The sequence below is a fragment of the Cupriavidus phytorum genome (assembly GCF_003254285.1).
Taxonomy (GTDB): domain Bacteria; phylum Pseudomonadota; class Gammaproteobacteria; order Burkholderiales; family Burkholderiaceae; genus Cupriavidus; species Cupriavidus phytorum.
In genome coordinates this window covers 111,738-168,432 of record NZ_QKZN01000009.1, presented here as the reverse complement: position 1 = coordinate 168,432, position 56,695 = coordinate 111,738, and the positions used below count along the sequence as shown (strand labels likewise).

At 69.8% G+C, this 56,695-nt stretch carries 48 protein-coding genes; 22 read left to right on the top strand and 26 right to left on the bottom strand.

Annotated elements, in window-relative coordinates:
• Positions 1-482 precede the first annotated feature (482 nt).
• The 4 genes from C7416_RS21795 (at position 483) to C7416_RS21780 (ending at position 4,314) form a co-directional block, all read left to right on the top strand.
• Positions 483-1,268: a GntR family transcriptional regulator gene (locus C7416_RS21795; protein WP_111520854.1), complete on the top strand. Its 786-nt coding sequence runs from the start codon at positions 483-485 to the stop codon at positions 1,266-1,268.
• Positions 1,269-1,402: 134 nt separating this feature from the next.
• A complete protein-coding gene (locus C7416_RS21790) occupies positions 1,403-2,452 on the top strand; it encodes a tripartite tricarboxylate transporter substrate binding protein (protein ID WP_111520853.1) in 1,050 nt (349 codons plus the stop codon).
• Entirely contained in the window at positions 2,449-3,735 is a 1,287-nt protein-coding gene (locus C7416_RS21785; protein ID WP_111520852.1) for a 3-isopropylmalate dehydratase large subunit, read from the top strand. Before C7416_RS21790 ends, C7416_RS21785 begins: the two co-directional genes overlap by 4 nt.
• A 48-nt stretch (positions 3,736-3,783) precedes the next feature.
• The gene (locus C7416_RS21780) at positions 3,784-4,314 is read left to right on the top strand and encodes a LeuD/DmdB family oxidoreductase small subunit (protein WP_111520851.1); all 531 of its coding nucleotides are present in this window, start codon (positions 3,784-3,786) and stop codon (positions 4,312-4,314) included.
• Between the two features lie 15 nt (positions 4,315-4,329).
• Here C7416_RS21780 and C7416_RS21775 read toward each other — a convergent pair whose 3' ends face one another.
• Positions 4,330-5,016 (bottom strand): phosphoribosyltransferase, encoded by a 687-nt coding sequence (locus C7416_RS21775; protein WP_111520850.1) that lies wholly within the window; start codon positions 5,014-5,016, stop codon positions 4,330-4,332.
• A gap of 273 nt (positions 5,017-5,289) precedes the next feature.
• Between C7416_RS21775 and C7416_RS21770 the strand changes: the two genes are divergently transcribed.
• The gene (locus C7416_RS21770; RefSeq protein ID WP_111520849.1) at positions 5,290-5,490 is read left to right on the top strand and encodes a hypothetical protein; all 201 of its coding nucleotides are present in this window, start codon (positions 5,290-5,292) and stop codon (positions 5,488-5,490) included.
• On the opposite strand, the gene C7416_RS21765 is transcribed toward C7416_RS21770, so the two are convergent.
• Positions 5,469-6,368, bottom strand: coding sequence for a LysR family transcriptional regulator (locus C7416_RS21765; protein ID WP_111520848.1), 900 nt, complete (start codon positions 6,366-6,368; stop codon positions 5,469-5,471). The genes C7416_RS21770 and C7416_RS21765 overlap by 22 nt on opposite strands.
• Positions 6,369-6,545: 177 nt before the next feature.
• Here C7416_RS21765 and C7416_RS21760 point away from each other — a divergent pair, with 177 nt between their 5' ends.
• Together C7416_RS21760 and C7416_RS21755 are read left to right on the top strand one after the other, a co-directional pair.
• On the top strand, positions 6,546-7,004 hold the full coding sequence (locus C7416_RS21760) for a nucleoside deaminase (protein WP_111520847.1): 459 nt from the start codon (positions 6,546-6,548) through the stop codon (positions 7,002-7,004).
• Entirely contained in the window at positions 6,997-8,265 is a 1,269-nt protein-coding gene (locus C7416_RS21755) for a cyanate transporter (RefSeq protein ID WP_111520846.1), read from the top strand. Before C7416_RS21760 ends, C7416_RS21755 begins: the two co-directional genes overlap by 8 nt.
• A gap of 70 nt (positions 8,266-8,335) precedes the next feature.
• Here C7416_RS21755 and C7416_RS29205 read toward each other — a convergent pair whose 3' ends face one another.
• Complete coding sequence (locus tag C7416_RS29205) at positions 8,336-8,473, bottom strand: hypothetical protein (protein ID WP_172583639.1); 138 nt, start codon at positions 8,471-8,473, stop codon at positions 8,336-8,338.
• Positions 8,474-9,029: 556 nt separating this feature from the next.
• Between C7416_RS29205 and C7416_RS21745 the strand changes: the two genes are divergently transcribed.
• From C7416_RS21745 to C7416_RS21715, 7 genes are all read left to right on the top strand, one after another.
• Entirely contained in the window at positions 9,030-9,347 is a 318-nt protein-coding gene (locus C7416_RS21745) for a YXWGXW repeat-containing protein (protein WP_111520844.1), read from the top strand.
• 724 nt (positions 9,348-10,071) lie between these two features.
• Positions 10,072-11,052: a helix-turn-helix transcriptional regulator gene (locus C7416_RS21740; RefSeq protein WP_111520843.1), complete on the top strand. Its 981-nt coding sequence runs from the start codon at positions 10,072-10,074 to the stop codon at positions 11,050-11,052.
• Positions 11,053-11,137: 85 nt separating this feature from the next.
• On the top strand, positions 11,138-12,091 hold the full coding sequence (locus C7416_RS21735; protein ID WP_111520842.1) for a glycosyltransferase family 2 protein: 954 nt from the start codon (positions 11,138-11,140) through the stop codon (positions 12,089-12,091).
• Between the two features lie 107 nt (positions 12,092-12,198).
• A complete protein-coding gene (gene gmd / locus C7416_RS21730; protein ID WP_181461295.1) occupies positions 12,199-13,407 on the top strand; it encodes a GDP-mannose 4,6-dehydratase in 1,209 nt (402 codons plus the stop codon).
• A 28-nt stretch (positions 13,408-13,435) separates the two neighbouring features.
• Positions 13,436-14,428, top strand: coding sequence for a GDP-L-fucose synthase family protein (locus C7416_RS21725; protein ID WP_111520841.1), 993 nt, complete (start codon positions 13,436-13,438; stop codon positions 14,426-14,428).
• Between the two features lie 22 nt (positions 14,429-14,450).
• A complete protein-coding gene (locus C7416_RS21720; protein ID WP_111520840.1) occupies positions 14,451-15,701 on the top strand; it encodes a glycosyltransferase WbuB in 1,251 nt (416 codons plus the stop codon).
• A gap of 40 nt (positions 15,702-15,741) precedes the next feature.
• Positions 15,742-16,521 (top strand): class I SAM-dependent methyltransferase, encoded by a 780-nt coding sequence (locus C7416_RS21715; protein ID WP_111520839.1) that lies wholly within the window; start codon positions 15,742-15,744, stop codon positions 16,519-16,521.
• 68 nt (positions 16,522-16,589) lie between these two features.
• Here C7416_RS21715 and C7416_RS21710 read toward each other — a convergent pair whose 3' ends face one another.
• From C7416_RS21710 to C7416_RS21690, 5 genes are all read right to left on the bottom strand, one after another.
• Complete coding sequence (locus tag C7416_RS21710) at positions 16,590-17,813, bottom strand: glycosyltransferase (protein WP_111520838.1); 1,224 nt, start codon at positions 17,811-17,813, stop codon at positions 16,590-16,592.
• A gap of 74 nt (positions 17,814-17,887) precedes the next feature.
• Positions 17,888-19,264 carry a hypothetical protein gene (locus tag C7416_RS21705; protein WP_111520837.1) on the bottom strand — a complete coding sequence of 459 codons (1,377 nt, stop codon included), beginning with the start codon at positions 19,262-19,264 and terminating at the stop codon, positions 17,888-17,890.
• Positions 19,258-20,448: a glycosyltransferase family 4 protein gene (locus C7416_RS21700; RefSeq protein WP_111520836.1), complete on the bottom strand. Its 1,191-nt coding sequence runs from the start codon at positions 20,446-20,448 to the stop codon at positions 19,258-19,260. The genes C7416_RS21705 and C7416_RS21700 overlap by 7 nt, the downstream gene beginning before the upstream one ends.
• Positions 20,445-21,710, bottom strand: coding sequence for a hypothetical protein (locus C7416_RS21695; RefSeq protein ID WP_111520835.1), 1,266 nt, complete (start codon positions 21,708-21,710; stop codon positions 20,445-20,447). Before C7416_RS21695 ends, C7416_RS21700 begins: the two co-directional genes overlap by 4 nt.
• Positions 21,707-22,915, bottom strand: coding sequence for a glycosyltransferase (locus tag C7416_RS21690; protein ID WP_111520834.1), 1,209 nt, complete (start codon positions 22,913-22,915; stop codon positions 21,707-21,709). The genes C7416_RS21695 and C7416_RS21690 overlap by 4 nt, the downstream gene beginning before the upstream one ends.
• A 272-nt stretch (positions 22,916-23,187) precedes the next feature.
• Here C7416_RS21690 and C7416_RS21685 point away from each other — a divergent pair, with 272 nt between their 5' ends.
• Positions 23,188-23,913: a polysaccharide deacetylase family protein gene (locus C7416_RS21685; RefSeq protein WP_111520943.1), complete on the top strand. Its 726-nt coding sequence runs from the start codon at positions 23,188-23,190 to the stop codon at positions 23,911-23,913.
• Here the strand turns inward: C7416_RS21685 and C7416_RS21680 are convergent.
• A complete protein-coding gene (locus tag C7416_RS21680) occupies positions 23,910-25,034 on the bottom strand; it encodes a glycosyltransferase family 4 protein (RefSeq protein WP_111520833.1) in 1,125 nt (374 codons plus the stop codon). The two genes, C7416_RS21685 and C7416_RS21680, sit on opposite strands and share 4 nt — an antisense overlap.
• 236 nt (positions 25,035-25,270) lie before the next feature.
• Between C7416_RS21680 and C7416_RS21675 the strand changes: the two genes are divergently transcribed.
• The 4 genes from C7416_RS21675 (at position 25,271) to C7416_RS21660 (ending at position 29,926) form a co-directional block, all read left to right on the top strand.
• Positions 25,271-25,825, top strand: coding sequence for an LbetaH domain-containing protein (locus C7416_RS21675; RefSeq protein ID WP_111520832.1), 555 nt, complete (start codon positions 25,271-25,273; stop codon positions 25,823-25,825).
• 208 nt (positions 25,826-26,033) lie between these two features.
• Positions 26,034-27,173: a polysaccharide biosynthesis/export family protein gene (locus C7416_RS21670; protein ID WP_474078216.1), complete on the top strand. Its 1,140-nt coding sequence runs from the start codon at positions 26,034-26,036 to the stop codon at positions 27,171-27,173.
• A gap of 3 nt (positions 27,174-27,176) precedes the next feature.
• Positions 27,177-27,680: a low molecular weight protein-tyrosine-phosphatase gene (locus tag C7416_RS21665; protein ID WP_111520830.1), complete on the top strand. Its 504-nt coding sequence runs from the start codon at positions 27,177-27,179 to the stop codon at positions 27,678-27,680.
• Complete coding sequence (locus tag C7416_RS21660; RefSeq protein ID WP_111520829.1) at positions 27,677-29,926, top strand: polysaccharide biosynthesis tyrosine autokinase; 2,250 nt, start codon at positions 27,677-27,679, stop codon at positions 29,924-29,926. Before C7416_RS21665 ends, C7416_RS21660 begins: the two co-directional genes overlap by 4 nt.
• A gap of 850 nt (positions 29,927-30,776) precedes the next feature.
• On the opposite strand, the gene C7416_RS21650 is transcribed toward C7416_RS21660, so the two are convergent.
• From C7416_RS21650 to C7416_RS21640, 3 genes are all read right to left on the bottom strand, one after another.
• Complete coding sequence (locus tag C7416_RS21650) at positions 30,777-32,597, bottom strand: alpha/beta hydrolase family protein (RefSeq protein ID WP_111520827.1); 1,821 nt, start codon at positions 32,595-32,597, stop codon at positions 30,777-30,779.
• Between the two features lie 119 nt (positions 32,598-32,716).
• A complete protein-coding gene (locus C7416_RS21645) occupies positions 32,717-35,059 on the bottom strand; it encodes a polysaccharide biosynthesis tyrosine autokinase (RefSeq protein WP_111520826.1) in 2,343 nt (780 codons plus the stop codon).
• A 111-nt stretch (positions 35,060-35,170) separates the two neighbouring features.
• Positions 35,171-36,748 carry a mannose-1-phosphate guanylyltransferase/mannose-6-phosphate isomerase gene (locus C7416_RS21640; protein WP_111520825.1) on the bottom strand — a complete coding sequence of 526 codons (1,578 nt, stop codon included), beginning with the start codon at positions 36,746-36,748 and terminating at the stop codon, positions 35,171-35,173.
• A gap of 374 nt (positions 36,749-37,122) precedes the next feature.
• On the opposite strand from C7416_RS21640, the gene C7416_RS21635 reads away from it, so the two are divergent.
• A complete protein-coding gene (locus C7416_RS21635) occupies positions 37,123-38,202 on the top strand; it encodes a DUF1839 family protein (RefSeq protein WP_373425045.1) in 1,080 nt (359 codons plus the stop codon).
• A gap of 67 nt (positions 38,203-38,269) precedes the next feature.
• Here C7416_RS21635 and C7416_RS21630 read toward each other — a convergent pair whose 3' ends face one another.
• The 11 genes from C7416_RS21630 to C7416_RS21580 all read right to left on the bottom strand — a co-directional run bounded on the left by C7416_RS21630 (position 38,270) and on the right by C7416_RS21580 (position 50,263).
• On the bottom strand, positions 38,270-38,992 hold the full coding sequence (locus C7416_RS21630; protein WP_012354880.1) for a Crp/Fnr family transcriptional regulator: 723 nt from the start codon (positions 38,990-38,992) through the stop codon (positions 38,270-38,272).
• A 434-nt stretch (positions 38,993-39,426) separates the two neighbouring features.
• On the bottom strand, positions 39,427-42,045 hold the full coding sequence (locus C7416_RS21625; RefSeq protein WP_240988235.1) for a glycosyl hydrolase 2 galactose-binding domain-containing protein: 2,619 nt from the start codon (positions 42,043-42,045) through the stop codon (positions 39,427-39,429).
• Positions 42,042-43,022 carry a DUF1839 family protein gene (locus C7416_RS21620; RefSeq protein ID WP_111520823.1) on the bottom strand — a complete coding sequence of 327 codons (981 nt, stop codon included), beginning with the start codon at positions 43,020-43,022 and terminating at the stop codon, positions 42,042-42,044. Before C7416_RS21620 ends, C7416_RS21625 begins: the two co-directional genes overlap by 4 nt.
• A complete protein-coding gene (locus C7416_RS21615; protein ID WP_111520822.1) occupies positions 43,023-44,024 on the bottom strand; it encodes an amino acid--[acyl-carrier-protein] ligase in 1,002 nt (333 codons plus the stop codon).
• A gap of 10 nt (positions 44,025-44,034) precedes the next feature.
• Positions 44,035-45,234 carry an acyl-CoA dehydrogenase family protein gene (locus C7416_RS21610; protein ID WP_111520821.1) on the bottom strand — a complete coding sequence of 400 codons (1,200 nt, stop codon included), beginning with the start codon at positions 45,232-45,234 and terminating at the stop codon, positions 44,035-44,037.
• Positions 45,231-45,482: an acyl carrier protein gene (locus C7416_RS21605; protein ID WP_111520820.1), complete on the bottom strand. Its 252-nt coding sequence runs from the start codon at positions 45,480-45,482 to the stop codon at positions 45,231-45,233. The genes C7416_RS21610 and C7416_RS21605 overlap by 4 nt, the downstream gene beginning before the upstream one ends.
• 110 nt (positions 45,483-45,592) lie before the next feature.
• On the bottom strand, positions 45,593-46,996 hold the full coding sequence (locus C7416_RS21600) for an undecaprenyl-phosphate glucose phosphotransferase (protein ID WP_111520819.1): 1,404 nt from the start codon (positions 46,994-46,996) through the stop codon (positions 45,593-45,595).
• A gap of 115 nt (positions 46,997-47,111) precedes the next feature.
• Positions 47,112-47,777 carry a phosphatase PAP2 family protein gene (locus tag C7416_RS21595; protein WP_111520818.1) on the bottom strand — a complete coding sequence of 222 codons (666 nt, stop codon included), beginning with the start codon at positions 47,775-47,777 and terminating at the stop codon, positions 47,112-47,114.
• 439 nt (positions 47,778-48,216) lie between these two features.
• On the bottom strand, positions 48,217-48,531 hold the full coding sequence (locus C7416_RS21590; protein ID WP_111520817.1) for a hypothetical protein: 315 nt from the start codon (positions 48,529-48,531) through the stop codon (positions 48,217-48,219).
• Positions 48,532-48,626: 95 nt separating this feature from the next.
• On the bottom strand, positions 48,627-49,172 hold the full coding sequence (locus tag C7416_RS21585) for a helix-turn-helix domain-containing protein (protein WP_111520816.1): 546 nt from the start codon (positions 49,170-49,172) through the stop codon (positions 48,627-48,629).
• Positions 49,173-49,420: 248 nt separating this feature from the next.
• Positions 49,421-50,263 carry a helix-turn-helix transcriptional regulator gene (locus C7416_RS21580; RefSeq protein ID WP_111520815.1) on the bottom strand — a complete coding sequence of 281 codons (843 nt, stop codon included), beginning with the start codon at positions 50,261-50,263 and terminating at the stop codon, positions 49,421-49,423.
• A 528-nt stretch (positions 50,264-50,791) separates the two neighbouring features.
• On the opposite strand from C7416_RS21580, the gene C7416_RS21575 reads away from it, so the two are divergent.
• The gene (locus C7416_RS21575; protein ID WP_111520814.1) at positions 50,792-52,396 is read left to right on the top strand and encodes a phage integrase family protein; all 1,605 of its coding nucleotides are present in this window, start codon (positions 50,792-50,794) and stop codon (positions 52,394-52,396) included.
• A gap of 103 nt (positions 52,397-52,499) precedes the next feature.
• On the opposite strand, the gene C7416_RS21570 is transcribed toward C7416_RS21575, so the two are convergent.
• Both C7416_RS21570 and C7416_RS21565 read right to left on the bottom strand, forming a co-directional pair.
• On the bottom strand, positions 52,500-53,516 hold the full coding sequence (locus tag C7416_RS21570) for a ParB/RepB/Spo0J family partition protein (protein ID WP_111520813.1): 1,017 nt from the start codon (positions 53,514-53,516) through the stop codon (positions 52,500-52,502).
• Between the two features lie 2 nt (positions 53,517-53,518).
• Positions 53,519-54,178: an AAA family ATPase gene (locus C7416_RS21565; RefSeq protein ID WP_012354867.1), complete on the bottom strand. Its 660-nt coding sequence runs from the start codon at positions 54,176-54,178 to the stop codon at positions 53,519-53,521.
• Positions 54,179-54,555: 377 nt separating this feature from the next.
• Between C7416_RS21565 and C7416_RS21560 the strand changes: the two genes are divergently transcribed.
• Positions 54,556-54,759, top strand: coding sequence for a cold-shock protein (locus tag C7416_RS21560; RefSeq protein ID WP_006159056.1), 204 nt, complete (start codon positions 54,556-54,558; stop codon positions 54,757-54,759).
• A 113-nt stretch (positions 54,760-54,872) separates the two neighbouring features.
• Here C7416_RS21560 and C7416_RS21555 read toward each other — a convergent pair whose 3' ends face one another.
• Entirely contained in the window at positions 54,873-55,967 is a 1,095-nt protein-coding gene (locus C7416_RS21555; protein ID WP_012354866.1) for a replication protein RepA, read from the bottom strand.
• Positions 55,968-56,695 lie beyond the last annotated feature (728 nt).

Genomic DNA, 56,695 nt, shown 5'->3' with positions numbered 1-56,695 from the left:
ATGTTTTGCCGGATCAACATGGCTCCGCGCTGATGTGCCGCCGGGGACATGTCACATTGCTGTGACAGAGGGGCCCCATCGGGCTTTTGCGGTGTTTCGGGGTCAGCCTGGAAAGCCTTTATTTTCAATGGCTTGCGGAGCGCCCTCGGGACTTGCCCTGAGTCTGCGGCCGCGTATCGGCGGTGAAACACGCGCCTGGCGGTGTCGCCGCCGCCGCCCGTGTGGGCCGTCCCACATTGCCGCCTTGACGCGCCGCTGGCGGCATGGGCAAGCCTTGGCTGCTGCCAGGGCAGTGCGGCGCCCGCGCAACGGGGCGAATCCGGCACAATGCTCAGCGCGCCTTGCGGCGGCGCGGCGAGGCGTCGCATCCGTGCCGGCCCTTGTCGCGGAAACCCCTCAGCGTTTATCCTCGCTAGGCCCTATGTCTGATTTAAAGTACATTAGAGGCATTACAGACTTGTCATCTCTCCACAAGGGAAACCATGAGTGAAGCCGTCGTTCCCCTGTATCACCAGATTTACGTGGTGCTGCGCCAGCAGATCGTCGAAGGCCGCTTCGGCCAGGGTCCCTTGCCCGGGGAGATCGACCTTGCCAAGCAGTTCCACGCGTCGCGCGTGACCATGCGACGCGTGTTCGACCGGCTGGTGCAGGAAGGGCTGGTGCGCCGCCACCGCGGGCTCGGCACCTTCGTCAACCCGCATCCGGTGCGCCCGGCGACAGCCGCCGGCGAGGAACGCGGCACCAGCCTGCTCGACAACATCATCGACATGGGCCAGAAGACCTCGGTCAAGGTGATCTCGATCGACGAAGTCCATGCCACGCCCGATGTCGCCGACTCGCTGCAGATCGAGCCGGGCGACCCGGTGGTGAAGATCGTGCGCGTGCGCCACTACCGCAACCGCCCGCTGTCGCACATCACGGTCTACCTGCCGGCGGCGCTGGGCCGGCCGATCACGCGCCAGGCGCTGGAAGAGACCCCGGTGCTGCGCCTGCTGGAAGCGGGCGGGGTCAAGCTCGGCCGCGCCAGCCAGGTGCTGTCGGCCCGGCTGGCCGACGTGGTGGTGGCGCCGCTGCTGGACGTGCCGGTCGGCGGCGCGCTGCTGGCGGTGCGGCGCGTGGTCAAGGACCAGTCCGGGCGCCCGGTGCAGCTGCTGCTGGGCCAGTACCGCCCGGACCGCTACGAGTACCGGATGGAACTGTCGCCGGCCGGCGTCGACAGCGCCAATGTCTGGGTCGAGAGCGAGACCCGCCCGGGCTTGCGCGATTGAGTCGCGATTGACTAGCGACTGACGCGAGACTGAGGCCACGGGAGTTGTCCCGGGCTTGCGTTGGCGGGGGTGCGCCGGACCCCGTTCCGCGCCATACTGCGCATCCCTGATCACATCGAGCGAGGACCGCCGCCATGCCTGAATTCCGTCCGTCCAGCCTGACCCGTCTGCCTTCGATTCCGCGCCGCGCCACGATGCGGCGCCTTGCCAAGCTCGGCACGCTGGCCGCGTGCGCGCTGGCCCTGCCGCTGTCGGCGGCCGCGCAGGCCCAGGGCCAGCCCCAGGCGCAGCTTGCCGGCGGCAAGCCGATCCGGATCCTGGTGGGCGCGCCGGCCGGCGGCACCACCGACACGCTGGCGCGCACCATCGCCCAGGAGATGTCGCAGGAGCTGGGCCAGCCGGTGGTGGTCGAGAACCGCCCCGGCGCCGGCGGCAATATCGCCGCGGACCTGGTCGCCAAGAGCGCGCCGGACGGCAGCACGCTGCTGATGAGCTTCACCAGCCATACCATCAACGCCACGCTGTACAAGAAGCTGCCGTTCGACCCGGTGCAGGACTTCACGCCGATCACGCTGGTCGCCACCGTGCCCAGCGTGCTGGTGGCCACGCCCCGTCTGGCGGCCAACAACGTGCCCGAATTGATCCGCCTGGCGCGCTCGGAGCCGGGCAAGCTGAACTTCGCCATCGGCTCGGTCGGCTCGTCGCTGCACATGGCCGGCGACATGTTCAAGATGATGACCGGCACCTACATCGTCAACATTCCGTACAAGGGCACCTCGCCGGCGCTGACCGACGTGCTGGCGGGCCAGTGCGACCTGATGTTCGCCAGCACCATCAACGTGCTGCCGCACGTGCGCGCGGGCAAGCTCAAGGTGCTGGGCGTGACCAGCCCCGCGCCGCTGCCGCAGTTCCCGGGCGCGGCGCCGATCGGCAATACCATCAAGGGCTTCGAGTCGAGCGCGTGGTTCGGGCTGTTCGGCCCGGCCGGCATGCCAAACGAGACCACGCAGGCGCTGTACCAGGCCGCGCGCAAGGGGCTGGAGTCTCCCGCCGTGCGCAAGCGCCTGGAGAACGACGGCGCGCAGCCGATGGGCACCCCGCCCGAGGCCTTCGCCGCGTTCGTGAAGCAGGACGTCAAGCGCTGGGCCGGCGTGGTCAAGTACTCGGGAGCGTCGCCGGAATGAGCGCGCTGCCCGCCACGCTGGCGCAGAAGCTGGTGGCCCGCGCCGCCGGGCTGGCGCATGCCGAGCCCGGCACCGTGGTGATCTGCCAGGTCGACCTGGCGATGTCGCATGACTCGAGCGGCCCGCGCCGCGTGGCGCCGCTGCTGCAGGAGCTGGGCACCGGGGTCTGGGACCCGTCGCGCTATGTCGTGGTGACCGACCATTTCGTGCCCGGCGGCGACGCCCAGGCCGAATCGATCCTGCGCTTCACGCGCGACTGGACCCGCCAGGCGGGCGCGCACTTCATCGACGCCGAGGGCATCTGCCACGTGGTGCTGCCCGAGCGCGGCCATGTGCTGCCGGGCCGCCTGATCGTCGGCGGCGACAGCCACAGCCCCACCGGCGGCGCCTTCGGCGCGTACATGTTCGGCGTGGGCGCGACCGAGATGGCCGGCGTGCTCGCCACCGGCGAGATCTGGCTGCGGGTGCCCGACACCATCCGGCTGCAATGGGACGGGCAGCTCGCGCCCGGGGTCTGCGCCAAGGACATGATGCTGTTCCTGTGCGCGGCGCTGGGCATGGGCGGCGGGCGCTACCAGGCGCTCGAATACACCGGCAGCGCCGTCACCGCGCTGCCGATGCAGGAGCGCATGACCCTCACCAACATGAGCACCGAACTCGGCGCGCAGACCGGGCTGGTGGCACCCGATGCGGTCACGCTGGACTGGCTGGCGCAGGCCGGCGTGCCGGCGCAGACGCTGGCCGCGATCGACCTGGACCACTGGCGCAGCGATGCCGGCGCGCCGGTGCTGGCCACGCATCGCTTCGACGCCGCCGCGCTGGCGCCGCAGGTCGCAGCGCCACACTCGCCCGCCAACAGCGCGCCGGTCGACCAGGCCGCCGGCGAGCCGGTGCAGATCGCCTACCTGGGCGCCTGCACCGGCGCCAAGCTGGAAGACCTGCGCATGGCCGCGCGCGTGCTGCGGGGGCGCCGCGTTGCCGCCGGCGTGGCGCTGCAGGTGGCGCCGGCCTCGCGCCGCGACCAGCTGCAGGCCGAGCAGGAAGGCACGCTCGGCATCCTCGCCGATGCCGGCGCGATGCTGCTGCCCAATGCCTGCGGCGCCTGCGCGGGCTATGGCGCGGCGCGCTTCCCGGCGGGCAGCCGCGCCATTGCCTCGACCGCACGCAATTTCTCGGGCCGCATGGGCGACGCCGGCAGCGCGGTGTGGCTTGGCTCGCCGATGACGGTGGCCGCCAGCGCCGTCACCGGCCGCATCACCGATCCGCGCACGCTGCTGGAGTAACGCGCGGCCCCCACCTCGTGCCCGCCGCCGGCGGGACAGACTTCCCGCATGACCTCAGTCCTCGCCCCCGCCCCTGCCGGCCGCCTCTGGCGCTTCGGCGACAACATCGACACCGATGCCATGGCCCCCGCCGTGCTGATGAAAGCGCCGCTGCCGGTGCTGGCCCGGCATTGCCTGGCCTCGGTGCGCCCGGAATTTCCCGGCAGCGTGCGTCCCGGCGATGTGCTGGTGGCCGGCGCCAACTTCGGCATCGGCTCGTCGCGCGAACAGGCGCCGCAGGCGCTGCGCGAACTGGGCGTGGGCGCGGTGGTGGCGCAATCATTCGGCGGGCTGTTCTATCGCAACGCCATCAACCTGGGCCTGCCGGTGCTGGTCTGCGCCGACACCAGCCGGCTTATCGACGGCGCGCACGCGGTGCTGGACCTGGATACCGCGCAGTTGCGGCTCGACGACTGCAGCGTGACGGCGTGCGAGCCGATCCCGGCGTTCCTTCGCGCGATCCTGGCCGCCGGCGGGCTGGTGCCGCACCTGAAGGCGCGCCTGGCGCGCCAAGGGCGCGATGGCGCCCGCCAGGACTGAAGCCGGCGCAGCCGCTCAGGCCGCGGGCGGGGTGCGCAGCAGCGCCAGCGCCTCTTCGTCGCTGGTCTGGCTGAAATCGAGGTAGAACGCGCCCACCGCGCCGAAGCTGGGCGGCGTGTTCAGGCAGATCACCTCGTCGGCGGCCGCGGCCAGGCTGGCCAGGCCGTCCTGCGAGCCCACCGGGGTGGCCGCGATCACCCGCGCCGCGCCGGCCATGCGCACGCCTTCGAGCGCGGCGCGCATGGTGGCGCCGGTGGCCACGCCGTCATCAACGACAATCACCACGCGTCCGGCGCGGGCCGGCACCGGCTTGCCGCCGCGGTAGCGCTGCTGGCGCCGGGCGATCTCGTCGAGCTGGCGCCCGCGCTCGGCATCGAAGCTGCCGCTGTCGACGGCGCGCCGTGCCCAGGGGTCGTCATTGACCACCGTGTGCGGTCCGCCGCCGCCGGCATCGCCCTCCACCACCGCGCCCAGCGCCAGTTCCGGGTAGCCCAGCGCGCCGATCTTGCGCACCAGCAGCACGTCCAGCTGCCCGTCCAGCGCGCGCGCCACCTCGAACGCCACCGGCACGCCGCCGCGCGGCAACGCCAGCACCAGCGGCGGCTGGCCCAGCTGCGCGGCGCCAAAGCCCAGTCCGGCCAGGTGACGGCCGAGGTATTGGCCCGCCTCGCGGCGGTCGGCAAAGCACGGGGGCAGGGACATGGCGGTTTCCAGGGAGAACGGGACGCCAGCGCAGGCGGTCCCTCCGCCAAATATAGACCCTGGCGCTGGCCGCGGCGGCGGCTCGCGCAGCACCTGCGCAGGCGGACCAGCGCGATCCGGCGCCATTAGGCGCGCTCGTGCAACAGTGTGTTGAGTCAGGGGCGGCTGACTTCGCCGCAGTGCAGCATTACGATGGCTGCTGGCGCTGACAACGCCGGACCGACATTGCCGGGCAAGCCACCGCCCGCCCGGCCCGATCGCATGAGCCCTGACATGACTACCCCCTCCCCCGCCCGCGCCGCCACGGCGCAGCCCCGACACGACGCCAGCGCAGACGCTACGGCAGACGCCTCCCCGCTCGCCGCCCCCGACATTCCGTTCGGTTCGCTCGAAGCCGCCGCGATGGCCGAGCTGCCCTACACCTTCCGCCCGGCCGGCGCCTGCACCCGCTACTACAACGAGTTCTTCGGCTGAAGCCCGGGCGGTGCGCCGGCCGCCATCACGGTCTCGCACAGCGCGGCCAGCCGCGCCGCCATGTCGCGCGCCGCGGCCGGCAGGTCCGGCTGCGCGTGCAGGCTCAGTTCGACATCCGGCACCGCGGCGGGCCAGCCGTGCTCCAGCACGGTGTGATGCGCCGTGGCCAGCCGCCGCGGCAGCAGCGTCACGCCCAGGCCATCGGCGACCGCCGCCAGGATGCTGGCCAGGCTGGCGCTGACAAAGGCCACGCGCCAGCGCCGCCCGCCGGCGTCGAGCGCGTGCGTCATCTCGCCGCGATACAGGCCGCCCACCGGGAACGCCACCAGCGGCACCGGGTCGCGTGCCACCGCCGGACGGCTGCGGCTGTCGATCCAGCACAGCGGCTCGGGCCAGCTGGCCAGCCCCTGCGCCTGGCCGGTGCGCTGCTTGACCAGCACCAGGTCCAGCTCGCGGTCCTGGAAGCGCTGCCACAGCTCGTGGCTCATGCCGCTGGTCACCTCCAGCCGCATGCCCGGCCAGTCATCGGCAAACCCCGCCAGCACCGGCGTCAGCGGCCGCGCGGCAAAGTCCTCCGGCACGCCCAGCCGGATCTCGCCCTGGCCGGCGCTCTGGCGCAGTTGCCCGACCGCCTCCGCCATCAACTGCTGCAGCCGGCGCGCATAGCCCAGCAGGCGCTCGCCTTCCGGCGTGGTGGTCACATAGCGGCCACCGCGGTCCAGCAGCACGCAGCCCAGCTGCTCCTCCAGCCGGCGCACCTGCTGGCTGACGGTCGACTGGGTCAGGTGCACGCGCTGCGCGGCACGGGTAAAGCTGCCGCTCTCGGCAACGGCGACAAAGCTCTGCAGCAGCACGGGGTCGAGGCGGGGGTCCTGCATGGCGGCGTATCCATTGGTTTTTCCACTGCCGGCGATTTCATCATTTAATTTCCCAATTACCAAGCGCCGGCGTAGAGTTTCGGCACGATGCCCCGGCCTGCGTCCAGGCGCCATCGCCCCGACTCCACGCACCATGCCGCGTTGCACGCGAGCATGTACCCACTTTTTCTGCCAACCATGACCACTCACCAGGAATTCATGCGCGAGGCGGTACGCCTCGCGGTGGCCAACCGTGACCGCGGCGCGCGCCCGTTCGGCGCCGTGCTGGTGCTCGACGGCGAAACCGTCGCCACCGGCGTCAACGACATCGTCCACAGCCACGACCCCACCACCCATGCCGAGATGGAGGCAGTGCGCGCCGCCGCGCGCAAGCTGGGCCGGCCCGACCTGCGCGGCAGCGTGGTCTATGCCAGCGGCCACCCGTGCCCGATGTGCCTGGCGGCGATGACCATGGCCGGGGTGCAGGCGGTCTACTACGCCTTCGACAACCAGGATGCCGCGCCCTACGGCATGTCGAGCGAGGCCGCCTACCAGGCGCTGCGCCTGCCGCTCGACCCGCCGCCGCTGCCGCTCACGCGGGTGCCGGTCGACCTCTCCGCCGCGCAGCTCTACGGCATGCGCCCCCGCCGTGGCTGAAGGCGCGCGCCCGCTGCGGCCCCAGCCGCCGCGCTGGCTGGTGCTGGCGGCCGTGGCCGGCATCGGCCTGAATCTGCGGCCGTTCCTGACCGCGGTCGGACCGCTGGCGCCCGCCATTCGCGGCGGCACCGGCCTGAGCTACCAGGGCATGGCGTGGCTGACGCTGCTGCCGATGCTGCTGATGGGTGTGGGGGCGTTCTTCGGCCCGGCCATCCGCGCCCGGCTGGGCGCGCGCACCGCCGTGCTGGGCGCACTGGCGCTGCTGGGCGCCGGCTGCGCGCTGCGGCTGGGCGTGGCCGGCGGGGCCTGGCTGATCGCCTCGGCAGCGCTGTGCGGGCTGGGCGTGGCCGTGGTGCAGGCGGCGTGCCCGGGGCTGGTCAAGCAGGAGTTCCCGGCACGCGTGGCGCCGGTGATGGGACTGTATTCCGCCGCGCTGATGGGCGGCGGCGCGCTCGGCGCGCAGCTGTCGCCCTATGTGACCGAGCTGGCCGGCAGCTGGCGCGAGGCGCTGGCGTTGTGGGCCGTACCCGCGCTGGCGGCACTGGCACTGGCGTGGGTGGCGCTGCCGCGTGGCCGGGCCCGCCAGCCGGCATCGGTGCCGGCCGCGCCGTCTGGCAGCTCGCCCATCGCCGCCGGCAAGACCCGCGCGCTGCTGCAGCGCCCGCGCACCTGGCTGCTGATGATCAGCTTCGGCGTGATGAACGGCGGCTATGCCTCGCTGGTGGCGTGGCTGGCGCCGTTTTACCAGAGCCACGGCTGGAGCGCGCCGGCCAGCGGTTCGCTGGTGGCGCTGATGGCGGTGGCGCAGGCCGGCGCGGCGCTGCTGCTGCCGGCACTGGCGGCGCGCCGCCTGGACCGGCGCGCATGGATGGCGCTGGCACTGGCGATGCAGGTTGCCGGCTTCGCCGGGCTGGCGCTGTGGCCGGACGTCGCGCCGCACGCCTGGGCCGTGATCGGCGGCGCCGGCCTGGGCGGCTGCTTTGCGTTGTACCTGGTGGTGGCGCTGGACCACCTGCCCGACGCCGACAGCGCGGGAGCGCTGAGCGCGGTGATGCAGGGCGGCGGCTTCCTGCTGGCGTCGCTGGCGCCGTGGATCACCGCCATGCTGCAGGCCCGCACCGGCAGCTTCGCCGCGGGCTGGTGGTACCACCTGGCCTGCGCGGCGGTGGTCGGCGTGCTGACCATGCGGCTGGACCCGGCACGCTACGGCGCCTCCTTTGCGTTGCCGGCGCCCGCCGGCTGCGCGCGGCAAGGGGGATGAAACCAGCCCGGCCGCGCTGACGGCGCGCGGCTGATACCAGTCTGCCCATCAGCCGGCGCAAGCTCCCGCGTCAGCGGGCCGGCGCGGCCTCCACCACGGCCGTGGCATCCGCCGGCACCGGCTCCTGCGGCAGTGCGAACAATGCCGCGGCGGGCGGCGACAGGCCCTGCAGCCATTGCAGGGCAAGCACGATAAGCATGACCGGCATGGCGCCTCCTTCCCGCATTCGTGGCCACTTCTCACTGGTATAGCCCATCGCGTCCGGGCGGCGCCTCATGTTGACGCGCCGCGTTGCCACGGCGTACCCGTTTCTGCGTACTCGTCCGGCCCAGCCGGACACCGTAGCAAGCGCACGCAGCCAGCCCCGCCTTGCGAGATTTATTTCCCATGTAACGTCACATTACCTTCGCCGGGGAGCCTGCGGGCCCATCGACGGCTCCGCCGTGTTGCCCACCAGGCCTTGCCTGGCAAGGGATTCCGGAGGGCCATGCGGGCGCCGCGACGGCTGGCTGGTGCCGTGGCCCCATGTGAGACAGGCTTACAAGTGCAAGCGCGCAGCGCGACGGCCGGCCGCTACATTGAAGCCGTGTCCAACGCGATCCCGCCAGGAGCCAAGATGAAACGAGCCCTCTCGCTGGTGGTGCTGCTGTCCACCACCGCCGCACTGCTTTCCGCCTGCATCGTCGTGCCCCCGCGCGGCGGCCCGCCGCCGCGCCACCACCATCATCACTACTGATTCCGCCACCGCCCAAAGGAGCCATCCCATGAAACGCCAACTCCTGCTTGCTGCAGCCGTCCTCGCCACGGGCGGCGCCTTCGGCCTGACCGCCCCCGCTGAAGCCCACCAAGGGCCGGTCGCCCGCGGCTACGGCCATCCGCCGCCGCCGCCGCGCTACGAACCGCACCCGGCCGCGCGCCGCGGCCAGGTCTGGGTGCCAGGCCACTGGGAAGCCCGCGGCGGGCGCTACGCCTGGCGCGGCGGCTACTGGCAAGCGCAGCGCGTGGGCTACCGTTATGTGCCCGAGCGCTGGGTGCGCGGCCCGCACGGCTGGGTCATGCGCCCGGGCCGCTGGGTACGCTGAGCCGGCGGCCGGCGCCATCATCCCGCCTCGCGGCCTTGCTCCCCACCGATGGGTGGTGGCAAGCCCGGCATGGCCGGTGGCGCCGACGCCGCAGCATTCATCCATGGTGGTAACCGCGCCTCATCCAGAAGCACTAGACCATGTGCGCTAGCTGCCGGTAAATCTGCCGAATTGATTTCGCAACAAACATTTCCGCGGCGCGTTTCATTATTGGAGCACCACCACTGATGGTGAATTCCGGACACCCCTCAATAGGGTTATAAATCCGCCATATCGGCCTAAAGATAATAGAATCTGTTTCAGATTTGCAACCAATTAAACTCTGAATGTCACATCGGTGAAACCACCGGGAATGGCGCCAGCGCGGCGTTTGCGGAACCTGGCAGGTATAAATACGATATATTTGAAGGGATTATGAAGGTCCTTTCATTCCCTCCTTCATTCCACCCCGGACCCACTGGCTTGCATTCGCCTCCCCCAGCCCATAAGATGAATTCCAACTGATTTAGGAGCAAGCATCACCCGGCTTCGGGTTCGGGGTCATCCTTCCAGCCATGGGCAAGTTCCAGCCACAACAACGGAACCGTCCGGCATGGAAGCATGGGGGTCAGCCACAGAGCCAGCCACCAGTCACCAGCCATCGCGGTGACGGCGGTCCTGTCACGTCCTCCATACGCAAAGTGCCCCGCAGTCCGCACCCGGGTAAAAACGGGGAGTGAAGTCCATGAATGCGTTGCTGATCGAGGAGCATCCGCTGCTCCGGCTCGGGCTATTGCAGATGCTCGAGAACATCCAGGAATCCGCGCAGGTGGCGGCCATTGCACCGGCGGATATGGCCAGGCTGGACGCCCGGCACCAAAACGCGGACCTGCTCGTATTCGGCATGCCCGCCGACCCGGCGCCGGGCTGGGTGCTGCTGGAACAGGCGCGGCAGACGCTAGCGCCGCAACGCATCCTGATCCTGGCCGACACCCTGCCTTTGCATGTGCCCACCGCCGACAGCGCGCGCGGCATCTGCGGCTGCCTGCCCAAGTCCGCCTCGCTGGCGGTGATCGAGGCCGCCATCCGCATGGCCGTGTCGGGCGTGCAGGGGCTGGTCTTCACCGCCGAGACCGGCACCCTGCCCTCGGCATCGCGCTCGGCCATGCCCGCCACGCAGTCACTCGCCTCGGCTGCGCCGCTGCCGCTCAGCGCCGCGCATCCGGCCCAACCGCCGGGGGAGCAGCTGGCGCTGGCGTCCTGCGCCAGCACCCCGCGCGCCGCCCTGCGTACCACCGTGGCGCTGCGCGACCTGACCGAGCTGCGGCCCGGCCAGCCGCTGTCCGCGGCGGCCCCGGCGACGCTCTCGCCCGCACCCGCTGCCATGCCGCTGACCGAGGAAGAACCCGGCTACGACGAGGCTGAGATGCTGAAGATCACGCCGCGCCAGTACGAGGTGCTGGTGCTGCTGGCGCGCGGCTATCCGATCAAGACCGTCAGCCGCATGCTCAACATCTCGGTGGCGACGGTGAAGAGCCACGCCTGCACGCTGTACCAGCGGCTCAAGGTGCGCAACAAGGGCGAGGCGGTCTACGCCGCCCTGCAGCGCGGTGCCACGCTCGAATGGGTCAGCGGCGACGAACGCATCATGCGCGAAACCAATGGCGCCGGGGTGGCGCCAAGGCGCAACGAACCGCCGAGCCAGGCGGTCCGGCCGGTGGTCTGATGCCGGCCTGAAGGTTTTGCCGCGCGCCGCGCCCGCACAGACGGGCCGGCGCCAACCCGGCGCTTGCCGGACGGGAGGGGTCATCATGCAAGCCAGCACGTTCTTGCCCAGCTTTTCCGTGTGCGTCAGCACGCGCGACCATCCTGACGGACTGCGCCGGACCTTGCAGTCGATCGCAGCGTCGACCATGCCGCCGCACCAGCTGATCGTCTGCGACGACAGCAGCCACGACGCCACGCGCGCGCTGATGCGCGACGACTACCCCGACATCCCCTGCCTGGACGGTCCACGGCGTGGCGCCGCCGCCAGCCGCAACCGCCTGCTGCGCGCGGCCACCGGCACGCATGTGTTGTTCCTGGACGACCACGCCACGCTGGGGCCGACCTTCCTGCAGCAGATGGGCGAGCGCCTCGCCGACGACTTCATCTACCGGGTCGCCGCGGGCGGCAACGCCGACGCGCTGGTGCTGACCGGCACGGCGATGTGCGCGGGCCAATGCCTGCGGCCGCAGCGCGAGGATTTCCTCGGGCAGCCGTTGCGCCAGCCGCCGCGCCGTGCCGCGCGGGCGCGGCCGCTGTGCGCGGTGGTGCTGTCGAGCACGGTGTTCCCGCGCGCGCTGCTGGAGCGGTTGCCGTTCGACGAGTGCCTCGATGCCGACTACGACGTCGCCGACCTGACCGGACGCGCGGTCTATGGCTGCGGCTGCCGCATCGAGCTGATTCCGAGCGCGATCAACCAGCTGGAGGGCCAGCGGCCGCCGCCATGCGCCGGAACCCCGAGCGCCGATGCCGCGCGCATGGTCACCATGCTGCATCGCTACGGCCGCAGCCAGCACCGCCACGACAAGGCCGCGCTGTTCCTGATGCTGGCGCTGCCGCACAACCTGGGCCACCACCTGCACCGCAGCGGCTGGCGCGGCGTGGCGGCGTTCTGGGCCACCACGCGCCTGCTGTGGCAGCACTTGCGGCTTGCGCCTGGCCATGACGACGCCGCGGAACACGCCCGCAGCAAGGTCACGACACCGATGCCGCGCACCTGATCCGTGGCGCAGCGCCCACACGGCCGGCCGCCGTTGTGTGGGGTAGCAGACGGTGCGGCGCCGCAGCGCGGCGCTACAGTCGCCCCACTTGCTAACGGATCAGAGCCATGGGCGCAAACGAGCTGGACACACTCGGTCATATCACCGCCACCGGGCCGGAACGGGCCGCGCCGCGCGGGCGCAACGGCATCCGGCGCGCGCTGATCACCGGCATCACCGGGCAGGACGGGTCATACCTGTGCGAACTGCTGCTGGGCAAGGGCTATGAAGTCCACGGCATCAAGCGGCGCAGCTCGCTGTTCAACACCGAGCGCATCGACCACCTGTACCAGGACCCGCAGGCGCAGGAGCGCCGGCTGATCCTGCACCACGGCGACATGACCGACACCGCCAGCCTGGTGCGCGTGGTGCAGCAGGCGCAGCCGGACGAGATCTACAACCTCGCCGCGCAGAGCCACGTGCAGGTCTCGTTCGAAGAGCCCGAATACACCGCCAACACCGACGCCATCGGCACGCTGCGCCTGCTGGAGGCGATCCGCATCCTCGGCATGGAAAAGCTCACGCGCTTCTACCAGGCCTCGACCTCCGAACTCTACGGGCTGGTGCAGGAGATCCCGCAGAAGGAAACCACGCCGTTCTATCCGCGCAGCCCGTATGCCGCCGCCAAGCTCTATGCCTACTGGATCACGGTGAACTACCGCGAGGCCTATGGCATGTACGCCTGCAACGGCATCCTGTTCAACCATGAAAGCCCGGTGCGCGGCGAGACCTTCGTCACCCGCAAGATCACGCGCGCGATCGCGCGCATCGCGCTGGGGCTGCAGGAAACGCTGTACCTGGGCAACCTGTCGGCGCTGCGCGACTGGGGCCATGCGCGCGACTACGTCGAGATGCAGTGGCTGATGCTGCAGCAGCCTGCGGCCGAAGACTTCGTCATCGCCAGCGGCGAGCAGCACAGCGTGCGCGAGTTCGTGCAGCGCGCGGCGCGCGAGCTCGGCATCACCATCACCTTCCATGGCAGCGGCATCGACGAGGTCGGCATCGTCGAGCATGTCGATCCGCCCGCGCGCGGCGGCATCGCGCCGGCATGCAAGCCGGGCGAGATCGTGGTGCGGGTCGATCCGCGCTACTTCCGCCCGACCGAGGTGGAAACGCTGCTCGGCGACGCCAGCCGCGCGCGCGAGCGCCTGGGCTGGAGCCCGCGCATCGGCTTTGCCGAACTGGTCCGGGAAATGATCGAGGCCGACTACGCCGCGGCGCGCCGCGACGCGCTGGTCAGGCTGGCCGGTTTCCAGGCCTTCAACCATCTTGAGTAGCCGCGTGCACGGCCACCGCGAGGATCCCATGGAACAGGCCCTGGCAGCGCGCCCGCGCATCTTTGTCGCCGGCCATCGCGGCATGGTCGGCTCGGCCATCGAGCGGGCGCTGCGCGCGCAGGGCGGCGCCGACATCGTCACGCGCACGCACGCCGAGCTGGACCTGTGCGACCAGGCGCAGGTGCGGGCGTTCTTCGCCAGCCAGCGCATCGACGCGGTCTACCTGGCCGCCGCGCGGGTCGGCGGCATCCATGCCAACAATACCTATCCCGCCGAGTTCATCCACCAGAACCTCGCTATCGCCACCAACGTGATCCATGCCGCCTGGCAGGCCGGCGTGCGGCGGCTGCTGTTTCTGGGGTCGAGCTGCATCTACCCGCGCCTGGCACCGCAGCCGATCCGCGAAGCCGCTCTGCTGACCGGCGCGCTCGAGCCGACCAACGCGCCCTACGCCATCGCCAAGATCGCCGGCATCATGCTGTGCGACAGCTACAACCGCCAGTACGGCACCGATTACCGCTGCGTGATGCCGACCAACCTCTATGGGCCCGGCGACAACTACCATCCCGACAACAGCCATGTAATACCCGGACTGGTGCGCCGCTTCCACGACGCCCGCCTGGCCGGCAGCGCGCGCGTGTCGGTGTGGGGCACCGGCAAGCCCTTGCGCGAATTCCTGCACGCGGACGACCTGGCGCGTGCCTGCCTGCATGTGATGGCGCTGTCCACGCCAGCCTACCGCGAGGCCGCGCCCGCGGGCTTCCTCAACGTCGGCAGCGACGACGAGGTCTCGATCGGCGCGCTCGCGGCGCTGGTGGCACAGGTCACCGGCTATCGCGGCACCGTTGCGTTCGAAACCGACAAGCCCGACGGCACGCCGCGCAAGCGGCTCGACAGCAGCGCCATCATGGGCACCGGCTGGCGCCCGCGCATCGCGCTGCGCGACGGCCTGCGCGGCGTCTACGAAGAGGCCTGCCGCACCGGCACCTTGCCCGGCGGCATCGCGGCCGCGCTGGCGTGATCCAAGCGCGCGCGGAGCGGCCATGAAGATCCTGATCTACTGCCAGAACTACGCGCCCGAACTGACCGGCATCGGCAAGTACACCGGCGAGCAGGCGCAATGGCTGGCCGCGCGCGGGCACGAGGTGCGCGTGGTGTGCGCCCCGCCGTACTACCCCGCATGGCGCGTCAGCGACGGCTACAGCGCCTGGCGCTATGCCCGCGAGACGGACCGCGGCGTGACGGTCTACCGCGCACCGGTGTGGGTGCCGCGCAAGCCGTCCGGACTGCTGCGCATCCTGCACCTGATGAGCTTTGCGCTGAGCAGCGTGCCGTCCATGGCAGCGCAGCTGCGCTGGCGCCCCGACGTGATCTTCGCGGTCGAGCCCACGCTGATGTGCAGCCCGGCGGCGCTGCTGCTGGGCAGCTGCACGCGCGCGCGCACCTGGCTGCACGTGCAGGACCTGGAAGTCGATGCCGCGTTCGCACTGGGCGTGCTGCGCCATCCGCTGCTGCGCCGGCTGGCCACGCGCATGGAGCGCGCGCTGACCACGCGCTACCAGCGCGTCTCGACCATCTCGCAGGCGATGGCGGACGCGCTGCGCGCCAAGGGCGTCAGCCCCGCGCGCCTGCAGCTGCTACCTAACTGGGCCGACCTGCACGAGGCTCCGGCCGACCCGGCGCAGGCATTCCGGCACGGCCTGGGCATTCCCGCCGAGGCAGTGGTCGCGCTGTACGCCGGCAACATGGGCAACAAGCAGGGCCTGGAAGTGCTGGCCGATGCCGCCCAGGCACTGCAGGGCCACCCACGCATCCACATGGTGCTGTGCGGCGACGGCAGCGGCCGCGCCGCGCTGCAGGCACGCTGCGCCGGCCTGGCGCGCGTGCATTTCCTGCCGCTGCAGCCGCAGGCGCAGTTCCACGCCATGATGGCGGCCGCGGACATGCACCTGCTGCCGCAGCGCGCCGATGCCGCCGACCTGGTGATGCCGTCCAAGCTCACCGGCATGCTGGCAAGCCGGCGCGCGGTCATTGCCACCGCGCAGCCCGATACCGAGCTGGGCCGCCTGGTGGCGCGCGTGGGCGTGCTGGTGCCGCCCGGCGACGCCAGCGCGCTGGCGCACGCCATTGCCACCCTCGCCTGCCAGCCGCAGCGGCGCGCCATGCATGCCGCCGCGGGCCGCGCCTGGGCCGAAGCCCATCTCGGCCGCGACGCGGTGCTGGCGCAACTGGAATCCGCACTGCAGGCACTGGTATCGCCGCCTGCCGCGCAAGACGCCTCCGCGGTGGCCTGAGCGCCGCCGCGGCCAACGCAACACCCAAGGGGAATCTGCCATGAGTCCTGAGACCGCGACCACGCACCCCGCGCTGGTGCAACGCCTGATGCGAACCATCAAACCCCTGGTGCCCGCCTGGCTGCGCAACTACTACCACGTGCGCCGCGAGCAGCAGCATGACGCGCGCTACGGCGCCAAGCCGCCGGGCGAAGTGTTTTCCGACGTCTACCACAGCAGCCTGTGGGGCGAGGCCGACGAGCCGGGCTTTTTCAGCGGCACCGGCTCGCACGATCCGCGCATCGTCGAGCCCTATGCCGAGGCGGTCACCGCGCTGCTGCGCGAGCTGCCGCGCAAGCCCGACGTGGTCGACCTGGGCTGCGGCGACTTCCATATCGGCAGCCGCATCCGCCCGGCCTGCGGGCGCTATGTGGCCTGCGACGTGGTGGCGCCGCTGATCGCGGCCAACCGCGCGCGCTACGCCCATCTCGACGTGGATTTCCGCTGCCTCGACATTGCCGGCGACGAGCTGCCCGCCGGCGACGTGGTGTTCCTGCGCCAGGTGCTGCAGCACCTGGACAACGACCGGATCGCGCGCGTGCTGGCCAAGCTGCACCGCTACCAGGTGCTGGTGCTGACCGAACACCTGCCGCTGGCGCCGGACTTTCCGCCCAACGCCAAGAAGCGGCTGGGGGCCTCGACGCGGCTGGCGCGCATGGTGCCGAGCGGCGTGGTGCTGACCGCGCCGCCGTTCAACCTGAAGCCGGTGCACAGCCGCGTGCTGTGCGAGGTGCGCGAAGGCGCGGGCGTGATCCAGACCGTCGCCTACACCCTGCATTGAGCCGGCGCCCGCGCAACGCTGCGTTGTGCGGGCCTGCCCCCTCCGGTCTTTCCTGATCCCGACTGGCCTCAGCTGGCCTCGGCCTCTGCCGTCGCAGTGGCCGAGGCCGGGGCCAGCGCGGCCAGGTAGATGGCCTCGTACTGGTCCAGCGCGCGTTCCGCCGAAAAATGCCGCACCCACGCCAGCGAGTCGGCCGAGAGCTGGTCGAGCCGCGCCTGCGGCCACGACAGCAGCTCCAGCAGCACGCCCACGTTGCGCCGGGCCCAGGCCTGCGCCTGGTCCGGTTCCATCGGCTCCATCAGCAGCGCCAGCCCGCCGCCGATCTCCTGCATCGGCGCGCGCGCCGTGGTCAGCACCGGGATGCCGCACGCCATGGCCTCGATCACGGGCCAGCCGAAGCCCTCTTCCAGGCTTGGGAACAGCAGCACCGCCGCAAGCGCATACGCGGCGTGCACGGCCGCGGTGGACATGCCCTCCAGGAAGCGCACCTTGCCGCCCAGCCGCTCCGCGCCCTCGGCCAGTTCGCGCATGGCGGGGGTTGGCTCGGGGCCGATCATCCACAGCGGGCGCGGCGCCGCGGCGGCGCCGGTGCCGCCGCCCGCATGGCTGGCCTCGCAATAGGCCAGGTATAGCGCCAGCACGCCTTCGCGGTTCTTGTACCACTGGTTGCCGCCGATATGGACCAGCATGCCGGGCTCGATCTGGTCGATGTTGGCGGCGCGCAGCCGGCGCATGGCGACATCCGGCGCAAGCGGGCGGAACGGGTAGTTGAGGCCGTTGTGCACCACCCGCACGCGCGGCGTCGGGCCCGGATGCAGGCGCAGCAGGTCGTGCGCGGTCTTCTCCGACACCGCGACAAAGTTCCGCCCCAGCCCGATGCCGCGCAGGATCAGCGCCTGGTAGAGCCGCCCGCTGGCCGACAGCTGGCGGCCGGGAAACTCCCCGGCGGCGGTGCGCTGCGCGATGAAGTCATGGCAGTGGATCACGTGCGGGCGCCGGTGCAGCAGCCACATCCACATGCCCAGCGAATGGTCGGTCAGCACCACCAGCGCGCCGGCGCCCTCGCGCCGCAGCCGCCACCAGGCCCACGCGGGGAACAGCATGTACTGGTCGACGTAGCCGAGCCACTTGCGCAACCCGGGGCGCGTCGACAGCCGCACCAGCACGGCGGGCGGGGTCCATAGCTGGGCCTCGTGGCCGCGCTCGCGCATGCCCTCGACGATCATGGCCGCGAAGCGGTCCATGCTGTGGCTGCCGAAAAAGACGGGATGACCGAACAGGATGAGCCTCATATTGCTTTTCTTCGCGGATCGATGTGGATGCCCGATGTGGATGTCCGGTACGTTGCGTGGCCCGCAGCCTGGCGCTAGCGCGCGTGCCGTCGCCGCGGCCGGGCGCGCTTGTTCGCGCCCGTCAGCCGCCCCTGACGCTCCAGCCGCGTGACCGCCATGGTGAAGCCGACAAAGAGAAAGCCCAGCACGTTGGCGGTCAGCTGGCCGATCAGCGACCACGTCAGCAGGCACAGCGTGCTCACCAGCCACAGCAGGATGGCAAAGCAGTTGCCGGTGCGGCGCGCCGCACCGATCGCAAGCCACATGCCGGCCACGCACACGGCGAACTTCAGCGCCACGTACAGGTAGCCCAGCAGGCCGGCCTCCTCGATGGTGCGCCCGGTCTCGGTCTCGGACAGCATGAAGGTGATTTCGCCGCGCTCGAGATAGCTGGCCAGGTTGCTGCCGCGCCCGAGCCCCGCGCCCAGCAGCGTGGGCTTGGCGTAAGCCTCGCTCTCGCCCAGGAACATGGTGCCGACGCGGTCGCCGAAGTCTTCGTCTTCCGCGGCGTCATGGAAGCGCTGCACCGTGCTTTCGACCGACGCGCTGAACACGACCATGCCCACCGCCCCGATCAGCACCGCCACGCCGACCCAGACCAGCACGCGGCGCCTGGCCACGGCGCGCCCGAACATCAGGGTGCACAGCGCCGCCACCGCGAACAGGCCCGGCAGCAGCAGCACGGTGGCGCGCGAACCGCTCACCAGCACGCTGACCAGCAGGCTGCCCAGCACCACCAGCGCATACAGCCAGTGCCGCTTGCCGTCGCCGCCGAGCACGTACTGCAGCGCGATCGGCATGGTGATCGCCAGGAAAGTGGTGTAGCCCAGCGTGAACGAGAAGGTGCCGGTGGTGCGCACGATGTCGCCGACCATCATGAAGACCCGGTCTTCGTCGCCGTCGACCTGCCGGTTCAGGAAGCTGCCGGGCGGCAGGAAGTGCTGCAGCACCACCAGCGGCGCCATCAGCACCATCAGCACCAGCGTGGTCTTGCAGATCGCGGCAACGTCCTCGGGCTCGAGCAGCAGCGCCGCCGCCACGCCGAACCACACATAGAGCAGCCAGAAGCGCAGACCGACCAGCATGATGGCGAGAGTGCCGTCGCCGGCGATGGTCTGCACCAGCCCCCACGCCAGCACCAGCGCGCTCCACAGCAGCAGCAGCCGCATCGCCGGCCGCGCCGGCGTGAAGCCGCCATAGCGCATCGCGTAGTAGATGCCATAGACCGCCAGCAGGTCGCGCAATAGCACCAGCGGCAGGCTCAGCGAGCCCGCCACCCACTTGCGCGCGGCGCCTTCCAGCACGGCCACCAGGAACACCAGCAGGAACACGGTGCCGAAGGTGGTGCGGGCCTGCCGGCGGATGCGCGAGCGCGCCGGCGGCGCCAGGGGTGCGGCGGAGTGGCTCAGCATAGCGTCGCGATGGTTGCGACCGCGGCGCGGCGATACCTGGCCCAGGTGTACTTCTCCCCGGCCAGGCTCGCGTACGGGCGCGCCTCGTCCAGGCTGGCGCGTACCGTGGCAAGCTCCAGCATGCGGTCATACAAGGATTGCGCACTGACCTGGACGACCCAGCCCGCGCGCGGGAATTCCTGCAGGATCTCCTTGGCCCCGACCCGCTCCGACACCAGCGCCGGCGTGCCGCAGGCGAGCGCCTCGGCCACCACCATGCCGAACGAATCGAAGCGCGACGGCAGCACCAGGCAATCGGCGTCGGCCAGCTCCTGGTACAGCGCCGGCTGCGGCAGGGCGCCGAGCAGCGTGACCCCGGGCGTCGACGCCAGTGCCGCGGCCAGCGCGGGCTCGGCGCCGCCGCCAGCCACCGCGAGCTCGGCCTCGGGCACGCGCGCGCGCACCATGGCGAAGGCCTGCTGCAGCAGGTCGACCGCCTTGAGCGTGGTCAGCCCGCCGGCATACAGGAAGCGCGTGCCGGCGCGCGTGCGCCGGCGCTGCACGTTGCCGGGCAGGCTGGCGCCGAGCAGGATCGGCCTGAGCTTGGCGTCCGGCACGCCGGCCTGCGCATAGGTCTGCGCGGCGAATTCGGAGCAGGTGATGACCAGATCCGCCAGCTCCACCTCGCGGTCCTTGCGCGCGTCGATGCAGGCCAGGTAGGGATCGGGCTGCAGCCCCAGCAGGGCCGCCGCCGTGGCGCGATGCACCGCCGGCGCGTCGAGCACGCAGCGCGCGCCGATCCGGCGGGCCGCCTCGAAGGTCTGCATCGCCGAGTTCTCGTAGGCCACCACCACGTCCGGTCGCAGCGCCTCGACGCGCCGCGCCGCCCAGGCATCGAACAGGTGGAACACGCGGTGCGCATAGGCCGACTGCGACATGCGCAGATAGCGATGGAGCCCGACGCGGCGGTGCAGCCCGACCTTGAGCATGGCCGGAAAGCACAGCGGGTGGCGGCGCAGCGCCTGCGGGATGCCGACCTCGCGCACCTTGGCGCCGAGCGCGGGCGGCAGCCACCACGGCACCGGCTCGCCCGGCCCGCGCACGGGCACGCCCGACCAGTACTGGCACAGCAGCCCCTGCTCGTGGAGCGCCTGCGCCATCTGGTGCGAATGCTGCAGGCCGGGGTGGGTGACCAGGACCTTCATGGGCGGCCCCCGTCGACGCTCAGCACCGGCGGCGGCAGCAGCCGCCCGGCGCGGATCGCGCCGGCCAGCTCGCACAGCACCGCGGCGCCAAGCCCGGAAGCCAGGCCGGCCTCGAACCACAGCACGCCGCGCAGCGTGGTCAGGTCGAGCAGGTGGGGCGCGACCAGGCACCAGGCGATCACCACCGGCACCTGCATGTAGTTGAAGTGGTTCAGGCCGCGGTTGGCCAGCAGTTCCCAGGCCACGCCGGCAATGCTGTAGGCGCCCGCGCCCAGGCAGGCGATCAGCAGCTCGGAGGTCAGGCCGGCGTAGTTCGAGCCGACCAGGCGCAGCAGCAGCTCGGGCCACAACCAGGCCAGCAGCACCAGCGTGCCGGCCGGCAGCGAACCCAGCAGCAGCCAGCCCAGGTACTGGCGCAGCACGTGCTCGCGCGCCTGCGCGAAGCGCGGCACGACATAGGCGCCCACCACGATGCTGACCGGCACCAGCAGCTGGCCGATGCGCGACAGCGCGCCGATCGCCGCGGTCTGGCTGACCGCGCCGTAGAACGCGACGATGGCGAAGGCAAACTGCGACTGCAGGCAATAGAACGCGTCCATCGGGATCTGGCGGCGCGTGATGGCACGGATCGAACGCTGGTCCTCCGGCAGCGGCTCGGGCGCCTGCGCCGGCAGTTCGCGCCGCAGCCAGCGCCGCACGAACGGCACGCGCAGGCCGGCGAAGAGCGTGTTGACCAGGCTGGCGGCCAGCGCGCTCTGCAGCCCCAGCACGTAGACACCCCATGACAGCAGCAGCCGCGCGCCCGACAGGCCGGCATCGAGCGCCTGCAGCGCCGGCGCGCGGTTGGCGAACAGCAGCACCTGGTCCACCACGCGCGACTGCATGTCGAAATACCACATCGTCAGCAGCGTCAGCAGCAACGCGGCAATCAACGCCAGCGAGGCATGGTTGCGGTACATCAGCACGCCGGCGACGATCAGCAGCGGCGGCAGCAGGAAGGCCGAGATGCGCTTGCGCTGCGCCAGTGCGGCGCGCGTGGCCTGCGCCGCGCGTTCGCGGTCTGGCCAGGTGCGCCCCAGGATGGCATTCAGCCCGAAATGGATGCCGCCCTTGGTGACGATCGACATGGCGCCGACGATGGCGCCGGTGACGGTATAGATGGCGTAGTCGCCGACGCTGAGCCAGTGCGCCAGCAGCAGGCCGGTGATGGCGCCGAGTCCCTGCGACAGCACCGCGAAGACGAAGATGCGCAGCGCTTTCATGGCGTGCCGCCCGGCGTGGCGCTGGTGGCGGCGGCATCGACGGCCGGCGCCGGCACCGGGCGCTCGCCCAGGATGTCCAGCAGCCGCTGCGCGCTCTGGCGCACCTCGAAGCGTCGCTGGAAGCAGGCCTGCGCCTGCACCCGCATGCGCGCCTGCGCGCCGGGATCGGCCTGCAGCCACTGGCGCAGGCAAGCGCCGGTGCCCTCGGCGGTATCGGCACCGGCGAGCCCGGCGCCGTCGGCAACGATTTCGCGCCAGATGTTGACCTTGTCCGAAATCAGCACCGGCACGCCGCAGCCCAGCGCCTCGGCCACGGCCACGCCGAAGTTCTCCTGGTGCGACGGCAGGGTAAAGACTTCGGCCGCGTGATAGGCGCCCCACTTCAGGTCGCCCGACAGCATGCCGGTCCAGCTGAGCCGCTGCGCCAGCCCCAGGCGTTCGGCCTGGCGCGCCAGCCGCTCGCGCAGCGCCGCCTCCACCGGCCCTGCCAGCACCAGCTGTAGCCGTGGGTCGGCACCGGCCACGCCGGCAAAGGCTTCGACCAGCAGGTCGCAGCCCTTCTTTTCGTGGATCCGGCCGAGGAACAGCACGATGCGCTTGGCGCGCAGCGCCGGAAACGCAGTGAAGAACGCCTCGCGCAACGGCATGGCCGCGGTGGGTGGCTGCGCGGTGCCGTACCCGGCCACCAGCTCGCGGCAGCGATAGGGCCAGAACGCATTGCGCGAACGCCGCTGCTCTTCCTCGCAGGTGAACAGCACCGCGCGCGCGCCGCGCAGCACCCAGTATTCACCGAGCAGCCAGTACAGGCTCTTCTTGACGTGCTTGAGCGGATAGCGTTCGCGGAACCACGGATCGAGCATGCCGTGGGTGTAGACAAAGTACGGCACCTCGCTGCCGCGCAGCGCAAGCCAGGTGGCGAGCGCATGGAACTGCCACAGGCCTTCGACCAGCACTGCGTCGTAGTCGGCCGCATGGGCGCGCAGCCACGCCAGCATCCCGGGATTGAAACCGTATTTGGTCGAGGTCGGGCCCAGTGCGACCACGTTCATCTCGCTGGCGCGCACGAACGGTGCGTCGGGGGCATCGCCGCAGCAGACGTCGATCTCGGCGCCGCGTTCGCGCAGCGGCTGGCGCAATTGGCGGATGCCTTCGATGGGCCCGCCCCCGGCGGGGTCGATGGAGGGTATGACGTGCAGCAATCTCATGGTGCAGGGCGATCTCCGGAATCCGCGCGGTCGTGCCCGCTGTGTGCCTGGCACTGGTTCCCCGGCTGGCGCCATTGGCAAGCGGGGCCATACGTCCTCGTGCCCGCAGCATGAGCCAGCGCGCCCGCGGCCTCTGTTCGCTGCCACACACCCGCGCCGGCCAGTGCCGGCGCCGCCGGGCCAATGTGGACCAGCGCACCGAGCCGGCCCCCGCAGCGCACCAGAATGGCCTGCACCGGCGCCATCTGCATGGCGCGCACCTGGTCCCCGCCATGCCGATTCCGATCCTGATGTACCACCAGATCGACGCGCCCCCGCCACGCCGCTCGCCCGGGCGCGGGCTATGGGTGCCGCCCGCGCGCTTTCGCCGCCAGATGCGGCTGATGCACCGGCTTGGCTATCGCGGCCTGAGCATGCGCGACTTGATGCCGTACCTGCACGGCGAGCGCAGCGGCAAGGTGTTCGGCATCACCTTCGACGACGGCTTCCGCAACGTGTTCGAGCACGCCATGCCCGCGCTGGATGCGCTCGGCTTCACCGCCACCAATTACTTTGTCTCGCGCCAGCTGTCGGGCAGCAACGTGTGGGACCGGGATCTTGGCATCCGCCCCGCGGCGCTGATGAGCGTGGCGCAGATGCGCGCATGGCACCAGGGCGGCCATGAGGTCGGCTCGCATACGCTGGACCATGTCGACCTGCGCCGCATGGCGCCGCACGAGGCGCGCCGGCAGATCGCCACGTCCAAGGACGAGCTGGAGCAGTGGCTCGGCGTGCCGGTGACGGCCTTCTGCTACCCCTATGGCAGCCAGGACGCCGCGCACCGGGAGATGGTGCGCGAGGCGGGCTACGCCAACGCCACCATCACTGCGCGCGGGCTGGCCCGCGCCAGCGACGACCCGTTCGGGCTGCCCCGCGTCAGCGTCTATTGCGGCACCGGCATGTTCGGCTTCCTGCGCAAATGCCTGACCGCGCACGAGGACCGCTGGCGCGAAGCCTAGCGTCCTGCCTCGGAACCCTGCTGCTCGGTGTTGAACGGTACCGGCTCGCGCGGCTCGCTGGGATGCTGCGTGAAGCGCGCGATGGCCTCGGCATAGCGCTGCGCCACTGCCTTGCGTTCGTGCTCGCGCAGGAACTGGCGCGTGCCGGCTTCGTCCCGGCGCGACGCGCCGGCCAGCACCGCGGCCATGGCCGCGTGCAGCGGCTCGGGCGCCGGCTCGACCACCCAGCCGAAGTCGCCAACCGCTTCGGGCAGGCCGCCGCGCTGGCTGACGATCACTTCGCAGCCCGCCGCCAGGCCTTCCAGCGCGACGATGCCAAACGACTCATAGCCCAGCGACGGCGCCACCAGGCATCGATGCCGGCCCAGCAGCGCCGCCACGCCGGCGGCGCACTGGCAGCCGGCAAAGTGCACCGCGGCCGCGCAGCCAAGCCCGTCGGCCAGCCGTGCCAGGGCCGCGCGCTCGGGCCCGTCGCCGACGATGGTGAGACGCGCATGCGGCTCGCGCGCGTGCAGGCGCGCGAAGGTGCGCACCAGCAGGTCTACGCCCTTCTCTGACACCAGCCGCCCGACGAAGATGAAGCTTCCCGGCGGCCGCGCGTCGGCAGGCGGCGCCGCCGCGAACAGTTCGTCGCGATAGCCGTTGTGGATCACCAGTGGCTGGCCTGGCAGCCAGCCGGCCAGGTAGTGGCTGACGCAGATGCCGTCGTAGAAGCGCGACAGCCAGCGCTTGATCGGACCGGTCCAGGTGCCACGCTTGTGGCCATGGACCACGTAGGGGCCGTGATGCGTCAGCACGATGCGCCGGCGCAGCGCGCTGGCCAGCATCACGTCGTAAAAGGTCAGGCCGACGAACAGCACGCGCCGGTGGCGCAGCATGGCGCGGGCCAGCTGCAGCTTGCCTCTGACCCGGGTCACGGCGAACGGGAAGGGGGTGGTGTCGCCCGGCGCGGCCGGCGTGCGCGTGGCCACTTCGACGGGATAGCCCAGCTCCGCCAGCCCGCTCGCCAGCTCCTCGGCGAAGCGCTCCATGCCGCCGATCAACGGATGGAAGGGGGCGCTGTAAATCAGGATGCTGGGCAGCGGCGCAGGGGTCTCGCGCCGCTGCAAGGGATGCATCATCGCGTCATGGCTCCGGGTCGCACCGCGTGCAGGCAGGTCTGTGCACACGGCGTCCTGCCTGCAGCATGCGCCAGCACCGGGTGCCGTTCCGTGCGCTGCCGCACCTGTGTGGAGCGTGATGGCGGCCGCGGCAAGTCCGGGGCTTCTCGCCCGGTTTCTGTGGCGCGGCGCACCGATACACGGCACGGCTTCGCGCGAGCATCGCCGCAATGTCCGCCGTTCCGGAAACGCTCCGTATGATCATTCAGCACACCCACCGCACCTCCGGCCCTTCGTTTTCGCTGTCCAACCGCGTGCGCCGACAGCTATGGAACTGGGTATGGCTGTGGCTGTTCCGCCCCAGCCTGCGCCCGATGCACGCCTGGCGCGCCGCATTGCTGCGGCTGTTCGGCGCGCGTCTCGGCCGCGACGCTCGAGTCTACCCCGCGGCACGCATCTGGGCGCCATGGAACCTGGTGATGGGCGAGCACACCGCCGTCGCCGACGGCGTGACCCTCTACAACATCAGTCCGATCACGCTGGGCGACTACGCCATCGTGTCACAAGGCTCGCATCTGTGCACGGGGTCGCACGACTACAACAGCGAAACCTTCCAGCTGATCGCGTCGCCGATCACGCTGGAGCGGCATGTGTGGGTGTGCGCCGAAGCGTTCATCTCGCCGGGCGTGACCTTGCCCGAAGGCGCGGTGATCGCGCCGCGCACGGTGGTCACCAAACCGCTGCGCGAGGCGTGGACGGTGTATGGCGGCACGCCCGCGCGGCCCATCGGCCAGCGCCGTCCGCAGCCATGAGCCAGGCGTCGGAAAACATGCCCGCGGCGCATTCGACCAGTGCGCGGCAGGCCACCCAAGGCGCCCGCGGCAGTGTGCGAGAGCGCACCGATTCACGCTACCCGCCGCCCTAGGCTGGGAGCATCAGGGGCCTGCCGTCCCCGCGCGGCCCAGCCCAATATGCAGGAGCAATGTCGTGGAAACCAGTCAATGCCGCACCGCTTGCCCTATCGATCGCACCCGCCGCGCGCGCCGGCGCTCACTGCCAGGCTGCGCCGTGCTCGGCGCCGTGCTGCTGCTGGGCGGTTGCGCCGCGTCGCCGGGGATGCACTTCAGCCCGACCGCGAACGTCGACGCCGTCGGCCCGGACGCCAAGCCGGACATCACCCCCATCACCATGGACCTGGTGCGCGAGCTGCGCGCCAAGAGCAAGCCCACCAATGACCGCGTCGAAGAACTGTTCGCCACGCCCAAGCCGTATGTGATCGGCCCCGGCGACATCATTTCGGTGGTGGTATGGGACCACCCGGAACTGGTGTTCCCGACACAGACCTACAGCATCGGCGCAGGCTTCGAGGTCCCCGCGTCCACCGGCGGCTCCAACATGCCCGGTTATGTGGTCAGCCCCAATGGCGACATCCAGTTCCCGTATGCCGGCGTGATGAAGGTCTCCGGCAAGACCGCCAACCAGGTTCGCGACGAGATGGCGCGCGTGCTCTCGCGCGTGGTGCGCAACCCGCAGATGACGGTGCGCGTGCTGGGCTTCCGCAGCCAGCGCGTCTATGTCGACGGCGAAGTGCGCACGCCCGGCATGCTCGCCATCGACGACGCGCCGATGACGCTGGTCGAGGCGCTCAACCGCGCCGGCGGCGTGCTCAACAACACCGGCGACAACAGCCGCGTGCGCGTGACCCGCGGCGAGCGCAGCTGGTACGTGAACATCCCCGCGCTGCTGGCCAAGGGCGTCGACCCGTCACGCATCCTGCTGCGCTCGGGTGACATCGTGCGTGTCGAGCAGCGCGAGGACAGCAAGGTCTTCGTCACCGGCGAAGTGGTCAGGCCGACCTCGCTGCTGATGCGCAACGGGCGCATGACGCTGAACGAGGCGCTCGGCGACGCCGGCGGCGTCAACCCCAACTCCGCCAACGCCGAGCAGATCTACGTGATCCGCAAGACCGCCAGCGATTCGCCCAAGGTGTTCCACCTCGACGGCACCTCGCCGGTGGCGCTGGCGATTGCCGAAGGCTTCGAGCTGGAGCCCAAGGACGTGGTCTACGTGGATGCCCGCGAAGTGGTGCGGTGGAGCCGCGTCATGACCCTGGTGGTGAGCCCGCTGGTGGGCGTCAACAGTCTCGCTACCCGACCTTGAGCCATGCTGCAGGCGCCGCCCCTGATTTCCGATGAAGCCGCGATGATCCGCTCGATCCTGGTGGTGTGCCTGGGCAACCGGTGCCGCAGTCCGATGGCCGCCGACCTGCTGCGCCAGGCCTTGCCCGACTGCCGCATCGGTTCCGCGGGGCTGGCGCCGCCGGTCGGCGCCGGCGCCGATCCGCGCGTGATCCGGCTGCTGGCCAAGGACGGACTGGACCTGGCCGCGCACCGCGCCCGCGAACTCGATGACGCCATGGTCGACGACGCGGACCTGGTGCTGGTGATGGACAGCGAGCAGCGCGAATGGCTGGAGCAGCGCTTCCCGCGCGCGCGCGGCAAGACCTTCCGCCTGTGCGAGGCCGCGCAGGCGGATATTCCCGATCCCTACGGCGGCTCGCAGGCGATGTTCCTGATCGTGCTGGGGCTGATCCGCGAGGGCGTGCAGGCATGGACGGCACAGATTCAATCCGAAGCACAGGCAACCCGCTACGGGGAGGCAACATGAGCAACATCAAGAACCTGCGTGACTACGAGGCCCAGGCCCCCGAAGGCGATGAGCCGTCGTCGGACCTGACTTCGTATGTCGACGTGCTGATCCGTTACCGCTGGACCTTCCTCGCGGTCGCCGCGGCGGTAATGGCCGTGGGCCTGCTGTTCGCGTTGCTGTCCAAGCCGGTCTACCGCGCCGACATCCTGGTGCAGGTAGAGGACCAGAACACCGGCAACGTCAACAATACCAACAAGCCCACCGCCACGGTGTCGCCGGTGTACGACGCCAGGCCCGCCCCCTCCACCGAGATCGAGCTGCTGCGCTCGCGCATGGTGGTGGGCAAGGCGGTCGACGCGCTGCAGCTGGACATATCCGCGTCGCCGTACTATTTCCCGGTGATCGGCGGGGCCGTGGCCGGCTTTAACCGCGAGCTGTCGCAGCCGGGGCTGTTCGGCCGGGGCGGCTATGCGTGGGGCAGCGAAGCGATCGCGGTATCGCGCCTGGAGGTACCGCCCGCGATGGAGCGCCGGCTGATCACGGTGACCGCAATGGGCAACGACACGTACCGGCTGGCCTTCGCCAGCGACGATGCCATGGCCGAAGGCCGCGTCGGCGTGCCGTTGACGGTGGCGACCCGCAGCGGCAAGGTCACGATCGAGGTGAGCCAGCTCGAAGGCCGCCCCGGCGCGGTGTTCCATGTCTCGCGCGTGCCGCGTGCGGTGGCCATTGCCGACCTGCAGAGCCAGCTGATGATCACCGAGCGCGGCAAGCAGAGCGGCGTGATCGGCGTGGCGCTGGAGGGCACTTCGGCCGAGAAGACCGCCGCCATCCTGAACGAGATCGGCAACGAGTATGTCGAGCAGAACCTGCGCCGCAAGGCCGCCGAAGCCGAGAAGTCGCTGGCCTTCCTGGAAGCGCAGCTGCCGCAGCTCAAGCAGCAGCTGGAAAGCGCCGAGTCGCGCTACAACGCCATGCGCAACCAGCGCGGCACCATCGACCTGAACGAAGAATCGCGGCTGGTGCTGGCGCAGTCCGTGGCGGCCCAGACCAAGCTGGCGGACCTGCGCCAGCGGCGCCAGGAACTGATTGCGCGCTTCACCCCCAACCATCCGGCAATCGAGATCATGGACAAGCAGATCGCCGACGTGAACGCCGAGATCGGCACCGTCGGCGGCAAGATCCAGCGCCTGCCGGATATCGAGCAGAACGTGCTGCGGCTGATGCGCGACGTCCGGGTCAGCACCGAGATGTACCAGTCGCTGCTGAACGACGTGCAGCAGCTCAGGCTGGTCAAGGCCAGCAAGATCGGCACGGCACGCCTGGTGGATCCGGCCGAGGTGCCGATCCGCCCGGTCAAGCCCAACCGCAAGCTGATTGCCGCGGCCTCGGTGCTGCTGGGTCTGCTGGCCGGCACCGCGGTGGTGGTGCTGCGCCGGCTGTTCGACGGCGGCGTCGCCGACGCGGACGAGATCGAGCGCGAGACCGGCATGACGGTGTACGCGACGGTGCCCTACAGCGCGGCGCAGTCGCGCCTGCGCGGCGGGCCCGATATCGACAAGCTGCTCGCCAGGCGCATGCCGGACGACCCGGCGGTGGAAAGCCTGCGCAGCTTCCGCACCTCGCTGCAGTTCGCGCTGCTCAACAGCGACAGCAACAACGTGGTGGTGATCACCGGGCCGGCGCCGGAAGTGGGCAAGTCCTTCATCTCGGCCAACTTCGCCACGGTGCTGGCCACCGCCGGCCGTCGCGTGGTGCTGGTCGACGCCGACCTGCGCCGCGGCGGGCTCAACCACCATTTCGGCAAGCCGCGCGTGCCGGGGCTGACCGAGCTGCTGACCGGCACGCCGCTGGAGCAGGTGCTGCAGCGCGACGTGGTGCCGGGACTCGACTTCATCGCCACCGGCTCGGAACCGCCGCTGGCTGCCGACCTGCTGCAGACGCGCGGCATGGATACGCTGCTGGCCACGCTCAGGAACCGCTACGACGTGGTGCTGCTCGACACGCCGCCGGTGCTGGCAACGTCCGACGCCGGCGTGCTGGCGACCAAGGCGGGGGCGGTGTTCCTGGTGGCGCGGGCCGATGCCAGCACCGCATCAGAACTCAAGGCCACGCGGCGCGCGATCGTGCAGGCGGGGAGTGATATCAAGGGGGTGATATTCAATGGCCTGAAGGTGGAGGGGCGGTGGTATCGGGCGCATTATCACTTTGGGAAGTATCGGTATATGAATCAGTATGGGGGGGCTAGTTCTAAGAGGGCATGAGGTGTGGTCGTTTTGCCGCTCCCTTTTGAGTTGGGCGCTGTTGGTGACATGCTGTCGGCGTAACCAAAAAACGCGTCGCCTGTGCGGCTGGCAATCAATTCCGCGGCGTTGGCGGTTCGGGCGGTGGTGATTTCCGTTTGGCGTGGGTGCCCGTTCGAGCCTGCTAACGCTATGTGAGTCAGGGGCGGTGCCTGCGATCACCCACTTTTGAACGATCCCAACAGGTGTAGGCAGCCTGCTGCGGGCGATATCGCGGGGACGCCTGCGGCTGCTGCGCAGGCTCAATATGCGCTGACGGTGTTTGGGCGTTTTCGCGTAGCCTGGGCAAAGGCGTCGATGCGATATCGCCAGATTGCCGGTCACCGCGATGCATGAGCGCGACTTCGTTGAGGCTCCCGCCCTCTCCCCCGCCCCTCTCCCGCGCGCGGGAGAGGGGAGCAAACAAGCGGGATGCGAGAATCCTTTGGGCTCGCCCGCGATAGCGCGTGCGAGCGCAGCGAAGCACTCCGTGCCAGTGCCCAAGACCTGAGATAGGGCGCGCGCGCAGCGCAGCCGAAGGCGTCCCACCAATAACGTGCTTAGCAGGCGGCCACCGACCTAAAGTCGGGTTCGTCCATCCGACCCCGAACGCCAGGCACATCCAGGTAGCGTCAGCAGGGTCGAACCACCAACCGCTTTGCCGCAAGTCACCACCGTTCGAACCCCCAACGCCGCCTTAGCCAGCCGCTCAGGCGACGCGTTTTTTGGTTACTTTTTGGCGCTCGGCCAAAAAGTGACCCGCCCAGCAGGGCGGAACCACGCGGTTCAACAGCCGACAGCATGTCACCAAGGCAACCACACCAAAAAAACCTCAACACACCTTAGCCCCCCGCAGCACCCCCTCCCCCACCGTCTCCATCGCCGCCAATCTCGCCACCACATGCTTGACCACCTGGTCACAAAAAACCTGCCTTCCCCCCGCCAGAAACAACGCATGATCCATACACCCATGCCGGTGCACAGTGATATGCGTGAACGCAGCGAGCGCTTCCAGGTCTCTGCCAAAGCGCAGCTGGGCCTCATCGAGGCCCATGTCCTCCGATCCGTACAGCATGTCCGTGCGCACCGCACGCTCATCCAGGCTGCGCATCGCGGCCCGTGCGTAAGCCGTGGCTGAGGCCAGGTCTTCGCCACCGCGCAGCCGCGTCAGGCGGAACGCCACGCGTTCGGTGGCGTGCCGGTATGCATGGCGTGCCATGGCCGCGGCGAGTGGGCCGATCCGCACCTCCCCCTGCAATACCCGCTGCCAGTTGCCGCCGCGGCGCGCGGCCGAGAGCCAGCCTTGCCACGAGCGTGCGCCCTTGCCCGCGCTCCGGTCGTCGGCGCGGTCCCAGCGGAATTTCACCAGGTTGGCCAGCACCAGTCCGTTCACGCCGGGGTTGGCCAGGGCGGCGTGCAGGCTCAGGAACGCGCCGGAGCACACCCCCGCCAGCACGATGCAGCGGAAACCGCGCGTGCGCATCCAGTCGACCGCTGCGCTTACGTCCGCGCGCGGGCCGGGCGAGTAGATCTTGGGAATGCTCATGCTGCGTGGCGCGCGTGGGCTGTCGCCGAGCGCGGACACGTCCAGGCGCAGCGACACCACGCCCAGTCTTGCCAGCCGGCGCGACAGCGTGACGAACATGCGGCCATCGCCGACATGGTGGTTGCCGCCGGTATTCGGGAAGATCACCGCGACCGGCGCGGGGGCCTCGTCGCGCGGCATGCACAGGATGCCGAACTGGCGCCGCGCGCCGAGCCAGACCGACTCTTCGACCACGCCATCGACCTCCACGCGCAGCGACGCCGCGCCGGGCAGGTGGCGACGCGCCGGCAAGGCGGCCGACAGCGATGCCGACGCGGCCGCCGCGACGGGTATCGGCGCCAGCCACTGCACCAGCTGCCGCCACGTCTGCGCCGGCACGCCGGCAAACTCGGCCGATTGCATCATGTCGGCGTAGTCGGGAAACGCGGCCGCATCGACCTTCGCGCCGCCGTCGGTGTAGTACTGCGCCAGTGCGTCGGCCGCGGAGGCCGAGCCCGGCCAGGGGTCGAGCACCAGCACGCGCGGCGCGGGGCAGTTGGCGCCGCGGTCGAGCCGCAGCGCCTCGAGGTCGCGCACGGTGTCGGCGCTGAAGCGGAAGGCCAGCACGTCGAGCGCGCCGGCCGGCGGCGCTGCCGGGGTTTCGGTCGGCCCGACGCTGTTGAGCCAGTTCAGGTGCAGCGCGCGCAGTTCGCGCAGGTAGGCGCGGCCATTGACCACGGGGGCGAGCAGCACCAGCGCGGCAACGCCGCCCTGCCATGCCGGATGCGAGCGCATCGCCTCGGCGGCCTGCACCGCGAGGCTGGCGCCGGCGCGCAGCCCGCACAGCACGATGCGCTCCACGCCGGCCAGCGCACGCAGCTGCGCGGCCGCGGCGACGATGCTCGAGGCGGCGCGGCCGAGGAAATGCGCGGCCTCGCAGGCGCCGGCGGAATCGCCGGTGCAGGGATAGTCGAAGCGCAGCACCGGCATGCCGGCCGCGGCGAGATCGTCGGCAAGATGCCGCCATGCCCGGTGCGACCACATGGCCTCGTGGCCCAGCGGAGCGCACAGTACCACCCCGGTCTTTCCTTGTGCCTCGTGCAGCCAGCCGGCACAGCCTTCAAACATAAGCCGCCTCATGTCGCCTCCTGGCGAGCGGAGGGTCAGCCGCCGAGCCGGTGGAGCAGACCCGCCTTTGCACGCAGAAACGGGTACGCTCAGGCAGCGCTACCCGCTTCCGCGCCCCCTTATTCTTTTTTCTCTTCGCGGTGCAGCGCCTGCCCGATCCGGCGCGAGATCGGTGCCGTCGCCGGCATGCCAAGGTAAGGATTGACGCTGTTGAACTCGGCCCGGTTGCTGCGCTTGGCGATCACACAGTTGAGGACGCCGCCCAGCAGGCGCGCATCGGCCCGTTGCAGGCGCTTGAGCGTTTCATCGACCTGGCCGGGCAGCGTCGTATCGGCACGCAGCACCACCAGGGTCGAACCGGCCAGGTTCGCGACCAGGCTGGCGTCGGCCACCGCCAGCACCGGCGGCGTGTCGATCAGCACCAGGTCGAAGCGGGCCGCGCACTGGCGCAGCGCTTCGGCCATGCCCGGGCGCATCAGCAGTTCGGAAGGATTCGACGGCGGCAAGCCCGCCGGCAGGATCGACAGGCCGTTGACCACCGTCGGCCGCACCGCGGCGGACAGCGGCACATGCCCGGTCAGCAGTTCGGCCAGGCCGGATTCTGCGGGCTGGTCGAACCAGCTCGCCACGCGGCCGCGGCGCAGGTCGGCGTCGATCAGCAGCACGCGCTGGCCGGCTTCGGCGAACAGCACGGCCAGGTTGACCGATGCAAAGGTCTTGCCCGCGCCGGGGGCCGGGCTGGTAACGGCGATGACGTGGTCGGGCGCGCTGCGCAGCGCGAAATGCACCGCGGCGCGGATATTGCGCAGCCCTTCCACCGCCAGCGAGTGCGGCGCGTTGCGCGCCAGCAGGAACTGGTCGTGCAGGCCCAGCCGCAGCATCCGCTCGGCGCTGTCGTCATCCTCGAGCGCGGACACGTCGATCATCGCGCTCGACGGCCGCGGCCGCTCCAGGCGCGCCGACGGCGGCGCGGCGTAGCCCGCGGCCACGCCCAGCAGGGCCTTGGCCGAGACCATGCGCTCGAGCGCGGCCTGTTCGCGGCTGAAGGCAATGTCGCCCAGCATGGTGATGCCGAGCTTGTCCTCGGCGTCATTGGCACTGGCCACGGTAGGCCGCACGCGCTGGCGCAGCGTCAGCGCCCCGGCCGCCAGCAGCATGCCCAGCACGCCGCCGCCCGCGGCCGGCGTCCATGGCCCCAGGCCAACCGGCACGGTGGGCGTGAGCGCGTTGTCGACGATGCGCACCTGCCCGGTGCGGTCGAGCTGCGCCAGCGACAGCTGCTCGACCTTGTTGCGCAGCGTCATGTACATGTCCTCGGCCACCTTGACGTCGCGCGTCAGCGCCACGGATTCACGCTCGGACGCCGACAGGTTCTGCATGCGCGCATCCATCTCCTGGCGCTCTCGCGTAAGCTGCAGGATCTGGCTGTCGACGGTGCGGACCTCGTTGGCTTCGGTGGTGAAGCGCTGCAGCAGCTTGGTGCGCTCCAGCCGCAGCAGCGCGATCTGGCGCTGGTATTCCATGCTGCCGTTCAGGTAGGACTGCACGTCCTGGCTCGGCGCCAGCGAGCCCGAGCGCGAGCGGTAGCGCGTCAGCGCGCTCTCGGCGCGCTCGAGCTCGGCCTTCACGCGCGGCAGTTCGCCCGACAGGAAGGCCAGCGTCGCCGCGGTGTCGTCCTGGCGCTGCTCGGCCTGGCCCTTGATATAGGAATCGGCAATGCCGTTGACCAGCGCGGCCGCGGTGGCCGGGTCGCGGTTCTGCCAGCTGATGCGCAGCGTGGTGGCGTCGCTCGATTCGCTGTCGACGCGCAGTTCGCGCGTGACGGCATCGACCGTCAGCGTCAGGTCGCGCCGCGTGACCAGGAAGCGCGTGCCCGGGCGCGCCTCGATCCGCCCCACCAGCATCGAGATGCCACCGGCCTCGGCCACCTGGCCGGCGCGGCCCTCGACCTGCACCTCCGGCCCGCTCAGCCGGAAGCCGTTGTCGGGCAGGATCTCCAGCGTCAGCGGCACGTTGAGCAGGCGTGCCGGCACGTTCAGGCGCTCCACCGCCACGCGCTCGCCGCCCCACGCATAGCCCAGCTCCGCCGGCCACGGCCCGCGCAGCTTGCCGGGCTCGGCGAAATGGTTGACCAGGCTGCCCAGCAGCGGCGCGCGCAGCGGCTGGATCTCGATGTCCAGGTGCAGGCGCTCGACCACCGGGCCGACCACGGCGCGGCTCTTCAGCATGCCCAGGTCGAGCTGCGGCGTGGCCGTGCGGCCGGCGGCGTCGCGGGTCTGCAGCTGCACCAGCGACTTGGCGCGATACAGGTCAGGGGTGGACAGCCACGCCAGCCAGGCAAGGGCCGCGCCGGCCATCCCGGCGGCAAGGATCCAGCCTGCGTGGTCCAGCAGCACGCGCGCGTTCGCGCCGCTGCGCGGCGACACCTGGTCGGGTACCGGTACGGTTCCGGCAAATGACATTCTGCTCACGACATCTCTCCCGCCACACGCTGCCTCACGCCAATCACGCAGCAACCGGTGCGTGCCCGCACGCCTGCCGGCGCCCGGGCGCATGCACTGGCCGCCGACCCCTTACTTGCGCCCGTAGTTGTCTTCGAACCTCACGATGTCGTCCTCGCCCAGGTAGGCGCCCGACTGCACCTCGATGATCTCCAGCGGCGTCTTGCCCGGGTTCTCGAGCCGGTGCAGCGTGCCGATGGGGATATAGGTCGACTGGTTTTCCGAAAGAATGCTGATGTTGTCGCCGCAGGTCACGCGCGCGGTGCCGCGCACCACCACCCAGTGCTCGGCGCGGTGGTAATGCATCTGCAGCGACAGGCTGGCGCCGGGCTCGACCACGATGCGCTTGACCTGGAAGCGGTCGCCGCGGTCGATCGAGTCATAGCAGCCCCACGGCCGGCGCACCTTGCGATGGTTCACCACTTCATTGCCATGCTCGGAGCGGATGCGCTGGACGATGTTCTTCACGTCCTGCACGTGGGCCTTGTCCACCACCAGCACCGCGTCGGCGGTTTCGACCACCACCACGTCCTGCACCCCGACGCATGCGATCAGGCGGCCTTCGGAATGCGCCAGGCACGAACTCGCGCCGTCGAACAGCACGCGTCCGCGCCCGGCATTGCCGCTGGCGTCCTTGGGCGCGATATCCCAGATCGCCGCCCACGAGCCCACGTCCGACCAGCCCGCATCCAGCGGCACCAGCATGCCGGCGATATCCGGCAGGGTCTCGAGCTTCTCCATCACGGCGTAGTCGATCGAGTCCGACGGGCACGCGTGGAAGGCTTCCTTGCCCAGGCACAGCACCTCGCCGGCGCAGGCGGCGTGTTCGCTCGCCGCATAGGCGGCGCGGCATTGACGCGCCATCTCGGGCTGCAACTCGGCCACCGCGCGCAGCCACACCGAGGCGCGCACCACGAAGATGCCGCTGTTCCACCAGAACTCGCCCGACTCGACATAGTGCTTGGCCAGCTCCAGGTGCGGCTTCTCGACGAAGCGGTCCAGCATGAAGGCGCCCTGCTCGGCGCCGCCGGCCGCGCGGATGTAGCCGAAGCCGGTCTCGGGCGCCACCGGCTTCACGCCGAGCGTGACGATGGCACCGTGGTCCGCATGCTGGATCGCCGTGGCGATGGCCTCGCGGAACGACGCGACGTCGGCCACGCTGTGGTCGGCCGGCGTCACCACCAGCACCGCATCGCCACCCTCGCCCGCAGCCGCGAGCGCATGCAGCGCGGCCACCGTCAGCGCCGGCGCGGTATTGCGCCCGCACGGCTCGGACAGCACGCGCGCCGGCTTGCCGGCACGCTTCATCATGTCGGTGATCATGAAGCGGTGCTCTTCACCGCAGACCACGATCTGCGCCGCTTCCATGCCGTCGGGGCGGCCAGCGAGCGCGGCCACGCCGGCGAGGCGGTTGGCCGTGGCTTCCAGCAGCGTGTCTTCGGCGATCAGGTTCAGCAGCTGCTTGGGGAACTGCTCGCGCGACAGCGGCCACAGGCGCGTACCGGCGCCGCCGGCGAGGATCACTGGCTGCACCACCGGCAACGCGGCGCCATGCACCGCCCTGTCGCCCAGCCCTTGCAGCGCTGCATGGATTTCGCCGTTGACCGGCGGCGGTGTCTGGTTCTCTTCCCGGGTCCGAATTCGCATCATGCCTCCTGGCGTGTCGGCTGTTCCAAGCGTCCCGCGCTTCCCGCGCGTGAGGCCCGGCCCTGCGCAAGCACCGCGACGGTCTCGCAGAAACGGGTACGCCCGGCAGCGGTCCCTGACCGCCATGACGGGGATGCCAGCCAGTCTAGGCAGGCGCCCTGGCGCAATCTGTTCGATTCCGCACACGCTACTTGCGCCGCCGCGGCCGGCCGCTCGCACGCGTGCCGCACTGGCTCGCGATCGCGCGCACTCTGTTCGAGAACGCACCGATAGCCACGGCCGCCGGCGTTGCAATACAGTGGGCCGTGCAGGCGCAGCGCCTGCGATCGCGGCCCGGCGGCATGCGCGCACTGCGGAGGAACGACATGGAGCGGGCGGTGGCAACGACGGCGACGATCGCGCCAACGGCAACGAGTACGGCAACCACGGCCACCGAGCGCGGCGGCTACCACTACACGCGCCAGTCGCCGTGCCGCGTGGCCAGGCCGGTGCAGCGACGGCTGCACGATGAAGCCTCGGTCTGGCAGGAGAGCAATTGCTACATGGACCTGTGGATCGAGCTGCTGTACGGCTGGGGGCTCGACCCGCGCGCGGCGCTGGCGTTCACCGTGGCGCAGGACTACGAGGGCGACCATTTCACCTTCTTCAAGTACCCGCCGGCGGACATCGAGCTGCTGTACGGCACGGTGGTGCAGGAGATGGCGGTCTACGACACGCTCCAGGCCCACCTGGTCGAACAGGTCGGGCGCGGCCATGCGGTGCTGGTCGAGATGGACAGCTACTACCTGCCCGACACGCGCGCCACCGCCTACCGCCAGGCGCATGTGAAGACCACCGTTGCGGTCGACCGGATCGACCCCGCGGCGCAGCGGCTGTGCTACTACCACAGCCTCGGCTACCACACCGCCGCCGGCGACGACTACCGCGGCCTGCTGCGGCTGACGCCCGAGCTGCGCGACGGCAACATCCTGTTCCCGTACGCCGAATACGCCAAGCGCGTGCGCGCGCCGCTGCGGGGTGCGGCCGCGGCCGATGCCGCCGCGGCGCTGATGCGCCACCACCTGGGCCGCCGTCCCGCGCTGAACCCGGTCACGCGCTGGCGCGCCGACTTCGACCAGCATGTCGCGGTGATCCTGGCGCGCGGCGATGCCTACTTCCAACACTATGGCTTCAACCTGCCGCGCCAGCTGGGGGCAAACTTCGAGATGCTGCATCACTGCCTCGCTTGGTTCGGCGAGCATGGTTACGATGTGCCTGCGCGCGTCGCACGGGCGGCCAACGGCATCGCCGCGGAAAGCAAGGTGCTGCAGTTCCGCCTGGCCCGGGCCACCGCGCGCGGCCGTCCGGATCGCTGCAGCGAGTGCCTGGACACCATGGAGGCTGCTTATGAAACGGTCATCGCCGGCCTGCTGTCGTCGTTCGGCGCCGCCGATCCCGCACAGCCGGCCCGTGCCTGACGCCAACGGCAAGCGCCGCTGGCAACGCGGGCGCACGGCGGCTGCCGTGCCGCGCGCCCGTGGCGCTTCAGGCGTGTGCCAGCGCGGGCAGCAGGCGGTCGTATTCGCGCTTGACCAGCTTGTAGCATTCGCAGGAATGCTTCTCGAGCCCGCAATGATCGAGGATAGTGATATGGCCGCGGCTGTGGTGGATCAGCCCCAGGTTTTCCAGCTTGCCGGCGGCTTCGGTAACGCCTTCGCGGCGCACGCCGAGCATGTTGGCGATGACCTGCTGGGTGATGACAAGCTCGTTGGAGTTCATGCGGTCGCGCGCCAGCAGCAGCCAGCGGCACAGCTGCTTGTTCAGCGAATGGTGGCGGTTGCATGCCGCGGTCTGCGCGATCTGCGTCAGCACCGCCTGCACATACAGCAGCGTGACGCGCTGCAGGGTCGGCAGGTAGGACAGCTCGGCGCGCAGCGCGCGCGCGGGAATGCGGTAGGCGAAGCCCGGGCTGCGCACTTCGACGCGGCTGGGCATGGTATCGCCGCCCGTCACCACCGGAATGCCGACCAGGCCTTCATTGCCGACCGCGGCGAACTCGACCGTGGCGCCGTCCTCGAGCAGCGACAGCAGCGACACCACCGACGTGGTCGGGAAATACACATGCACGATGCGCTGGCTGGTGTCAGTCAGCAGTTCGCCGGCACGCAGCCGGACCAGTTCAAAATGGCGCGACAGCGTTTCCCATTCCTGCCGCGGCAGGGCATTGAGCAGATGATTGACATGCAGGTCCGACCGTTGCGTGATCATGCTGATTCTCCCCGTTGACCCGGGACCGGCACTGGGCCGCCGCTCGCGCACTGGCTGCGTGGTGCAAAGCCCGGCTGTACCGCTCCACCCGTGACTGATGCTTACCGACTTGTTGACACCGCATATGACTGGCTGATGACGGCCGCGATCCGCTTTCCGTCCCGACGCGCAAGCCCTGCGGTGCGCTGTGTGCCTGCCTCGTCGTTTGACTGTATTAAGTGCTATGGCGCACTGAAGCGACAGTAGGCAGACGGTTGGTACTCGTTCATCCTTTGGTTGGTTGGTAGCAGGCCGGCGTGGCGCCGGCGGCTGGCGGCGAATGCAAGTACCAGGGCGCCGGCAGGCCGGCGTCGGCCCGGCGACGACGCGCTGCCAGCCTAGTCATGACAACGGAGGAAACGGCCGAGGGTGGCGGCTGGTGGGGCCTGTACGCCCTATGCGGCCGGTGCGTCGTAGCTGGCGGGCCGGTCGGCGTTGATGGCGTAGATCTCGCCCGAAGGGATGGCGCCGGCCGCCGCGGCGGCGCTGCTCTCATGCATCAGGCGGATGCGCCGCGTTTCGCCGGGACCCAGGTGGAACCAGTCCTGCTCCGGCAGGAAGGCGTGATCCTCGATATGCACCCAGCGCGCAAAGCGGCGCGTGCCGACGTGCAGCCACCACTGGCCCTGCACGCATTCGACCCTGCCATGCAGCTCCGGCGCCGCCAGCGCGGCGGCGCCGCGGTCAGGCAGGTAGACCGCCTGGCTCAGCGGCGTGCCGGCGCTGTCGTCATCGGCATGCAGCGTGGCCAGCACCACGTCGTGGGCGGGCGGTCCGAAGCGATAGGCGTAGGTGAAATCGAAGAACCGGTCGAGCATCGCCGCCGCCGCGATCCGGCACGACTCGCGCGGATGCAGCGTCAGCACCTGTTGCGCGTGCGCCGCCACCGCCTCGCCGTCGCGCAGGCAGCGCAGCGTCAGACGCACCGTGCGCGGCTGCGCGGTTTCATTGATGACATGCACATGCAGGCCGTTCAGGCCCTCGTCGGTCAGCAGCACCTGCAGCGGCTGCCACACCGCGCGCAAGGCATGCCAGGGCGACTTGGGGCGCCCGCACGCGTCGACGATGCCCCAGCCGGGCCCGGGCAGCAAATCCTGCAACAGCCACACCAGCCCGCCGGCGCAGGTTGAGCCCACCCGGCGCCACTCGCTGAAGACCTCGGTCATGAGCTCGGCCACCACCGCGCGCGACAGCGCCAGGTAGCGCGCCGGGCGTTCATAGCGCAGGCGCGGCGGATCGACCTGGTACAGCGCGCGCAGGTAGAAGTCGCGGATATCCTCGAAGTCCCACGTCGCACCGGCGTCGCGCGGCACCCGCGCCTTCCAGCGCGGATCGTGCAGCGGCTGGGTCAGGCCATGTTCGCGCAGCGTGCGCGCGCACGGCACATTGGCAAAGGCCAGGCATTCGGAAGCAAAGCGCACGTTGGCCAGCCGCGCATCCGCCAGCGGGCGCTGGTAGGCGCCCACGCCGTAGTAATGCGTGACGCCGGTGTCGGGCTGGAACGGCCACGCGCCTGCGCTGGGCGAGTTGCGCACATAGACCACGTCGGCACGGTGCCGCGCCACCAGGCCGGGAATCAGCTGGTCGAACAGCGGCTGGCGCCAGTCGCCGCGCGGCGTGCCCAGCATGGCGGCCTGCTGCTCGGCTTCGCTGCCGCCGCACAGCACCGCGATGGCCGGATGCGCGCGCGTCGATTGCAGCCACTGGCCGACTTCGCGCGCGGCATCGTCCATCAGGCCGCGCGACGCTTGCAGGTCCGCGCCGTAGTCGAAATTGGCGAACATGAAGTCCTGCCACACCAGCAGGCCCAGCGCGTCGCAGCCGCGGTAGAAAGCCTCGCCGGGGTAGCAGGTGACGCCGCTGACCCGCACCATGTTCATGCCCGCGTCGCGCGCCAGCCGCAGCCAGCGGCCCACGGCCTCGTCGCTGTCGGCCAGTCCGGGCAGGTCATGGCTGGACACGCAGGCGCCGCGGCAGAAGATGCGCTCGCCGTTGACGCGCAGCGCAAAGGCGCCGGGCTCGCCGTCGCGGTCTTCCTCGACGGTGCGAAAGCCCACTTGCGCGCATTGCAGCGCGCGCGTGCCCAGGCGGGCCTCGACCCGGTACAGCGCGGGCTCGCCATGCGTATGCGGCCACCACCGGCGCGCATGCGGCACGCGCAGCGTGCCGGCCAGCACATGCTCCGACGTGCGCGCCAGGCTGCCCCAGGTTTCATCGTCACCATGCGCTGCCAGCCAGCGCGCCTGCGCCGGCGCGGGCCCCGGGAAATGCAGCGCCAGCGCGATGATGCCGTCGTGGCCGTCCAGTTGCGTGCTGACCTCGGCGCGCACACCGTGCAGCGGATCGGCGCTGGCGGCATCGAGCAGCTCGATGCTGCGCCACGGCCCGACCGCATGGACCGGCGGACACCAGCCCGGCATATGCCCAAGCAGCGTGGTGCGGACCGCGCGCAGCGTCGGCGGCACGATCATGCGCGGCTTCCAGCGGACCTGGCCGCGCTGCGTGCGCAGCCACGGGTGCAACGCGCGGAAGCACAGGTGCAGGGTGTTGTCGCCGGCCAGCTGCACTGCCACCTGGTGGGCGGCGAACATATGGCGCGTGGTCAGCACCAGCGCTCCGTTGAGCCACACCTCGGCCAGCGTCGCCAGGCCATTGCAGCGCAGCGTGCGCGCGCCGCTGCCGGCAAAGCGCACGCGGTACCAGTAGTCATGCCGGTGCAGCGGCGGCGGCGCGCTGTCGTCCCAGCGGCCCGCCGCCCGCATGGCGGCGGCCACGGTGCCGGGCACGGGCGCGGGCAGCCATGGCGCATCGGGCGACAGGTCGGCCGGCGCCTGTGCCGCGCCCGCGAGCGTTTCCAGCCAGCACCATTCGCCGGCGAGGGCACAGGGGCCGACGGCCACGCCGGGGGCCAGCGCCAGGTCGGTCGAGGCGGTGGCAACGGATGGGGCGGCGGTGGCGGCAGCCACTCCCGCGGCCTGGCCTGGCGCCAGTGCCGCCGGGTCGCGCGCGCTCATGCCACGCTCGCGCCGAAGTGCGAGGCCAGCGCCGGCACCGTGCCCTGGTAGGCCTGTTCGAGCTGGTCCAGGCAGTCCTGGCAGGGGTCGGACTTGCGGCTGATCACCGCGCGCATCAGCCGGAACTGCATCACCATGGCTTCGGAGGCCATGGTGTAGCAGGCCTCGCCGATGCAATCGGGCAGCGAGTGCCCGTGCAGCACCAGCCAGCGCAGGTAGCGGCCGAGCAGCTCGAAATTGACGCCCAGCTGGCGCAGCACGCTGGCCGCATAGACCTGGAAGTTGGGCTCGCCGCGCGCCATCAGGTGTTCGAGATGCCCCGGGAACGCCATGCGGAACACGCTGATCGGGTTGTGCTGCGGACGGCGCGACAGGTGGTGGCGCAGCAGCTCCAGCGAGGTCCGCATCAGCGCGGCATCGGTCAGCGCGGCAAAGCGGCGCCGCGCCACCGACGCATGCGGAAATGCCGCCACCTCGCCGTAGCCCACGGTCGCCGGGCGGAAGATGGCGGCATAGTCCTCGCCGCTGGCGGTGTGGTAGCCGTCGCCATGGAAATAGCCGACGGCGGCCGCCTCGGGCACCAGCACGTCGATGCCGATGCACGAGCGCATATGCTGGCGGCGATAGGTGCCGGCCGGCTGCGGCAACTGGTAGCTGTCGACCTCGAGCAGCACCACGTTGCCGCGCGCGGTCTGGGTGGCCACATGCGCCTCGAGCCGGTCATACATCGACAGCTCGTGCGTGACGATGCCGTACAGGCGTTCGAGGTCGTTGGCGGGGAAGGCCGAGAGCGTGAACTGGTCGCCCTCGAAGTCCTGCGCCACGGTGAACGGCAGCGCGGCAATGGGTTCCAGGTCCCAGCCCTGCAGCAGCTCGACCCACAGGTCGATCTGCTGGTTCGCATGGGACCAGACCGGATTGCCGCCATGCCAGGTGGAGCGGCCTGCGCGAACCCTGGCCCTGCCGTCGCCGTACATTTACCCCCCCCACAGCGTGTCGCGGACGGTTTGGGGCCAGCGTGCCGGATCCAGCCCGTGGTGGCGCAGCAGCGCCAGCGCCATGCGCTCGACGCCGATGCCGACACAGCCCGTGTGCGCAGTGGCGCCGTCCGCGCTGCGCAGGTCCCACATGTGGCCGAAGTGGTCCATGTGGTAGTTGAAACTCATGCACGCTGAGGGCGGCGCGCCGTCGTTGATCGGGATCAGCAGCTCGAACTTGAGCCTGAGCTCGCGCTGGCTTTCGGCGACGAGCTTGCCGCCGCGCCCGAAGAACGGATCGTTGGCGACGTCGATCTCCACCGGCAGCTGCAGCGCCGTGGCCAGCTCGGGCACGCGCTCGAGCCACTGCTCGCGGAACGCGGCGATGCGCTGCGGAGTTCCCAGGCAGACATATTCGCGCTGACGGAACAGCTGCATGCGGGTCGGCTCGAGCGAGGACTCATGGCGGAAGCAGTACGACATGACGTCGACCACCTTGCCGTCCTCCGGCAGCGGGCCGCGCCGCGCGATCACCGGGTAGACCGGATAGCACGCCGCCGGGGTCAGCACCACGCCGGTCGGCTGCTGCTGGTCGGTCCAGTCGTCCTTGTCCTCCAGCCGCGCCAGCAGGCGGCGATGGCCCTTGTCGTCGCCGCAGAAGCTGTGGACCGTGCCCGCCAGCTGCGGAAAGCTCTTCATGTAGCCGCTGGTTTCGAAATCCGCCTGGCCCATGGCCGGCGGGAAGTGCAGCGTTTCCGCGCCAAGGCCCTGGCCCAGGTGCGTCATGACGTTGTTCATGCCTTCGCAGATCGATTCGAAGGTGGTGTTGCGGCCATACAGACCGGGCACGCCGGTCGGGATCATCAGGCCCTCGGCCACCAGCTGCTCGAGGAACGTGGGGCCGGATGCGTGCGGCGCCGGCTTGCCGTGCCGCGTGGCGGCGCCCGGCTCGGCCGCGGCGCCACCCTGGGCGGTGCCGTCGGTCAGGGTATGGAGGTCCATGCGATCTCCCTCAGGAACGATCGGCCAGCAACAGGTTGGCCGTGTTGGTCAGGATGCGATCGTTGTTGATCATCAGCGGCGCCGACCACAGATCGCGCAAGTGGCGGCCCAGGCTGAACGGCGTGCCGTGCTTGTAGCCCGCCATGCCGCACACCAGCATGGCCTGCTGCACCGCCTCCAGCGCCAACGTGGACACCGCGGTCTTGAGCCCGTTCATGCCCGCGGCCAGCGCGAACGCGCTCGCCACCGGCGGCTCGGCATGGCGCCGGCGCTGTTGCTCCAGCGCCAGCTCCAGCCGTCCTTCGATCAGCTGCAGCAGGCTGACCGCTTCGGCCACGCGCGCCGCCGACGGCGGCAGCGCGCCGGGCCGCGCGCGCGCCTGCCCCTGGAAATAGGTCTTGGCGCGCGCCACCGCATCGCTGCAGATGCCTAGCCACAGCGCACTCCACAGGATGTGCGACACCGGCGTCATGGTGGCGTCGGCGATCTCGCCGAACGGCACCGGCAGCACCTGCGCCATTGCGCCGCTGGCCTCGAGGCGGAAGCCGTTGCTGCAGGTGCCGCGCATGCCCAGCGTGTCCCACGTGTTCAGGCTCTGCAGCGTGTAGTCCGGCTTCAGCGCGCACACCAGCACCTGGTCCGATGGCCCGGCGTCGGCATGGCGGCGCGACGTGATCAGGATGCCGTCGGCATGGGCGCCATACGAAATCGTCGGCGCCATCTTGAGCAGGTGAAAGCGCTCGCCGTCGACGTTGAGCGCGCAGCCGCTGCTGCGCAGCGCGCCGCCGATGGCTTCCTCGGAGGTGGCCGAAGCCAGCAGCAGCTGCTCGGCGGCAATGCGCGCGAGCAGGCCCTGGTGCCAGGGGCTGGCGGTGCCGTGTTCGAGCACGCAGGCCACCTGGATCTGGTGCATGGCGTAGATCATCCCGGTCGACGCGCACGCCGCGCCGAGCACGCGGCAGATCGCCGCCACCGTCGCCAGCGAGGCGCCGGCACCGCCCTGCGCGGCCGGCACCATGGCACCGATCAGGCCGTGCTCGCGCAGGCTGTCGAAGGCTTCCTGCGGAAAGCGCGCATCGCGGTCGACGGCGTCGGCGTGCGCCTGCGCCACCGCGGCAGCGGCCTCGGCGGCGGCGAGCAGCGCGTCGGCGCGCGCGCGCACGGCGCCCGCGCTCGAATGCGCCAGTGCCACCCTGGCCACGGGGGTCATGCCGCCTCCTGCTGCTGCCGGATCTGCTCGACCGCGGCGGCCAGGGAATCGATGCTGCGGAACAGCTGGCGCGTCAGCATCTGGTCCGGGATTTCGATGTCGAAAGCGTTCTCGAGCCCGAGCATCACGTGCACGGTGGCCAGCGACGACAGGCCGGCGGCATACAGGTCATCGCTGTCTGCCAGGTCGGCGAGCGGCACATCGAGCCGGGCAACTTCGCCCAGGATGCTGCGGATGGTTGCTTTCATGGAACACCTCCGGTTTTTATGAGTGCGGCCTATTGCACGCTTAACCGGCTGCGGCTTCGGTACGTTTGCGCACCAATCCGTGCACCCCCGGGTACCGCCGCAGCTGCACCTCAATACGCACTGGCGCCGGTCCAGCCGTGCAGCGCGGTGCGCAGGATGATCTGCAGGTCGAGCTGGAACGACCAGTGCTGGATGTAGTAGATGTCGAACTCGATACGCCGGCGCATCTTCTCGACGGTATCGGTCTGGCCGCGCAGGCCGTTGATCTGGGCCCAGCCGGTGATGCCCGGCTTGACCCGGTGCCGCAGCATGTAGCGGTCGATCAGCTCCTTGTAGAGCTCGTTGTGCTCCATCGCATGGGGGCGCGGGCCCACCACCGACATCTCGCCGCGCAGCACGTTGAAGAACTGCGGCAGCTCGTCCAGGCTGGTGCGGCGCAGGAAGGCGCCGATCCGCGTCACGCGCGCATCGCCGCGTACCGCCTGCGTCACGCCCACGTCGGCGTGCTGGCGCATGGTGCGGAACTTGAAGACATCGAACGGGCGCCCGTCCATGCCCAGCCGCCGCTGTCGGAACAGCACCGGCCCGGGCGACGACAGCTTCACCAGCACCGCCACCACCAGCAGCAGCGGTGCAAGCCCGATCAGCGCTGCCAGCGCGAAGGCGCGATCGAAACTGGCCTTGAGCAGGCCGGTGATGCCCGACACCGGCGGGCTGTTCAGGTCGATCACGGGCAGGCCGAGGAACTCGCTGAAGCGGTGGCCGAGCAGCTCCACCGACATCACGTCGGGGATCCAGCGGATGTCGATCAGCTCGTTGCGGAACTGCCGCACCACGTCGTACAGGTCGCGGCACGCCACCATCGGCAGCGTCAGCCAGATCTCCCTGACCGCCTGGCTGCGCACGAACAGGTTGACCTCTTCCATGGTGCGCAGCGAGACCACGCCGTCGGGCACCGCGATCGGCTCTTCATGGTAGATGCCGACCACGCGGTAGCCCGCGGCGCGGATCTGGTCCACGCGCAGGTACATCTCGCGCCCAAGCGGCCCGTAGCCGAAGATCACCACGCGCTTGGCGTTGATGCCCTGCTCGCGCACATTGCCCAGCATGCGGAACATGACGGCGCGCACCCCTGCCAGCGCCAGCAGGCTGGAACCGAACCAGCCCAGCGACCAGACCCGCGACACCGCGGCGATCTGGTGCATCAGGAACGCCGTCATCAGCCCGACGATGAACACCGTGGCCCACGCGGCCAGCAGGCGCAGCACCAGCGCCGCACGGCTGCGGCCGCGCCACGATTCATAGATGCCGAAGGCGGGAAACACCGCCAGCACCCCGATCGAACACAGCGCGGCAAGAAAGCCGTGCACCGGCGCGGCGCCGCGGATGCCCTCGGGAAAGTACAGCGCACCGATCATCACCGCGCAGGCGCCGACCAGCACCGCGTCGGCCAGCCGGTACAACAAGTGCAGCGCCGTGTGGCGCTCTGCCGCAAAGGTCGAACTGGATGCCATGGCTGCCCACCGCGAATGCAATGCTCGATGCAGCGATGGTTGCCGAGCCGCCCGCCAGTGTCTGTTGGCGGGCGCACACAGGCCGTGGCCCGCAAACCGGCGCTGGCGGCGGCGCTCAGCAGGGTTCTGTGCGCACCGCGGCGTGCACCTTGACGTACCCTGGCGCACGCCCGTGCATGGCCCATTCGCCGCGCTGGAAGGGGCGGTCGCGGCCGGACAGCAGCATGGCAAGCTGCTGGATCAGCGCGTGCGAGGCGCCCACCGAGCCGGTCATCGGCATCACCAGCGCGGTGGCCAGCACCACGCTCGCCAGCACCATCGCCAGCGGACCGTGCGGGGTGGTGCGCCGCAGGATGAACGGCAGGCTTACGCACAGGCCCACGCCCAGGCCGCCCGCCACCTCCGATACCGAATGCGCATGCAGCGCCAGCCGCGACACCCCCACCAGCAACGCCAAGGCGACGCCCGCGGCCGCCGCCAGCCAGCCCAGGCGCCGCCACGCCGCCGGCACCGCCAGGTACAGCAGCACCGGCAGCACCGACGCCGCCATCATCGCGTGGCCGGAGAAGCCGGTGAAGTTCAGCGCCGCACTGCCGATGCCCCAGCCCATGAACGCGAGCTTGGACGCCAGCACCAGCAGCGCGGCTGCGGCGAACGCCAGCCCCCAGTGGCGCGCGCTGCCGGGCGCACCGCGCCAGTACAGCCACAACGCCAGGAACACGGCGCAAGGCAGCAGGTACGCGGATTCGCCGAACAGGGAAACGAGATGCCAGTGGCTCATGGGCAGGCGCAAGCGGTAAGCGTCAGGGTCTGGTGGCGCAGCGTACCACCGCGTCGCGCGTGGCGGCATCGGCCGCTTGGTCCAGCGCCGCGCGCGCGCGCAGCGCGGCCCCGGCCGGCGCCGGTCAGGGTGCAGACAGGTTGAGAGTGCATGACTGCATTGGCCGTCTGGTGGATAGAGAGTCTTTGCGCAATTCGATATGTTCAATCGGGATCGCTGCCCTTGCATCACCGGGGCAGCGTTTTCAAAGCCCGCATGGTCCCCCGGTCGGCGGGCTTCTTTTTTTGCCGGCCGGGAAAGCATGATCGAGAGGGCGGCAGCAGCGGCGAGATCATGCGGTCAACCGATGCGGTCAACCGATGCGACCCGCACAAACGCACAGCGGCACCGGGCGCTCGCGCCGGGTGCCGCTGCACAACAGCTGCGCGTGCCTGGAGGTTCAGCTCACCAGTGACGGCGGCACGCGGTGCCGATGCTGCGCGATGATCAGTGCCTTGAGGCTTTCCACACGCAGCAAGGCTTCGCGCTCGCCGGCCGCGCGCGCGGCATCGGCGGCGGCCAGCTCGCAATCGAACTGGCGCCCGTGCAGTTCTCCCCGGTACAGCAGCGGCTCATCGCTGCCAGCGGCGCCATCCGCGCCGCAACCTTGCTCATGATGGGCGGCGAGCCTGATCTCGAAGCAGCACGCCCACTTTCCCCGGCCCTCGCGCACCGCAAAGCCGCGCACGACGAGGAACTCCAGTCCGGCCTCCATACGACCCCCTTCTTCCCGGGACGGCCAGCCTGCGAATGAGGGCCAGCTTCTGCCTCCGGGCGAATCAAGCATAGGCCATCAGCAATATTGCGCCCTCATCCGGTGGTTGTAGGACGGGTCGCACAAAGGAGGGAGGGCGCAGGCGCACGCGCCCCGGCCAGCGACAGCGCCATGCGCGGGAAGCACTGCCCACCGGCCCACACCAGCGCGGTGGCCGCGCACACCAGGTCCATCGCCGCGGGCAACGCGAGGCAGCCGCTGGCGCCGAGCAGCGCCGCATGCAGGATCAGCGCGGGCTCTAGGCGGTCCGACAACACCAGCCAGCGCCGCGGCGCCAGGCGCGCGTGCAGCTGGTCCAGCCATGCGCGCGGATCGCCTTCGAGGCCGCTGCAATCGATCACGGCAATATCCGCCGGATCCGGCGGCAGCTGCGCGCCGGCCTGCGCGGGCATGTGGCCAGGGACGGCCGGAAGGTCGTGCGTTGCGGTCTGCGCCGGCGCAGCCGATGACGGGGCGTGCGCCGGGGCTTGCAGCCATTGCGGCGTGCGGCAGTTGATCGGCCTGGGCAGGTCCAGCGCGTGCAGGCGTCGTGCCAGCGCCCGGCACATCATTTCGTTGCTGGCGATCAGGTAGGTCGGCATTGACTCGGTCCGGCGGCAACCCCGGGCGGCCATGGCAGCGGCCGCGCGGTCGGAGCCGGGCTGCGGGCGGCCCGGCGGTGAAGGCATCGCACCAGCGCCAACCGCCGGCGTCGGTCTGTGCGGATGTCTTCCCTCAGAAGGTAGCAAGCCGCCGCCACCCCTGCCTCATGCTTTTGGCGGAGCATCGCGCAGCAGAAGGATGAGGCGGCGGGAGCGCGCGGCCAGCATCGCCGGCGCGCGCCACCGGCTCAGGCCGCCTGGCCTACCGGCGGCATGCGCGTCGGCGCGGCAGCCGGGTCCGGTCCCGCCCAGTTGAGCGTGGCACCCCTTTGCAACGCCACGTAGACCGCTTCGCCCTTGTTGCGCACATGGAGGCGCTGATACAGGGTGCAGGCATGCGTCTTGGCGGTGGCGATCGAGATATTCAGCATGCGGCTGACGGTCTTGATCGGATAGCCGCGCGCCAGCAAGGCCAGCACTTCGTACTGGCGCTCGGTGATGTTGAGCAGGTGCGCGCCGGCCGAGGGCGTTTCGTACGCGGTGGCGTGCGCGGCGAACTGGCGTTGCGCCACCGGCGCCGCGCTGTCGTGACCGGCATCGTCCACGCCCGGGCGCAGCGTCACCACCCGGGCATCGCCGGGTGCCGCCAGCGCGACGCGTGCCGCCGCAGCGTCCGTGCCGGCGTGCCGGCCCGGCAGCGGCTGGCTCGACGCCGGAAAGCATTCGCCGCCGGCCAGTACCAGCCGCACCGCCGCATCCAGCGCGTCGGCGCTGCAATGCTTGGGCACGCAACCGCGCACCGGTTCCGGCAGTCCGGCATCGGGCAACGCCGGCATCGCGTGCTCGCTCAGGACCAGCACCCGTTGTGGCCGCAGCCGCTGGCACAGTTCTTCCAGCATGGACCAGCCGCTGGCCTGGTCGGACGGCAGTCCGTAGACCATCAGGTCCGCATCGTTGAGCCACAGGTCGGAATCGATGGGCGCCAGCGGATCGATGTCCAGCAGGTCGCCGTCGAGGTGTGCTTGGGCCAGCAGGTGGCGCAGACCCAGGCGCAGGAGGGGGTGAGGCTCGATCAAGAGGATGGTGGCCATGGCCGCTCTCTTATTATTGCGGCAAGCGCGGACCCCGCGAAAATCCGTGCTTGCTTGTCGGACGTGCCCCGCTATCCTGCGGTTGCACCTCCCTACGATCCGCCAGTGCTCCGGCGACGCCGCACAGCCTTCCCGTCTGGCTGCAGGTCATCCTTTCCCTGGAGATACCGGATCGCCCCGGTGTGCGTGTGAAACGCTTCTGTTGCAAGAGCCTTAGATTCGGCTGAAGTCTGATCTAAGTATTTATAACTCCTGAGCTGCAGCATATGAAACGCGCCCGTCGAATGCAAGGTAATGGTGCGCTGCAGCGGGTAATCCCCAACCAGCGTTTTACGCCACGCCCGCCGGTCTGATGCCGGCTGATTTGCAGCATATGGATGAAACCCGGCCGGCGGGCCTGTGCATCTTGCGCCATCGCGCATAGAATTATCGGCATTGCATTTTGCTATGCATTTCAGGTCGGATGATTTCTGCCTCCGCCCGGGTGCCTTATAAATCAATAAGTTAGCGATACTGCGCAAGCTGCCGATGATTCCTGCCGCACCCTCTGTCAGCCTGACCCGAAGCGAATTCGCCGCCGTGCGTGCCTATGTCCAGGGCATGCCGGCCGCGATGGTCGTCCCCCGCTATCTCGCCGACGACACGGATGACGATGACGCCGGCGCCGAGTCGGCGCTGCGCATCCTGCTGGCCTTGCGCGACCGCATGGTCCAGCTCGCGCATCTGCACGGGCGCGCGGACCTGGCCGAACTGCTACTGGCCGGCCCCGGGCGCTCGAACCGCGGCATGGATCGTCGGGTGGATGCGCTCGGCGAGCTGGAAAGACTGGGCACGGCGGCTCCGCAGGCCCAGCACAGCGTGGAACTGTGGTTCGCTCCGGCACTGGCACGTCGTCTGCGCAATGCCAATATTGTGACGCTTAGATCGCTTTTAGAGGTTGCCAATCAGCGCGGTACCGCCTGGTGGCGAGCCGTGCCGCGCATTGGCGCGCTTGCCGGCACCGCCATCAACCGCTGGCTGGGTGAGCATCGCACGGTCTTCAAGGGCGCGGATGGCGCGCCGCTGCTGCACGCGCACGTCGGCAACCGGGCGCCGCAGCAAGCGGCACCCTTGGGTCCGGCGCTGCGCCAGCCGTTGCCGCTCGAGTGGCTGAGCGAGGCGCCGGCGTCGGCTGCCGGTCCCGATGAGGCCTGTCCGTACAGCCACGGCGTAATGGTGGTCAAGGCGTGGCTGCGCGATACCACCGACGGCCAGGGCAGCACCTTTGCCGCGTATCGCAAGGAGGCGGAGCGGCTGTTACTGTGGGCGGCGCTGGAGCGCGGCAAGGGGCTGTCGCAACTGGACCTGGATGACCGCCAGGGCTACCTGGGGTTCCTGGCCAGCCCCGAACCCGCCAGCCGCTGGTGCGGGCCGCGCGCGCCGCGGCACCAGGCAGCGTGGCGTCCGCTGACGGGCCCGCTGAGCCCGGCCAGCCAGCGCCACAGCATGCGCGTGCTGGCCGCGTTGTTCCGGTGGATGCACGATAACGGCTACCCTTGCGCGGCGCGCTGGCCAGCGCAGATCGGGGCCGAAATGGCGACGGCCCCGGACGCGGAGGCGGCTACGCCGTCCGTCCGCGCTCCGTTGCCGGAAGACAGCGTCGCCGCTTTCCTGTCATGGCTGACATCGCAGGCCGAGGCCAGCGACGGCCAGCGCTACCGCGCTGCGCACGCCGCCATCCTGCTGCTGCGCGAGCAAGGGCTCAGCCTGGATCAACTGTCATCGGCAACGTTGCGATCGCTCTCTGCCTCTGCGCCTGCCGGCGGCACGGCCGTCGAGTCCGGCGGCCTCGACAATCCTGAGGACGCTTCGCACCCAGGTCGCAGCCTTGCGCCCGCGACACGGTTGGCGCTGGCGCGCCACTGGCAGGACCGCCAACTGCAATGGGAAAGTCCAGGCATGGAAGACGCCTGCCTGATCGGCCCGGCGACGGCGCCGCCCACCGGGCGTGCCCGCCGCAAGCGCACGGCACAACCGCTGGGCGGGTATTCGGTGCGCGGCCTGCATGCCTTGCTTGCGGCCATGCTGGAGCGCTATCGCAAGCGCTGTGATCCGGCATTCGCGGCACGTTCGCCACGGGATCTGATGGCCTGAAAACAAAGGGGGCAGTGTCGCCACTGCCCCCGCATATTGCCCGCCTGGCGGTCGGCGTCCGCGTCAACGCGGAGCCGAACCGGCGGCCAGCCGATTCAAAGATTCAAAGCAACGTCTTGTCGAGTCCGAAGCGAGACTTCAGGGCTTCAACCAGGGCCTCGCGCGCACTGCGGTCGGTCAGTTGCACGTCCAGCATCACGCGTCCGGAATCCCATTCCTTGATCGTGCCGAGCAGCTGGCCGCTGTCAGTGCGGATCTTGTACTGGCGGCTGATCTCCTTGACCTTGCGCGCCTTGCCTTCCTGCGCCTGCTTGCGGATCGCCTCGACCTCGCGGCTCGACAGCCCGTCGTGGATGATGCGACCCGCCAGTTCCCGGGTTCGCTCTTCGCCCGCCAGCTTGAAGTACAGCGTCAGTTCATAGCCCGCGGCAATGCCGATCGCGCTCGGGCACTCGCGCATCACGCCCAGCACCGACTCCGGCAGGCGCAGCAAGGCGAGGGTCTTGTTCACCGTGCCCGCGGAAATGCCGGTCAGCTCGCAGATCTCCTCTTCCTTCTGCACCTTGCCCTCATCGAGCAGCTGGCGCCAGGCAATGGCATTGTCGAGCGCGGACTGGTCCGAGCGCTGCTCGTTCAGCATGAACGACAGCCGGTAGAAATCCAGGTCGCTCAGATCGTCCTCGACAAAACATTCCATCTCAAGCTTGCCGGCAGATGCCAGAGCTCGCTTGCGGTAATGACCGTCGATCAGGATGTAGTGGCCCGGGCGCGCCGGATCCGGCGCGGCCAGGCCCGGCGTCTTCTGGCCGTGCGTGGCGATGGACGCGGCCCGCTCCTGCACCACGGCAGGATCGTAGATGCGGCGCGCATTCAGCGGGTTGTCATGCAGCTGCGCCAGCGGAATCCGGATCAGCTGCCGGCCCGCGGCGACGTCGTCGAGACTTTCAGCGCTGAAACCGGGCGACGTTTCAGCAGCCCCCCTGCCCTGCAGCAGCCCGTTGGGATGCTGGGAAATGGCCGCTTCCGCCCGAGCGAAGCGGTCCATCGTATCGTTCCGGCTCTTCTCGGCCGCCATGCCGGCAAGCATGCCGGCCTTCAGGCTTTTTAGTTTGGTAGCCATGCCTATTGCTCAATCAAAGACAACACTTCATCGACCATCATGTCGACCTCCTGCACCGCCTCGCGCGCACCAGCCACGCCATGGACGGTGCAGCCGATCGCCTGGCATTCGCGAAACGCCGAACGCGAGCCGATCATCGAATTCAACAACGGGACGTCGCCATCATCGCCAAGAATTTCAATCGCCTGGCGGGCAATCGACACCCGGCGCTGCACCATATTGGCCATGACGCGGATCAGAAGCGATTCGTTCTGTACCTGCGCGTGCTGGGCCAGCGTCTTGGCGGCCACCGCCGCCCACAGGTCAGGCGGGGACGGCACGACGGGAATGATGGCGAGGTCGGAAATCAGCAGCGCGCTGGATGGCGCCGCCGAATGGACTGCCGGCGGGCAATCCACAACGATGTAGTCATAATCCTGGACGAATTTGCGAACCTCGCGGTGCATGGCGCCGCCGGAGGGCGCCAGACCGATGACCGAGGCCGGGAACGGCCGTTCGTCGCTGGCCTGGGCAGCCCATCGGGTGGCGGTGCCTTGCTCGTCCATGTCGACCAGCATCGAACGCGCACCGCGCAGGCCCAGCGTGCCGGCAAGATGCATGCTGACCGTCGTCTTGCCGCAACCGCCTTTCTGGTTGAAGACCGTAATGATTTTGGCTGGCACTGCGACCTCTCTTTCAGCGCTGAAAGCGCGGTTGATTCTTAAGGCGCAACTGTAGCCAAAACCAGGTGACGTATCAACCGTTTCCCAATTTAACAAAAAAAGTATTTCAAGGCTGCTGTCGTCGAACTGTCCTTAAGACAGGGGAAATCACGCAAGTCGGTAAAATTGCTTGAAAATCGGACCGGAATGTGCCTAAAGTATCTGTAGTGCGCATTACGCCGCACATGACACCGTAATCCAAAGTGGTTATGATGCGCGCTACAGTCGAGTCAAGTCGTGTCACCTCGTCGGCTTCCGTTCGGTATCTACGAGAACTCAACGTGCTTGAACGGTTGTTTGCGTTGTGTACAAGAACTTGCTTCGAAAAGGAAATTCCTATGGCAACCGGTACGGTCAAGTGGTTCAACGAGACCAAGGGCTTTGGCTTTATCACCCCGGACGACGGTGGTGCAGATCTGTTCGCGCACTTCTCGGAAATCCAGGGCTCGGGCTTCAAGACCCTGAAGGACGGGCAGCGCGTGACGTTTGAAGTCAAGCAAGGCCCGAAGGGCCTGCAGGCTTCGGCAATCAAGCCGGCCTGATCCAGCCTCGGCTGAGCTCTCACCCGCCGCGATGCGTTCGCGGCGGCAACAAAAAAGGCAAGCGTTTCACGCTTGCCTTTTTTGCGTTCGGGCTGGTCCGCCCGAGGCGCGCGTCAGCCCAGCTTGCGCACGCTGGTGCGCGACGGCTGCAGGATCAGGGCCTTGGACGAGTCCGCGTCCACCTTGGCACCGGGGTAGACCACCAGCACGTCCTTCAGCGCCTTGCGGAACAGCGCGCGAAACTTGCGTTCGCTTTCGGTTTCGGTGCCGAACTGCATCTGCAGCGCTTCCCAGGGTATCTCGGTGCGGCGCTGGATTGTAAAGAACCGGTAGGTCAGCCACGAATACACGTCGAGCGCGAACGGCGACTGCTTGAGGGCCTTCAGCGCGCGCATGTCCACCGGCACCGGCCGGTTGACCAGTTCGTTGAAGAACGGCTCGGACAGCACCACGAAGCTCTCGAACATCGAGCCCTGGCCGGGCTGCATCGGATCCCACCAGGTCGACAGCTGGTCGGCCAGCAGGTAGCCGACGCGATCGATCGACAGCGGCTCGTGGTTGGGATTCTGGTTCTGGCTCGGCGTCGACTTGTTCTGCACGATGGCAATGGTCGCCGAGAACAGGCGGATCATCTGCTGGCGTACCAGCGTCATGGTGCCGCGCTTGCCCCCGGTAGCCATCGGGATGCCGAGGTTGTACATGAACTCCGACAGCGAATTGCCAAGCGAGATACGCCGGTCTTCCACCGTGCCGGTGAATTCGCCGCGCTTTTTCTTCGCCATGATCTCCTTGCCGATCCAGGCCAGCATCAGGCGCGGATAGGAGCCATACGGGTAGCCCAGCGACACCGTCTCCGACACCAGCTTCTGGCGGCCATTGGCGGCGCGCTCGGAGCGTTGCTGCGTGAAATAGCCCGGCTGGATCATCAGCGAGATATTGCCGCTGGTGCGGGTCCAGACCGGCGGCGCGCCCTTGGGCGCGCGATATGGCAGCGTGACCTGGACGCTGGCGCGGCTGAGGAAGCCGACCTCGCCGCTTTGCCAGGCGTCTTCGCGCTCCATGGCCTGCGCTTCGTCGAACAGGCGCTGGAATTTCTCGGACGGAACCAGGTTGTTCTCGTTGCCGGGAACAATGATGCGGGAGGGTTCGGCGTCCAGGTCGAGGACGCTTCGATCCCCCGTGGCGGCCGGGGAGCGTTTGATGGGCATAGTGGCTTGCTTCGGATTACCCGCCTTTGTACTCGAAGCCGCAAAGCTTGTCACGCAGAAACAGGTACACAAGCGATCGCATTGCCCGCGGGGTTCTTGCCAGCCGGGAGGATCTAATGGCTGGTCGCATGGTGGCGGACGGTGGGCAACCCGAGAGGGTTGTCCACGGTTCGCCAGCCATCAGCTACCAGTAAACGATACCGATACGGGTTAACTACTTGTAAACCGTATACGTGAAGCCAAGCCCATTGATTCGTAAGGGGAAATCACCGCCCCGCGAACCCGATTCTGCGGCGATCCGTACCCGATTCAGCGAAGGGCCGAACCCGTATCTGCGACCACCCGAACCTGTATCTGCGGCCGGCGCGAACCGGATTCTGCGGGGATAACCGCCGTCGCCCACAGGCTTCTCCACAGGCAAGACCCCGCAAAGCGTACCCGATTCTGCGAGAACCCTGGTCGCAAGGGGCGCTGGAGCGCCGGTTCCGGCCAAAAACGGTGGATAACGGTGCCGCCACGCGGTTATCCCCGCAGAAACGAGTTCGCGCCCCGGTGCACTACCGGCACCTCGAACCGCGCCCGCGTACCCATTTCTGCGAAAACCCCCGCCAAAGCGTACCCGTTTCTGCGCCGACCTCGGATCGCCCGCGCCTGGACTCGCCTGCGTACCAGTTTCTGCGGCGTACCCATTTCTGCGACCGGAGCCTCGCGCCCGGTTCCCCTCTTCG

What these genes read in the sequence shown, in the direction of transcription:
- C7416_RS21685 (WP_111520943.1), top strand. Translation starts at nt 23,188, where the DNA reads ATGCCGATTCCGATCCTGATGTACCACCAGATCGACGCGCCCCCGCCA.
- C7416_RS21600 (WP_111520819.1), bottom strand. Translation starts at nt 46,996, where the DNA reads ATGGCATCCAGTTCGACCTTTGCGGCAGAGCGCCACACGGCGCTGCAC.
- C7416_RS21790 (WP_111520853.1), top strand. Translation starts at nt 1,403, where the DNA reads ATGCCTGAATTCCGTCCGTCCAGCCTGACCCGTCTGCCTTCGATTCCG.
- C7416_RS21735 (WP_111520842.1), top strand. Translation starts at nt 11,138, where the DNA reads ATGCAAGCCAGCACGTTCTTGCCCAGCTTTTCCGTGTGCGTCAGCACG.
- C7416_RS21625 (WP_240988235.1), bottom strand. Translation starts at nt 42,045, where the DNA reads ATGAGCGCGCGCGACCCGGCGGCACTGGCGCCAGGCCAGGCCGCGGGA.
- C7416_RS21650 (WP_111520827.1), bottom strand. Translation starts at nt 32,597, where the DNA reads ATGTTTGAAGGCTGTGCCGGCTGGCTGCACGAGGCACAAGGAAAGACC.
- C7416_RS21680 (WP_111520833.1), bottom strand. Translation starts at nt 25,034, where the DNA reads ATGATGCATCCCTTGCAGCGGCGCGAGACCCCTGCGCCGCTGCCCAGC.
- C7416_RS21775 (WP_111520850.1), bottom strand. Translation starts at nt 5,016, where the DNA reads ATGTCCCTGCCCCCGTGCTTTGCCGACCGCCGCGAGGCGGGCCAATAC.
- C7416_RS29205 (WP_172583639.1), bottom strand. Translation starts at nt 8,473, where the DNA reads ATGCCGGTCATGCTTATCGTGCTTGCCCTGCAATGGCTGCAGGGCCTG.
- C7416_RS21695 (WP_111520835.1), bottom strand. Translation starts at nt 21,710, where the DNA reads ATGAAAGCGCTGCGCATCTTCGTCTTCGCGGTGCTGTCGCAGGGACTC.
- C7416_RS21710 (WP_111520838.1), bottom strand. Translation starts at nt 17,813, where the DNA reads ATGAGGCTCATCCTGTTCGGTCATCCCGTCTTTTTCGGCAGCCACAGC.
- C7416_RS21580 (WP_111520815.1), bottom strand. Translation starts at nt 50,263, where the DNA reads ATGGCCACCATCCTCTTGATCGAGCCTCACCCCCTCCTGCGCCTGGGT.
- C7416_RS21560 (WP_006159056.1), top strand. Translation starts at nt 54,556, where the DNA reads ATGGCAACCGGTACGGTCAAGTGGTTCAACGAGACCAAGGGCTTTGGC.
- C7416_RS21555 (WP_012354866.1), bottom strand. Translation starts at nt 55,967, where the DNA reads ATGCCCATCAAACGCTCCCCGGCCGCCACGGGGGATCGAAGCGTCCTC.
- C7416_RS21640 (WP_111520825.1), bottom strand. Translation starts at nt 36,748, where the DNA reads ATGATGCGAATTCGGACCCGGGAAGAGAACCAGACACCGCCGCCGGTC.
- C7416_RS21665 (WP_111520830.1), top strand. Translation starts at nt 27,177, where the DNA reads ATGCTGCAGGCGCCGCCCCTGATTTCCGATGAAGCCGCGATGATCCGC.
- C7416_RS21610 (WP_111520821.1), bottom strand. Translation starts at nt 45,234, where the DNA reads ATGACCCCCGTGGCCAGGGTGGCACTGGCGCATTCGAGCGCGGGCGCC.
- C7416_RS21760 (WP_111520847.1), top strand. Translation starts at nt 6,546, where the DNA reads ATGACCACTCACCAGGAATTCATGCGCGAGGCGGTACGCCTCGCGGTG.
- C7416_RS21615 (WP_111520822.1), bottom strand. Translation starts at nt 44,024, where the DNA reads ATGGACCTCCATACCCTGACCGACGGCACCGCCCAGGGTGGCGCCGCG.
- C7416_RS21740 (WP_111520843.1), top strand. Translation starts at nt 10,072, where the DNA reads ATGAATGCGTTGCTGATCGAGGAGCATCCGCTGCTCCGGCTCGGGCTA.
- C7416_RS21785 (WP_111520852.1), top strand. Translation starts at nt 2,449, where the DNA reads ATGAGCGCGCTGCCCGCCACGCTGGCGCAGAAGCTGGTGGCCCGCGCC.
- C7416_RS21690 (WP_111520834.1), bottom strand. Translation starts at nt 22,915, where the DNA reads ATGAGATTGCTGCACGTCATACCCTCCATCGACCCCGCCGGGGGCGGG.
- C7416_RS21570 (WP_111520813.1), bottom strand. Translation starts at nt 53,516, where the DNA reads ATGGCTACCAAACTAAAAAGCCTGAAGGCCGGCATGCTTGCCGGCATG.
- C7416_RS21575 (WP_111520814.1), top strand. Translation starts at nt 50,792, where the DNA reads ATGATTCCTGCCGCACCCTCTGTCAGCCTGACCCGAAGCGAATTCGCC.
- C7416_RS21585 (WP_111520816.1), bottom strand. Translation starts at nt 49,172, where the DNA reads ATGCCGACCTACCTGATCGCCAGCAACGAAATGATGTGCCGGGCGCTG.
- C7416_RS21705 (WP_111520837.1), bottom strand. Translation starts at nt 19,264, where the DNA reads ATGCTGAGCCACTCCGCCGCACCCCTGGCGCCGCCGGCGCGCTCGCGC.
- C7416_RS21620 (WP_111520823.1), bottom strand. Translation starts at nt 43,022, where the DNA reads ATGTACGGCGACGGCAGGGCCAGGGTTCGCGCAGGCCGCTCCACCTGG.
- gmd (WP_181461295.1), top strand. Translation starts at nt 12,199, where the DNA reads ATGGGCGCAAACGAGCTGGACACACTCGGTCATATCACCGCCACCGGG.
- C7416_RS21770 (WP_111520849.1), top strand. Translation starts at nt 5,290, where the DNA reads ATGACTACCCCCTCCCCCGCCCGCGCCGCCACGGCGCAGCCCCGACAC.
- C7416_RS21780 (WP_111520851.1), top strand. Translation starts at nt 3,784, where the DNA reads ATGACCTCAGTCCTCGCCCCCGCCCCTGCCGGCCGCCTCTGGCGCTTC.
- C7416_RS21595 (WP_111520818.1), bottom strand. Translation starts at nt 47,777, where the DNA reads ATGAGCCACTGGCATCTCGTTTCCCTGTTCGGCGAATCCGCGTACCTG.
- C7416_RS21745 (WP_111520844.1), top strand. Translation starts at nt 9,030, where the DNA reads ATGAAACGCCAACTCCTGCTTGCTGCAGCCGTCCTCGCCACGGGCGGC.
- C7416_RS21660 (WP_111520829.1), top strand. Translation starts at nt 27,677, where the DNA reads ATGAGCAACATCAAGAACCTGCGTGACTACGAGGCCCAGGCCCCCGAA.
- C7416_RS21795 (WP_111520854.1), top strand. Translation starts at nt 483, where the DNA reads ATGAGTGAAGCCGTCGTTCCCCTGTATCACCAGATTTACGTGGTGCTG.
- C7416_RS21765 (WP_111520848.1), bottom strand. Translation starts at nt 6,368, where the DNA reads ATGCAGGACCCCCGCCTCGACCCCGTGCTGCTGCAGAGCTTTGTCGCC.
- C7416_RS21720 (WP_111520840.1), top strand. Translation starts at nt 14,451, where the DNA reads ATGAAGATCCTGATCTACTGCCAGAACTACGCGCCCGAACTGACCGGC.
- C7416_RS21630 (WP_012354880.1), bottom strand. Translation starts at nt 38,992, where the DNA reads ATGATCACGCAACGGTCGGACCTGCATGTCAATCATCTGCTCAATGCC.
- C7416_RS21605 (WP_111520820.1), bottom strand. Translation starts at nt 45,482, where the DNA reads ATGAAAGCAACCATCCGCAGCATCCTGGGCGAAGTTGCCCGGCTCGAT.
- C7416_RS21645 (WP_111520826.1), bottom strand. Translation starts at nt 35,059, where the DNA reads ATGTCATTTGCCGGAACCGTACCGGTACCCGACCAGGTGTCGCCGCGC.
- C7416_RS21590 (WP_111520817.1), bottom strand. Translation starts at nt 48,531, where the DNA reads ATGGAGGCCGGACTGGAGTTCCTCGTCGTGCGCGGCTTTGCGGTGCGC.
- C7416_RS21675 (WP_111520832.1), top strand. Translation starts at nt 25,271, where the DNA reads ATGATCATTCAGCACACCCACCGCACCTCCGGCCCTTCGTTTTCGCTG.
- C7416_RS21725 (WP_111520841.1), top strand. Translation starts at nt 13,436, where the DNA reads ATGGAACAGGCCCTGGCAGCGCGCCCGCGCATCTTTGTCGCCGGCCAT.
- C7416_RS21715 (WP_111520839.1), top strand. Translation starts at nt 15,742, where the DNA reads ATGAGTCCTGAGACCGCGACCACGCACCCCGCGCTGGTGCAACGCCTG.
- C7416_RS21700 (WP_111520836.1), bottom strand. Translation starts at nt 20,448, where the DNA reads ATGAAGGTCCTGGTCACCCACCCCGGCCTGCAGCATTCGCACCAGATG.